This is a genomic window from Mesorhizobium sp. B2-5-11 (assembly GCF_006440835.1).
Lineage (GTDB): Bacteria > Pseudomonadota > Alphaproteobacteria > Rhizobiales > Rhizobiaceae > Mesorhizobium.
In genome coordinates this window covers 400243-456500 of sequence record NZ_VFUK01000006.1, presented here as the reverse complement: position 1 = coordinate 456500, position 56258 = coordinate 400243, and the positions used below count along the sequence as shown (strand labels likewise).

Annotated in this window: 53 protein-coding genes and 1 riboswitch (2 of these 54 only partly in view); of the genes, 23 read left to right on the top strand and 30 right to left on the bottom strand. The window is 63.7% G+C overall.

The window, feature by feature from the left end:
- The 4 genes from FJ490_RS21365 to FJ490_RS21350 all read left to right on the top strand — a co-directional run.
- Positions 1–62, top strand: the final stretch of a protein-coding gene (locus FJ490_RS21365; RefSeq protein ID WP_140501235.1) for an MBL fold metallo-hydrolase. The gene continues 658 nt to the left of window position 1, outside the view; the window shows 62 of its 720 coding nt (coding positions 659–720); the start codon falls outside the window, past its left edge; the stop codon is at positions 60–62.
- A 197-nt stretch (positions 63–259) separates the two neighbouring features.
- The gene (locus tag FJ490_RS21360; protein WP_140729551.1) at positions 260–1804 is read left to right on the top strand and encodes a DegQ family serine endoprotease; all 1545 of its coding nucleotides are present in this window, start codon (positions 260–262) and stop codon (positions 1802–1804) included.
- A 143-nt stretch (positions 1805–1947) separates the two neighbouring features.
- The gene (locus tag FJ490_RS21355) at positions 1948–2181 is read left to right on the top strand and encodes an AbrB/MazE/SpoVT family DNA-binding domain-containing protein (protein WP_140517783.1); all 234 of its coding nucleotides are present in this window, start codon (positions 1948–1950) and stop codon (positions 2179–2181) included.
- Complete coding sequence (locus tag FJ490_RS21350; protein ID WP_140662289.1) at positions 2178–2576, top strand: type II toxin-antitoxin system VapC family toxin; 399 nt, start codon at positions 2178–2180, stop codon at positions 2574–2576. Before FJ490_RS21355 ends, FJ490_RS21350 begins: the two co-directional genes overlap by 4 nt.
- A 95-nt stretch (positions 2577–2671) precedes the next feature.
- Here the strand turns inward: FJ490_RS21350 and FJ490_RS21345 are convergent, their stop codons facing one another.
- Both FJ490_RS21345 and FJ490_RS21340 read right to left on the bottom strand, forming a co-directional pair.
- The gene (locus tag FJ490_RS21345) at positions 2672–3772 is read right to left on the bottom strand and encodes a hybrid-cluster NAD(P)-dependent oxidoreductase (RefSeq protein ID WP_140567874.1); all 1101 of its coding nucleotides are present in this window, start codon (positions 3770–3772) and stop codon (positions 2672–2674) included.
- 18 nt (positions 3773–3790) lie between these two features.
- A complete protein-coding gene (locus tag FJ490_RS21340; RefSeq protein WP_140658488.1) occupies positions 3791–5038 on the bottom strand; it encodes an aromatic ring-hydroxylating dioxygenase subunit alpha in 1248 nt (415 codons plus the stop codon).
- A gap of 130 nt (positions 5039–5168) precedes the next feature.
- Positions 5169–5371, bottom strand: a riboswitch (cobalamin riboswitch).
- A 478-nt stretch (positions 5372–5849) separates the two neighbouring features.
- On the opposite strand from FJ490_RS21340, the gene FJ490_RS21335 reads away from it, so the two are divergent.
- From FJ490_RS21335 to FJ490_RS21325, 3 genes are all read left to right on the top strand, one after another.
- Positions 5850–6047 (top strand): DUF680 domain-containing protein, encoded by a 198-nt coding sequence (locus tag FJ490_RS21335; RefSeq protein WP_140501224.1) that lies wholly within the window; start codon positions 5850–5852, stop codon positions 6045–6047.
- Positions 6048–6116: 69 nt separating this feature from the next.
- Complete coding sequence (locus FJ490_RS21330) at positions 6117–6323, top strand: DUF680 domain-containing protein (protein ID WP_140658486.1); 207 nt, start codon at positions 6117–6119, stop codon at positions 6321–6323.
- A 71-nt stretch (positions 6324–6394) separates the two neighbouring features.
- Complete coding sequence (locus tag FJ490_RS21325; RefSeq protein WP_140512784.1) at positions 6395–6631, top strand: DUF680 domain-containing protein; 237 nt, start codon at positions 6395–6397, stop codon at positions 6629–6631.
- 86 nt (positions 6632–6717) lie between these two features.
- Here FJ490_RS21325 and ugpC read toward each other — a convergent pair whose 3' ends face one another.
- The 5 genes from ugpC to FJ490_RS21300 form a co-directional block, all read right to left on the bottom strand.
- A complete protein-coding gene (gene ugpC / locus FJ490_RS21320) occupies positions 6718–7830 on the bottom strand; it encodes a sn-glycerol-3-phosphate ABC transporter ATP-binding protein UgpC (protein WP_140501216.1) in 1113 nt (370 codons plus the stop codon).
- Between the two features lie 25 nt (positions 7831–7855).
- On the bottom strand, positions 7856–9520 hold the full coding sequence (locus tag FJ490_RS21315) for an alpha-glucosidase (protein ID WP_140567869.1): 1665 nt from the start codon (positions 9518–9520) through the stop codon (positions 7856–7858).
- Between the two features lie 4 nt (positions 9521–9524).
- Positions 9525–10679, bottom strand: coding sequence for a carbohydrate ABC transporter permease (locus FJ490_RS21310; RefSeq protein WP_140729550.1), 1155 nt, complete (start codon positions 10677–10679; stop codon positions 9525–9527).
- Position 10680: 1 nt separating this feature from the next.
- Positions 10681–11694, bottom strand: a complete 1014-nt coding sequence (locus tag FJ490_RS21305) for a sugar ABC transporter permease (RefSeq protein ID WP_140501210.1) — start codon at positions 11692–11694, stop codon at positions 10681–10683.
- Positions 11695–11957: 263 nt separating this feature from the next.
- Positions 11958–13313 (bottom strand): ABC transporter substrate-binding protein, encoded by a 1356-nt coding sequence (locus FJ490_RS21300; RefSeq protein WP_140558774.1) that lies wholly within the window; start codon positions 13311–13313, stop codon positions 11958–11960.
- A gap of 122 nt (positions 13314–13435) precedes the next feature.
- Between FJ490_RS21300 and FJ490_RS21295 the strand changes: the two genes are divergently transcribed.
- From FJ490_RS21295 to FJ490_RS21285, 3 genes are all read left to right on the top strand, one after another.
- Positions 13436–13660: a hypothetical protein gene (locus FJ490_RS21295; protein WP_140512791.1), complete on the top strand. Its 225-nt coding sequence runs from the start codon at positions 13436–13438 to the stop codon at positions 13658–13660.
- 16 nt (positions 13661–13676) lie between these two features.
- On the top strand, positions 13677–14699 hold the full coding sequence (locus tag FJ490_RS21290; RefSeq protein ID WP_140501204.1) for a substrate-binding domain-containing protein: 1023 nt from the start codon (positions 13677–13679) through the stop codon (positions 14697–14699).
- 169 nt (positions 14700–14868) lie between these two features.
- Positions 14869–16215 (top strand): FAD-binding oxidoreductase, encoded by a 1347-nt coding sequence (locus FJ490_RS21285; RefSeq protein ID WP_140729549.1) that lies wholly within the window; start codon positions 14869–14871, stop codon positions 16213–16215.
- Positions 16216–16289: 74 nt separating this feature from the next.
- Here the strand turns inward: FJ490_RS21285 and FJ490_RS21280 are convergent, their stop codons facing one another.
- From FJ490_RS21280 to puuE, 14 genes are all read right to left on the bottom strand, one after another.
- Positions 16290–17711, bottom strand: a complete 1422-nt coding sequence (locus FJ490_RS21280) for a S8 family serine peptidase (protein WP_140729548.1) — start codon at positions 17709–17711, stop codon at positions 16290–16292.
- Positions 17701–18369, bottom strand: coding sequence for an anti-sigma factor (locus tag FJ490_RS21275; protein ID WP_140729547.1), 669 nt, complete (start codon positions 18367–18369; stop codon positions 17701–17703). Before FJ490_RS21275 ends, FJ490_RS21280 begins: the two co-directional genes overlap by 11 nt.
- Complete coding sequence (locus FJ490_RS21270) at positions 18366–18932, bottom strand: sigma-70 family RNA polymerase sigma factor (RefSeq protein WP_140729546.1); 567 nt, start codon at positions 18930–18932, stop codon at positions 18366–18368. The genes FJ490_RS21275 and FJ490_RS21270 overlap by 4 nt, the downstream gene beginning before the upstream one ends.
- 126 nt (positions 18933–19058) lie before the next feature.
- Positions 19059–19898 carry an alkaline phosphatase family protein gene (locus FJ490_RS21265; protein ID WP_140729545.1) on the bottom strand — a complete coding sequence of 280 codons (840 nt, stop codon included), beginning with the start codon at positions 19896–19898 and terminating at the stop codon, positions 19059–19061.
- 81 nt (positions 19899–19979) lie between these two features.
- On the bottom strand, positions 19980–21563 hold the full coding sequence (locus tag FJ490_RS21260; RefSeq protein ID WP_140729544.1) for an ABC transporter substrate-binding protein: 1584 nt from the start codon (positions 21561–21563) through the stop codon (positions 19980–19982).
- A 117-nt stretch (positions 21564–21680) separates the two neighbouring features.
- A complete protein-coding gene (locus FJ490_RS21255) occupies positions 21681–23336 on the bottom strand; it encodes an ABC transporter ATP-binding protein (RefSeq protein WP_140501254.1) in 1656 nt (551 codons plus the stop codon).
- The gene (locus FJ490_RS21250) at positions 23336–24160 is read right to left on the bottom strand and encodes an ABC transporter permease (RefSeq protein ID WP_140512801.1); all 825 of its coding nucleotides are present in this window, start codon (positions 24158–24160) and stop codon (positions 23336–23338) included. The genes FJ490_RS21255 and FJ490_RS21250 overlap by 1 nt, the downstream gene beginning before the upstream one ends.
- A gap of 11 nt (positions 24161–24171) precedes the next feature.
- The gene (locus FJ490_RS21245; RefSeq protein WP_140512803.1) at positions 24172–25131 is read right to left on the bottom strand and encodes an ABC transporter permease; all 960 of its coding nucleotides are present in this window, start codon (positions 25129–25131) and stop codon (positions 24172–24174) included.
- Between the two features lie 15 nt (positions 25132–25146).
- Positions 25147–26733 carry an ABC transporter substrate-binding protein gene (locus tag FJ490_RS21240; RefSeq protein WP_140512805.1) on the bottom strand — a complete coding sequence of 529 codons (1587 nt, stop codon included), beginning with the start codon at positions 26731–26733 and terminating at the stop codon, positions 25147–25149.
- Between the two features lie 153 nt (positions 26734–26886).
- Positions 26887–28872, bottom strand: a complete 1986-nt coding sequence (locus tag FJ490_RS21235; protein WP_140729543.1) for a CocE/NonD family hydrolase — start codon at positions 28870–28872, stop codon at positions 26887–26889.
- A 92-nt stretch (positions 28873–28964) separates the two neighbouring features.
- Complete coding sequence (locus FJ490_RS21230; RefSeq protein ID WP_140567853.1) at positions 28965–29558, bottom strand: nucleoside deaminase; 594 nt, start codon at positions 29556–29558, stop codon at positions 28965–28967.
- Positions 29558–30061, bottom strand: coding sequence for an ureidoglycolate lyase (locus tag FJ490_RS21225; protein ID WP_140567851.1), 504 nt, complete (start codon positions 30059–30061; stop codon positions 29558–29560). Before FJ490_RS21225 ends, FJ490_RS21230 begins: the two co-directional genes overlap by 1 nt.
- Positions 30058–30921: a bifunctional allantoicase/(S)-ureidoglycine aminohydrolase gene (locus tag FJ490_RS21220; RefSeq protein ID WP_140501178.1), complete on the bottom strand. Its 864-nt coding sequence runs from the start codon at positions 30919–30921 to the stop codon at positions 30058–30060. The genes FJ490_RS21225 and FJ490_RS21220 overlap by 4 nt, the downstream gene beginning before the upstream one ends.
- Positions 30922–30931: 10 nt before the next feature.
- The gene (puuE, locus tag FJ490_RS21215) at positions 30932–32356 is read right to left on the bottom strand and encodes an allantoinase PuuE (protein ID WP_140580621.1); all 1425 of its coding nucleotides are present in this window, start codon (positions 32354–32356) and stop codon (positions 30932–30934) included.
- A gap of 201 nt (positions 32357–32557) precedes the next feature.
- On the opposite strand from puuE, the gene uraH reads away from it, so the two are divergent.
- The 4 genes from uraH to xdhC all read left to right on the top strand — a co-directional run bounded on the left by uraH (position 32558) and on the right by xdhC (position 37832).
- Positions 32558–32932 carry a hydroxyisourate hydrolase gene (uraH, locus tag FJ490_RS21210; protein ID WP_140501174.1) on the top strand — a complete coding sequence of 125 codons (375 nt, stop codon included), beginning with the start codon at positions 32558–32560 and terminating at the stop codon, positions 32930–32932.
- Between the two features lie 3 nt (positions 32933–32935).
- Positions 32936–34417 (top strand): xanthine dehydrogenase small subunit, encoded by a 1482-nt coding sequence (gene xdhA / locus FJ490_RS21205; RefSeq protein WP_140729542.1) that lies wholly within the window; start codon positions 32936–32938, stop codon positions 34415–34417.
- Positions 34417–36762, top strand: a complete 2346-nt coding sequence (xdhB, locus tag FJ490_RS21200; protein ID WP_140729554.1) for a xanthine dehydrogenase molybdopterin binding subunit — start codon at positions 34417–34419, stop codon at positions 36760–36762. Before xdhA ends, xdhB begins: the two co-directional genes overlap by 1 nt.
- A 62-nt stretch (positions 36763–36824) precedes the next feature.
- Positions 36825–37832 (top strand): xanthine dehydrogenase accessory protein XdhC, encoded by a 1008-nt coding sequence (xdhC, locus tag FJ490_RS21195; RefSeq protein WP_140729541.1) that lies wholly within the window; start codon positions 36825–36827, stop codon positions 37830–37832.
- Positions 37833–37845: 13 nt separating this feature from the next.
- On the opposite strand, the gene FJ490_RS21190 is transcribed toward xdhC, so the two are convergent.
- The 3 genes from FJ490_RS21190 to FJ490_RS21180 form a co-directional block, all read right to left on the bottom strand.
- On the bottom strand, positions 37846–39102 hold the full coding sequence (locus FJ490_RS21190) for an LLM class flavin-dependent oxidoreductase (RefSeq protein ID WP_140729540.1): 1257 nt from the start codon (positions 39100–39102) through the stop codon (positions 37846–37848).
- Complete coding sequence (locus FJ490_RS21185) at positions 39099–40082, bottom strand: LLM class flavin-dependent oxidoreductase (RefSeq protein WP_140729539.1); 984 nt, start codon at positions 40080–40082, stop codon at positions 39099–39101. The genes FJ490_RS21190 and FJ490_RS21185 overlap by 4 nt, the downstream gene beginning before the upstream one ends.
- 108 nt (positions 40083–40190) lie before the next feature.
- A complete protein-coding gene (locus FJ490_RS21180; protein ID WP_140501163.1) occupies positions 40191–41111 on the bottom strand; it encodes a LysR family transcriptional regulator in 921 nt (306 codons plus the stop codon).
- Positions 41112–41249: 138 nt separating this feature from the next.
- Here FJ490_RS21180 and FJ490_RS21175 point away from each other — a divergent pair, with 138 nt between their 5' ends.
- The 4 genes from FJ490_RS21175 (at position 41250) to FJ490_RS21160 (ending at position 45829) form a co-directional block, all read left to right on the top strand.
- Positions 41250–42467, top strand: coding sequence for a urate hydroxylase PuuD (locus tag FJ490_RS21175; RefSeq protein WP_140729538.1), 1218 nt, complete (start codon positions 41250–41252; stop codon positions 42465–42467).
- Between the two features lie 2 nt (positions 42468–42469).
- A complete protein-coding gene (guaD, locus tag FJ490_RS21170; RefSeq protein WP_140729537.1) occupies positions 42470–43783 on the top strand; it encodes a guanine deaminase in 1314 nt (437 codons plus the stop codon).
- Between the two features lie 89 nt (positions 43784–43872).
- Positions 43873–44379 (top strand): heme-degrading domain-containing protein, encoded by a 507-nt coding sequence (locus FJ490_RS21165; RefSeq protein WP_140580611.1) that lies wholly within the window; start codon positions 43873–43875, stop codon positions 44377–44379.
- Between the two features lie 184 nt (positions 44380–44563).
- Positions 44564–45829, top strand: a complete 1266-nt coding sequence (locus FJ490_RS21160) for a glycerate kinase (protein WP_140729536.1) — start codon at positions 44564–44566, stop codon at positions 45827–45829.
- A gap of 9 nt (positions 45830–45838) precedes the next feature.
- Here the strand turns inward: FJ490_RS21160 and FJ490_RS21155 are convergent, their stop codons facing one another.
- The 5 genes from FJ490_RS21155 to FJ490_RS21135 form a co-directional block, all read right to left on the bottom strand.
- Complete coding sequence (locus tag FJ490_RS21155) at positions 45839–46576, bottom strand: UdgX family uracil-DNA binding protein (protein WP_224647248.1); 738 nt, start codon at positions 46574–46576, stop codon at positions 45839–45841.
- Positions 46573–47958, bottom strand: coding sequence for a glutamine synthetase family protein (locus tag FJ490_RS21150; protein WP_140558777.1), 1386 nt, complete (start codon positions 47956–47958; stop codon positions 46573–46575). The genes FJ490_RS21155 and FJ490_RS21150 overlap by 4 nt, the downstream gene beginning before the upstream one ends.
- 47 nt (positions 47959–48005) lie before the next feature.
- Positions 48006–49379, bottom strand: coding sequence for an aspartate aminotransferase family protein (locus FJ490_RS21145; protein ID WP_140558757.1), 1374 nt, complete (start codon positions 49377–49379; stop codon positions 48006–48008).
- Between the two features lie 98 nt (positions 49380–49477).
- Positions 49478–50452 carry a WD40 repeat domain-containing protein gene (locus FJ490_RS21140; RefSeq protein WP_140525596.1) on the bottom strand — a complete coding sequence of 325 codons (975 nt, stop codon included), beginning with the start codon at positions 50450–50452 and terminating at the stop codon, positions 49478–49480.
- A 128-nt stretch (positions 50453–50580) separates the two neighbouring features.
- Positions 50581–51630 carry a GTP-binding protein gene (locus FJ490_RS21135; RefSeq protein WP_140580609.1) on the bottom strand — a complete coding sequence of 350 codons (1050 nt, stop codon included), beginning with the start codon at positions 51628–51630 and terminating at the stop codon, positions 50581–50583.
- Positions 51631–52041: 411 nt separating this feature from the next.
- On the opposite strand from FJ490_RS21135, the gene FJ490_RS21130 reads away from it, so the two are divergent.
- A complete protein-coding gene (locus FJ490_RS21130; RefSeq protein ID WP_140525594.1) occupies positions 52042–52512 on the top strand; it encodes a MarR family transcriptional regulator in 471 nt (156 codons plus the stop codon).
- Positions 52513–52528: 16 nt separating this feature from the next.
- On the opposite strand, the gene FJ490_RS21125 is transcribed toward FJ490_RS21130, so the two are convergent.
- Positions 52529–53398 carry an AraC family transcriptional regulator gene (locus FJ490_RS21125; protein ID WP_140580607.1) on the bottom strand — a complete coding sequence of 290 codons (870 nt, stop codon included), beginning with the start codon at positions 53396–53398 and terminating at the stop codon, positions 52529–52531.
- Between the two features lie 49 nt (positions 53399–53447).
- On the opposite strand from FJ490_RS21125, the gene FJ490_RS21120 reads away from it, so the two are divergent.
- From FJ490_RS21120 to FJ490_RS21105, 4 genes are all read left to right on the top strand, one after another.
- Entirely contained in the window at positions 53448–53855 is a 408-nt protein-coding gene (locus tag FJ490_RS21120; RefSeq protein ID WP_140580605.1) for a DUF2000 family protein, read from the top strand.
- A gap of 172 nt (positions 53856–54027) precedes the next feature.
- Positions 54028–54912 (top strand): DMT family transporter, encoded by an 885-nt coding sequence (locus FJ490_RS21115; RefSeq protein WP_181165295.1) that lies wholly within the window; start codon positions 54028–54030, stop codon positions 54910–54912.
- Between the two features lie 68 nt (positions 54913–54980).
- The gene (locus tag FJ490_RS21110) at positions 54981–56003 is read left to right on the top strand and encodes a LacI family DNA-binding transcriptional regulator (RefSeq protein ID WP_140501249.1); all 1023 of its coding nucleotides are present in this window, start codon (positions 54981–54983) and stop codon (positions 56001–56003) included.
- A protein-coding gene (locus FJ490_RS21105) for a 2-hydroxyacid dehydrogenase (protein ID WP_140729535.1) crosses the window boundary here: on the top strand, positions 56000–56258 show its 5' end (the start). 725 nt of this gene lie beyond the right edge of the window; only the first 259 of its 984 coding nucleotides appear in the window; its start codon is at positions 56000–56002; its stop codon lies beyond the right edge, outside the window. Before FJ490_RS21110 ends, FJ490_RS21105 begins: the two co-directional genes overlap by 4 nt.

Genomic DNA, 56258 nt, shown 5'->3' with positions numbered 1-56258 from the left:
TCGACGGCGAGCGCATGCGCGAGATCGCCTCGGCCTATCTCAGCCGAGCGGCTGGTCCATAAGCCGGCTCTAAAATTAAATCTTCGTAAGGTCGCCCGAAAACCCTAAATCGAGCCAATCCGCGCCCTAGATGCTGGTTTGTCGATCCGGCCGGCTGCCATGCGCGGCGAGACAGGCAATCCGGCTGTCGACAGCCGACGGGTGTTTTTCCCCGAACCATCCGCGGCCCAGGTTCAACTCTCGCCCGGACAGAACGACCATGTCACCCATAAGCATTCTTCGTAGACATCGCGTCGCGGCCCTGCTGGGCGCTGCGCTGATCATTTCTCCTATCGTGGCCTCCTTCGCCGAAAGCCCGAACGACGTCCGCAACGCCGTCGGTACGACACAGACTCCCGTAGCCGGCGTAGCGGCCCCGAACGGCTCCTTTGCCCCCATCGTGGCAGCCGACAAGCCGGCCGTGGTGACGGTTACGACCGTCATGAAGGGGCAACCGGACGCCATGAGCGATGCCTCGCCCCTGGACGGCGGCGGCTCGCCTTTCGACGATTATTTCCGCCAGTTCTTCGGCGACCAGGGCATGCCCGGGCCGAAAGCGCCGCCGCAGCAGTCGCAGCGCGCCGAAGCGCTCGGATCCGGCTTTATCGTCGGCGCCGACGGCACCATCGTCACCAACAACCATGTCATCGACGGCGCGAGCTCGATCAAGGTGACGCTTGACGACGGTTCAGAGCTTCCCGCCAAGCTGGTCGGCCGCGACGCCAAGAACGACCTTGCGGTGATCAAGATCAAGGCCGACAAGCCCCTGCCGACGGTAAAATGGGGAGATTCCGATAAGTTGATGCCGGGCGATCAAGTGCTGGCCTTCGGCAATCCGTTCGGCATCGGCACCACGGTCACCTCAGGTATTGTCTCGGCGCGCGGCCGCGACCTCCACAGCGGGCCGTTCGACGATTTCATCCAGATCGACGCGCCGATCAACCACGGCAACTCTGGCGGTCCGCTGGTCGATGTGAGCGGCAACGTCGTGGGCATCAACACCGCGATCTATTCGCCGAATGGCGGCAGCGTCGGCGTTGGCTTCGCCATTCCGTCCGACCAGGCGCAAAAGGTGGTCGCCAAGCTGATGAAGGGCGGCGAAATCGAATACGGCTATCTTGGCGTCCAGATCCAGCCGGTGACCCCGGACGTTGCCAGTGCCATAGGTCTCGATCACCCCGGCGGCGCATTGGTCTCCTCGGTCACCGAGGGCTCGCCGGCGGCCGCGGCCGGCATCCAGACGGGGGACCTCATCACCGGCTTCGCCGGCCAGGAGATAAAGGATCCCAAGGACCTGTCGCGTGCCGTCGCCGATGTCTCGCCCGGCAAGAAGGAAACGCTCGACGTCTGGCGCAATGGCAAAACCATGCAGCTTTCCGTCGACGTCGGCCGCAATGGCGACGATGCGCAGACCGCGTCGGTATCTGGTGATTCCGGCGCGCCGGGAAACGGGCAGGGCGCCCGCCTGCCGGCGATCGGGCTCGGCCTGATGGACATCACGCCCGATATTCGCCAGCAGATGAACCTCCCCGACAACCAGCGTGGCGCGGTGGTCGCCGCGGTCAATCCCAACAAGGCGGCGGCGGCTTCCGGCGTCCAGCCCGGCGACATCATTATCGCCGTCAACCAGATGCCGGTGAAGAGCGCCAGGCAGGCCACGCAGGCGATCGCGCAGGCCGGCAAGTCAGGCCGCAAATCGGTGCTGCTGCTGGTGGAACGAGGCGATGCCCAGATCTATGTCGCCGTGCCCTTCGCCAATGGCTGAGACATCGCGTTGACATGAATGCAGGGATGGCGGGCTTGTCGGTCGACGAGCCCGCCTCCCGGCCGGGGATTGACGCTTCAGGCCTTGAAATCCGGACCGCAAGGTAATACCTTCGGGAGACATGGTATTACCGAGGAACGAAGATGGCGACGACCGTTACAGCGAAGGGACAAGTGACCATCCCCAAACCGGTTCGCGATCTCCTGGAGATCGTCCCGGGAAGCAAGGTCGATTTCCGGCGCGCTGCCGATGGCAGCGTGGTGCTGACCCGTGCTGACAAAAAGCAGCCGGCGAGCCGCTTCGCCAAGTTGCGAGGTCATGCCGGCGAGGGGCTCACGACGGACGCGATCATGGCGCTGACGCGTTCCGAACGGTGACGCTCGTCGACACCAACGTTCTGCTCGACGTTGTTACGGACGATTCGAGCTGGGCGGATTGGTCGGTCGCCCATCTCGAGGCAGCGAGCCTTGATGGGCCGTTGTTGATCAATGATGCGGTCTATGCCGAGCTTGCCGTCCGCTACGCACGCATCGAGGATCTGGAGGCGTTTGTCGAGGCGGCCGGTCTAGAAATGGTTCCGATGCCAAGAGCAGCCCTCTTCCTTGCCGGAAAAGCATTTACACAATATCGCAGATCGGGAGGATCCAGGACCGGCGTACTGCCTGACTTTTTCATCGGCGCCCACGCAGCCGTCGGACGCCTTCCGCTGCTGACGCGTGATGTCGGCCGCTACCGGACTTATTTCCCTTCTGTGAAGCTGATCACTCCCTGAATGGCCGTCGGATTTCGCTCCAAAAGCGTGTCGCAGCGAAACGGACTCAGGCGACGCTCACTAAGCGGCGTCGGAGGCTCGCAGCCAGCCGCCGGTCACGCCTCGATCTCAAGCGCCGAAAGCGGCTTGGAGCAGCAGGCGAGAATGAAGCCATCCTCGATCTCGTGATCGAGGATGCCGCCATTGTGGCTCATCTCGACCTCGCCCGAGAGCTTCTTGACCTTGCAGGTTCCGCACAGGCCGAATTCGCACGCGGCGGGGATTCTGACTCCCGAGGCGCGCGCCGTCTGCAGCACCGTCTGGCCGGCGACGCATGCGGCATCGACATCCGAAATCGAGAACCGGATCGGCGTCGCGGCTTCGACAGGAATGGCTGCGCCGTCTCCAGTCGGCGAGGCGAACGGCGCCGGGATTTCCTCCACCAGCGGCGCTGCAAAGCTCTCCTGATGGTATCTCGCCATGTCGAAGCCGGCGGCTTCGAGCATGCCGCGCACGGCACGCATGAAGGGGTCGGGGCCGCAGCAGAAGATTTCGCGCTCTCGGAAATCGGGCGCCAGAAGCGGCAGCCGGATGGCGTCGATGCGGCCCATATGGCCGAACCAGCCTTCCCGGCTCGACCGCTCCTCGATCATGAAACCGAGCGACAGGCCGGGCATGCGGCTGCCGAGCAATTCCAGCTCCTTGCGGAAGATGATCTCTTCGGGGCGGCGTGCGCAGTTGACGAAGCCGACATCGGTCCATGGCGCGCAGTCATTCAGCCAGCGCAGCATCGACATCATCGGCGTCACGCCGGAGCCGGCCGAGATGAACAGATATTTGGCCGCCGGGTGGCTGTGCAGCGAAAAGTCTCCGGCCGGCCCATACGCCTTGACGTGCGAACCAGGCCTCAAATGGTCGAACATCCAGCGTGTGCCGGTGCTGCCGGCCTGCGCCTTCACCGTCACCGCGATCGAGAATGGCCGTGAAGGCGAAGACGACAGCGTGTAGGTGCGCATCAGCAACCGATCCGCTGTCGGCAGTTCCAGCGTCACGAACTGGCCCGGCTTGTAGCGGAACCAGGTCTGGTTGTCGGAGCGGAAGGTGAAAGTCTTTACATCAGGCGCCTCGTCGCTCACGCCGATCACTTCCAGCACCTGGAGCCTGTCGTTCCAGGGCGCCATCTGATCGAGATGGCGATAGAGGCCGAGATCCGTCATCGCATTCATCCTCACCTCTCAAGCAACGCTGCGCAGGGCCGGCCGGCCGTCTTCGGCGAGGCGCGGACCGATGAAACGCGCGTACCAGTCGACGAACTGGATGACGCCGCCTTCGTGCAGTTCGGAATAGGGGCCGGGTTCATAGGCCGGCGACAGGATGCCGAAGGCGTTTTCCTCGACGATGCGACGATCCTGGCCGTTGGTCTCGGTCCAGACATGGGTGAGTTCGGCGAGATCATAGTCGACGCCCTCGACCGCGTCCCTGTGAACCAGCCATTTGGTCGTCACCGCGGTCTCGGTGGCGCTGATCGGCAGCACGCGGAACGTGACGGCGTGGTCGCCAAGGATGTGGTTCCAGGTCGTCGGATAGTGATAGAGCAGCAAGGAGCCGATGCGGTCGGTGGCAACGCCGTCGGACAGGTTCTTCTTGACCGCGCGTTTTCCCGTCATCGTATAACTGACGGCATCGCGCAGCAGCGGCGCGCGGGTGGCACGGTACTGTCCGGCCGGGTCGATGCGGAACCTGCTCGGCAGGCCTGCCGCCTCGCATTTGGCCCAGTGCGCCAGCATCTCCGGGTCGCCGTCGGCGTCTTGCACGCCAGTCACGGTCGGCGCCTCCGGGAAGGTCTTGCAGAGCTCCGGATGGTTGCCGGCGCAATGATAGCATTCGCGGTTGTTTTCCCAGACCAGCTTCCAATTGCCCTTCTCGACGATGGTGCTCTCGAAGGCGACCTTTGCTTCGCGCAGCCGATGCGGCAGCAAATAGGGTTCGATCATCGTCCGCATCGGCGCGAAATCCGCCGGCTCGTCGGCGAGGCAAATGAAGATGTAGCCGCCGACGCTTTCGCAGGCGACCGGCTTCAGGCCGAACTGGCTCTTGTCGAAACCCTCGGCCATCTGCCTGGCGAACAGCAGCCTGCCGTCCAGTTCATAGGTCCACTGATGGTAGGGGCAGACGAGCTTCGCCGCCGTGCCCTTGTCTGTGTTGCAGACGCGGCTGCCGCGATGGCGGCAAGAATTGTGGAAGGCGTTGATGTTGCCCTTCTGGTCACGCACCAGCACCACAGGATAGTCGCCGATCTGCACGGTGATGAAGCTGCCGGGCCGGGGCAGTTCGCAATCATGGCCGATGAACAGCCAGTCGCGGTACCAGATCAGCTCCATGTCGAGCTTGAAGTAGTCGGGATCGGTATAGAAGGGCTGCTCGAGCGAGAAGCCGTCCCTGCGGCCTTGCAGCCGTTTCAGCATGTCGTTGCGCGCATCCATGTCCTGTCCTCGCATTGAAGTCCTGTCCTCGCATCGAAGGACTGAACGGAGGGGAGAGAGGAAGGATCAAGCAGCGCGCCGGCTTGCGCCGGACATGCACCATCCGCCTCTTGACCGCCCGCCGCGATCAGTCGAGTCCAACATCTCGGGCTGGTTTCCGGGCTCTGGAGCTGTCCTTGCGGACTGTCGCGACACCTTCCCAGGCCTTTGCCCAGTGGTCTCCCGTTGCGACCTGAACTCCACCACCGTTGCGGGGGCAGCGCCGGATTCTGACCGGCTTCCCAATTCTCCGCCTCGTCGTCACGCGGCGGCACCTGAGATGGCAGGATCTAACCATGATCGCCGACTTGTCGTCGGCATGAAAACGACATCGCATCCATGCCGCGCGACACGCATTGGAAACGGCGCGGCCGCCGTTGCAGGGCAGAAAGCCTCAGGTCGCCGCCTCGGATTCCGTCTCGTGGCGGAGGCAAAAAAGGTTAACGGTTTCGAAAAGTGACTGTTAGCGCCCTCTAAAATCGAACCGAACGGTTCGTTTCTGTTGACGATGCGTGCAGGACGGTGTGAACACTGGGCCTTCGACACAGTTGGTGATCGCGCGACGCGTTTGCATAACCAACTGATAGTAAACAGAAAAAAACGAATGTTGAAGGCTCTGGCACAATTTCAAGTGGTGGAAACTTGGTCCACACGGAAAAACTTCGTGATTGGAAATGGCGGTATGGCTTTCCCACATCGGGGCTGTCCGAACGACGCGATTTCCTCCCAAGACACGCCGCTAGACGGACGGAAAAATACTGGAGTATCAAAAATGAAAAAGATCATTCTCACTGCCGCCGCCCTTCTGGCTGTTTCCGGCAGCGCCTTCGCTAGTAGCGACCATTATGGTTCGAATGCCCCTGCGGCCACCGCCGTCGACAGCTCGTACACCGCTTCGACCAAGAAGTCGGAACCGGCTGCCCAGACGCCTGTCCAGGGTGCCGATCGCAACCTCTTCGGCAACAACTAACAGCCGATCTCCAGTTGACGGCGGGCCTTCCGCCGTCCTGGCGAAATTTGAGAATTCAGGAGACTTGAAATGAAGAAGATCGTTCTTGCTGCCGCCGCCGTCCTGGCCGTGTCGGGCAGCGCTTTCGCCGGCAGCGACAACTATGGCTCCAATGGCGCCAACCAGCCCGCGGCCACTTCGACGGACAGCTCATACACCGCTTCGACCAAGACGCCGGCTCCGGCTGCCCAGGCACCTGTTCAGGGTGCCGACCATAACCTCTTCGGCAACAACTAACAGCCGATCCTGCAGCAGATGGCGGGCAAGCCCGCCTCTGCGGTGGAATTTGAGAATTCAGGAGACTTGAAATGAAAAAGATCATCCTTGCTGCCGCCGCCGTCCTGGCCGTTTCGGGCAGCGCTTTCGCCAGCAGCGACAACTATGGCTCCAATGGCGCCAATCAGCCTGCCGTCACCTCGGTCGACAATGCGCACACGGCTTCGATCCGCGACAGCGGCTCGCCGGTCTACAAGCTGCTCAATTCGTCGGGCGATGAACACAAGTCCGCCCCTCAGGGCAGTGACCGGAATCTCTTCGGCCACTAACAGCCGAAGCTGACACCAGACAGGAGCGGCGGGCTTTGCCCGCCGCTCCTTTTTTGCGTGACCGGCAATTAATTCATGGCCTGCTCTCAGGCCGCTTTCGCTTCCGTCTCGTGCAGCGCGAAGGATCGTCCATCCGCGTCGAAGATATGAAGGTCTCCGGCGTCGGCGCTCAGCCGCAGTGTCGCCCCGCGCTTGACCTCGACATTGCCCGGCAGCTTGGTCACCAGCGGCAGGTCGGCGCGGCCGATGTCGACATAGACGAGTTGCACCTCGCCGAGCTGCTCGACATAATCCACCGTTCCTTCGAACAGATAGTCCGTGCCGCCGGCGATCGTCAGGTCCTCCGGCCGCACGCCGAAGCTCACCGACGCGCCCTTGGCCGAGGCCGGCGTCGCGATCGGCACCGTAGCCTTGCGGCCGCCGACATGACTGATGACGGTCGGATTGCCCGATTTGTCGATGGTCGCCGGCAGGATGTTCATGGCCGGCGAGCCGATGAACTGGGCAACGAACAGATTGCCGGGTTTCTTGTAGAGTTCCATCGGCGTGCCGACCTGCTCGATATGGCCCTCCTTCAGCACCACGATGCGGTCGGCCAGCGTCATCGCCTCGACCTGGTCGTGGGTGACATAGATCATGGTGGTGTTGGGCATCGATTCCTTGAGCTTGGCGATCTCGATGCGGGTGGCGACGCGCAGCGCGGCGTCGAGGTTCGACAGCGGTTCGTCGAACAGGAACACCTTCGGGTTGCGCACGATGGCGCGGCCGATGGCCACGCGCTGGCGCTGGCCGCCCGACATCGCCTTGGGGAGGCGGTCGAGATAGTTGGTCAGCTGCAGGATCTCTGCCGCCTGGCGCACGCGCTTGTCTATCTCGGCCTTGCTTTCCTTGCCGATCTTCATCGAAAACGCCATGTTGTCGTAGACCGTCATATGCGGATAGAGCGCGTAGGACTGGAACACCATGGCGATGCCGCGTTTCGACGGCGGCACGTCGTTGACCACCTCGCCGGCTATTCTGAGCTCGCCCGAGGTGATCTCCTCGAGCCCTGCGATCGAGCGCAGCAATGTCGACTTGCCGCAACCCGACGGCCCGACGAAGACGATGAACTCGCCCGATTTGATGTCGAGGTCGATGCCGTGCAGAATGTTGAGATTGCCGTATGATTTCTTCACTTGCCTCAGCGTGACATCGGCCATGTTTCCCTCCAGTGGTCGCTAGAATTCAGTCGATGCGCCCGAACCAGGCGCCGTAGCCGCCGAGGCGGATGGAGCCGGAGCTCTGCTGTCCCGAAAATCCGTGTCCGGGCAAAGGTTGCAGCGATCGACCGCCAAGGTCAACCTCCGCTGGCCCGGATCCCAGGTTGAAGACGCAGACGATCTGCTCGTTGCCCGCGCGGCGCGTGAAGGCGACAGTGTCGCCCTGGCTTTCGATGAAATTGATATCGCCCTTGGCCAACGCCGGATGGGCACGGCGGAAGCCGAGAAAGCGTCGGTAGTGTTCGAGCAGCGAATGCTCGTCGCCTTGCTGGACATTGACGGCTTGCGACAGGTGCTTGGCCGGCACCGGCAACCACGGCTTTGCCTGGGAGAAGCCGCCATTCCTGGCGCTGCCGTCCCACACCATCGGCGTGCGGCAGCCGTCGCGGCCCTTGAATTCCGGCCAGAAGCGGATGCCGTAGGGATCTTGCAGATCCTCGAACCGCAATTCGGCTTCGCCGAGCCCCAGTTCCTCGCCCTGATAGATACAGACCGAGCCGCGCAAGGACATCAGCAATGCCGAGATAACCTTGAGATAGGCGGTCGGGTCGGCTTCGTTGGCGGCCCAGCGCGAGGCCGGGCGCATCACGTCATGGTTTGAGAAGGCCCAACACGACCAGCCGTCGCTGGCAACCTTGCCGAAGGTTTCCAGCACCGAACGGACCTTGGCGGCGCTGATCTTTTCCGGCGCCAGGAAATCGAAGGAATAGCACATGTGCACGCGCTTGCCGCCGGCTGTATAGGCCGCGACGACGTCCAGTCCGCGCTGTGAATCGCCGACCTCGCCGACCGCGGCCGTTGCCGGATATTCGTCGAGCAGGGCGCGGAAGCGTTCGAGGAAGCCGAGGTTCTCCGGACGGCTCTTGTCGTAGATGTGATCTTGGTAGTTGTACGGATTGACCGCGGGTGCGGTCTGGTCGTTGCGCTGCTCCGGCGGCAGCGGCGGGTTGTTTTCCAGCCCCTGGCTGTGGAAGTAGAAATTGATGGTGTCGAGGCGGAACCCGTCGACACCGCGCTCCAGCCAGAAGCGGGTGACGTCGAGCAGCGCGTCCTGGACTTCGCCGTTGTGGAAATTGAGGTCCGGCTGTTCCGCGAGAAAGTTGTGCAGGTAATATTGCTGGCGGCTGGTGTCCCATTGCCAGGCCGATCCGCCGAAGATCGACAGCCAGTTGTTGGGCGGCGTGCCGTCCGGCCTGGGATCGGCCCAGACGTACCAGTCGGCTTTCGGATTACTGCGGTTCGATCGGCTTTCCCTGAACCAGGGATGGATGTCGGCGGTGTGCGACAGCACCTCGTCGATCATCACTTTCAGCCCCAGCCTGTGCGCCTCCGCCGTCAGCGCGTCGAAATCGGCCAGCGTGCCGAACATCGGGTCGACGTCGCAGTAATCCGAGACGTCGTAGCCGAAATCCTTCATCGGCGATTTGAAGAAGGGCGAGATCCAGATGGCGTCCGCGCCGAGCGCGGCGATATAGGGCAGCCGCCCGATGATCCCCTTGAGGTCGCCGATGCCGTCGCCATTCGAGTCCTGGTAGCTGCGCGGATAGATCTGGTAGATCACGGCACCTCGCCACCAGTCGCTATCGACGGCGAGATCGGGCCTCGAACTGGCTTTCAAAGCGGATTGCATGGTTTCAGCCTCCTTTCACCGAGCCTGCGAGCAGCCCGCGGACGAAATAGCGCTGCAAAGAGAAGAACACGATCAGCGGCACGATGATGGTCACGAAAGCCGACGTCGTCAGGATCTCCCAGTCGCCGCCACGCGAGCCGAGCAAGGCATTGAGCTTGGCGGTCAGCACGATCTGATCCGCCTCCGTGCCAAGGAAAACCATCGCCACCAGGAGATCGTTCCATACCCACAGGAATTGGAAGATGGCGAAGGACGCCAGCACGGGAAATGACAGCGGCAGCACGATCTTGACGAATATCTCGAAATCGCTGGCGCCGTCGATGCGCGCCGATTCCATGATCTCGCGCGGCAGGCCGGCAATGTAGCTCCGCAAGAGGTAGATGGCGAAGGGCAGTCCGAAGCCGGTATGCGCCAGCCAGATGCCGAGATAGGTCTTGGAGGGCACGCCGAAGAAGGCGCCGACGCCGTTATAGAGCTTCAACAGCGGGATCAGCGACATCTGCAGCGGCACCACCAGCAGGCCGATGATGACCGCGATCAGAAGCGCGCGCCCGGGAAAGCGCATCCAGGCCAGAGCGTAAGCCGCAAAAGCGGCGATCAGGATCGGGATGACGGTCGCCGGGATAGTGACGGTCAGCGAGTTCATGAAGGAGCGGCCGATGCCTTCCGAAAACAGCACGGTCCTGTAATTGTCGGTGGTGAATTTCGGCGGCGCCGAGGAGGCATAGTAGACGCGCTGGCCGCGGTCGCCCTCGAACGCCTTGGGCGAGGTCATGACGAAGCTGCCGTCGGCATTGAGCTGCAAGGTAACGCCGTCGCCGAGATCGGCCGATGTGCCGGCCGGATATTGCGTCGGTGCCGCCGACTTGACGCCGAAGGCGCTGATCTCGCGCTTGGCGCCATCGCCGAAAATAATGCCCTGGAGGACGAACTTGCCATCCTTCTCGACCTGCGCCGAGGCGGGCGGCAGGCGTCCGGCTTCGGTCTGGCTGGAACTGGCGAACGAGTTCCACCAGCCCGAGGCGATGATCTGGTCCTTGTCGCGCAGCGACGATATCAGGATGCCGAGCGTCGGCATGGTCCAGATCGCAACGAAGACCAGGACGGCGATGTGAACGCCGAAGCGGCTGGCGAAGGAGTTTCCGGTCGCGACGGTCATCTCAATGTCCTCCCGTCTCTTTGTTGGCCTGGCGTATGTTCCAGACCATGATCGGAATGACCGCGATCATGATGATGATGGCGATTGTCGCGCCGCGGCCGAAATCACCGCCGCCACGGAACATCCAGTCGAACATCAGATTGGCCAGCACCTGGCTGTTCCATTGGCCGTTGGTCATGGTCAGGACGATGTCGAATACCTTGAGCACCAGGATGGTGATTGTGGTCCAGACCACGGCGATGGTGCCCCAGATCTGCGGCACCATGATTTTCCAGAAGATCTGGAACGGATTGGCACCGTCGATGACGGCGGCTTCTAGCGTCTCTTCCGGAATGCCGCGCAGCGCCGAAGACAGGATGACCATGGCAAAGCCGGTCTGGATCCAGATCAGGATCACCATCAGGAAGAAATTGTTCCAGAACGGCAGCGATATCCAGACCTGCGGCTGGCCGCCGAAATGCTGGATGATGGCGTTCAGGATGCCGATCTGCGTCTGGCCTTCGCCGCGATACTCATAGATGAATTTCCAGATGACGCTGGCGCCGACGAAGGAGATCGCCAGCGGCAGGAAGATCAGGCTCTTGGCGATCGTGCCCCACCAGATCTTGTCGGTGAGCACGGCGATGATCAGGCCAAGGAAGGTACAGGCGGCGGGCACTACGGCCAGCCAGAGCACATTGTTGAGGATCGAATTGCGAAACTCGCGGTCGCCGAAAGCCCATTGATAATTGGCCAGGCCGACGAAATTGGCGCCGCCGCGATCGAGGAAGGACAGCCGCAGCGTCTCGACCACCGGATAGATGAGATAGATGGTCAGGATGATCATCGCCGGGCCGACGAACAGCCAGGGCCGGATCAGCCCCTGCCGGCGCAGATTGTCGACGGCGGCGGCGCCCGAGACGCCGCGCGAGGGAAAGGTGACGTCGAGCAGTTTGTTGGCGCCCCAGAAATAGGCGACGCAGCCGCCGACGCCGATGATGATGACGAATATGGCCGAGAAAATCTGAGCCGCCATGGGTCCCTCTCCCTGCACGACCCGCCAGGATGGAAACGATCCTTGCGATTGCGCCGCGCGCCGATCTCGTTGTTGAGCGCGAGCAGGCAGGGAAGCGTGTGGCTCCGTGCCCGCCGCATGCCGGAATGTCTACGCTGTCACGACTGGATCTGACCCGTCCCGGTTGGCCGGGCTGGGATGTTGCGATGGGGCCGGTCGGATCCGGGCCAGTTGGCCCGGATACGCTCGGGAGGTGGAAGCCTAGGCTTCCGCGGGTACGGCTCTTATTTGATCGCGTCCCAGCTCTTCTGGATGTCGGTGGCGACGTCCTGCGCCGACTTGCCGCCGACCAGGTCGATCATGCCGGTCCAGAAGGCGCCGGCGCCGATCTTGCCCGGCATCAAGTCCGACCCGTCGAAACGGAAAGTCGAGGCATTGGCCAGGATCTCGCCCTGCTTGCGCAGCGCATCGCTGGCATAGGCATCCTTGTTGACCGCCTTGAACGGCGTCACGAAACCGCCTTCGGCCATCCAGATCTCATGGGCCAGCGGCATCTTAAGGAATTCGATGAACGCGCGGGCGGCCTTCGAGTCCTTGGTGATCATCGCCAGCGTTCCGGCGCCGAGCACGGGGGTGCCGAGTTCGGGCTTGGACGCATAGGGCGGGAAGTAGAAGAAGTCCGCGTCCTGGCCGATTTTCGTGCCTTCGGGGAAGAAGGTCGGGATGAACGACGCCTGATGGTGCAGGTAGCATTTCGGCGGCACCGCGAAGAGGCCCTTGGGGCTGTCGCGGAAATCGGTCGCCGCGACCGCCTTGGCGCCGCCATCGACCATCTTGTCGTCGGTCGCGATCTTGCCGAAGATGTCGATTGCATTGACCACGGCCGGGTCGTTGAAGGGGATCTCGTTCTTGACCCATTTGTCGTAGGTTTCCGGAGACTGCGTGCGCAGCATCAGGTCTTCCACCCAGTCCGTCGCCGGCCAGCCGGTGGCGCCGCCCGAGCCGAGCCCGATGCACCACGGCGTGCCGCCGTCGGCGATAATCTTCTTCTCGAGATCGGCGAGTTCTTCCTGCGTCTTCGGCACCTTGTAGCCGGCTTCCTCGAAATTGTCCGGCGAGTACCAGACCAGCGACTTCACGTCGGCCTTGTAGGGGAAGGCGAAGAAGCCCGGCTTACCGTCCTTGTCCTTGAAGGTGCCGAGGTCGACCCATGACTGGCCGGCGCCGTAATTGTCCTTGACCCATTTGGCGGTATCGTCGCCGAGCGGCGTCAAGAGACCCTTGGAAGCAAGGTCCTGGATCAGGCCGGGTTGCGGCAGAACGGCGATGTTGGGCGGGCTGCCGGCCTGCGTGTCGATGACGATCTGCTGCTCGTAATTTTCCGAGGAGGAATATTTGATCTCGGCGCCGGTGGCTTCCGAGAAATAATCGAGTACGCCGCGCACCAGGGTCTCGTCCTCGCCGCGCCATGGCCCGAAGATCGACAGGGTCTCCCCCTTGAGGTCGATTTTCTTGAGCTCTTCGTAGTTTGCCCAGTTGAAACGCTTGTCCTCGCCCGGCTTGAATTTCAGCTCGGCCTGCGCGGGCGCGCCGAGGGCGAGCACGGCAAGCGCGGCGCCCAGCAAAAGCATTTTCTTCATCGGTATTCCCTCCCAGTGGGTCACAAACACCGGACGGAACCTCCATTCCGCCCGCCGACGCCGCAGGACTGTGACTCAGTCGGAAAGGAACCGCAACCTTTCGAAGAGTCTTCCAAAGCGCTTTGGCTATTTCGATCTCGCCATTGAATCGTCCAGAAGTCAAGAGGCGTGGTAACTTAATCGATTTAATTCCGGAGTCTGGCGCCTGGAAAATCGCGCTGCAGCATGCTTTTTTGGCAGTGCAGCAGCAATTTATGTTTCAAACCTGCACCAAGCCTGCCTATGGTCGCCATGACATGCCGGGCCTGCCGCAGGGCTTGGGTCGATTCAATTTAAAAGCGCTTTGAGGCATGGAGGCCTCTCGTGAACCTGAAGCAACTCGCGCACATGCTGGCGCTTTCGCAGACCACGGTAAGCCGGGCGCTGAACGGCTATCCCGAGGTCAACGAAGAGACGCGCCGGCGCGTCATGGACGCCGCCAAGCGCCATGGCTATCGCCCCAATCCGAGCGCACGCCGGCTTGCGACCGGCAAGTCCGGAATGATCGGCTATGTCTTGCCGACGGGTGCTGCCGTCGACATCGACCCACACTTCGTCGAATTCCTGTCCGGCCTTGGCGATTATGCGCGCTCGCACGAGCTCGACCTGGTGCTGTCTCCCGCCGACGCCGACGACCAGGAGACGACTTACCGGCGCATCGTCGCCAACCGCCAGGTCGACGCCGTCTACATCTCCTCGCCGACGCCGGCCGACCGGCGCGTGGCGCTGGTCAACACGCTCGGCATACCCTTCATCATCCATGGCCGCAGCGAAGGTTTCGATTTCGATTATCCCTATCTCGACATCGACAATGAGGGCGCCTTTCACGAGGCGGCACGGCTGCTCGTCCAGCTCGGCCACCGGCGGCTGGCGCTGATCAATGGCGATGACCGCGAAACCTTCGCCGTGCATCGCGAGCGAGGCGTGCGCCGGGCGCTCGCCGCGAGCGGCCTGACCTTGGGCGACCGCCATGTCTGCTCCGTTGCCATGACCGAGGAGAACGGCTATCGCGCCGCCCGGCGCCTGCTCGAACAGGACGGCGCGCCGACCGCGATCGCCTGCTCCAGCCTGATCATGGCGCTCGGCGTCGTGCGCGCCGTGCGCGACCTCGGCCTGAGCATCCCCGGCGACATCTCATTAATTGCACATGACGACGTCTTCCCATGGCTGAAGCCGGAGAATTTCTCCGTACCGCTGTCGACGACGCGCTCCTCGATCCGGCTCGCCGGCGCCCGCATCGCCGAGCGTCTGGCCGCACGGATATCGGGCCTGGAGGAGGGCCCGCGCGGCGAGGTCTGGCCGGTCGACCTGGTGATCAGGGGGTCGGTTGCCGGAGCGCCTGCCTAGGGTTAGAGCCAATCGCTCCGAGGGGCCGAGTTCGACCGCTTGCGGGCGTTGCCGGAAGATCGATTGCAGTGTCATGGATAGTGGTCTGCCTGCACCGCGCTTGCTTTGGCTTTCAGAGGGTGGCAACCAGTAAGCCAAAGCCATCAACCAGCCCTCCTGGATGCCCAATTTGCCCATATTCCCGTTCTCCGAAATGGATCCAATCCAACATCCTGGCCCACCGCCGAAGCGTTCGGAGGTGGTCATCATTGGTGGCGGCATTATCGGCGTAACGACGGCTCTTTTCCTGGCGGAGCGGAACATTCCGGTCACGCTGCTGGAAAAAGGCCGCGTTGCGGCCGAACAATCGTCCCGAAATTGGGGCTGGATTCGAAAGCAGGGGCGCGACGCAGATGAACTGCCAATTGTCATCGAGGCTTTTCGCCTATGGCGGCAACTGGCTGAGGAATGCGGCGAAGACATCGGGCTGGACCAGACAGGTGTGACCTATCTGGCGAACTCCGACAAGGACATGGCCGGTTTCGAAGAGTTCATGAAGATCGCCGCCATCCATGGGCTCGACACTCGCCTCCTGGACGCGGACGAAACCGCGAAACTCATCAAGGGCATGTCGCGCAAGTTCAAGGGCGCGATGACGACGCCCTCCGACATGCGCGCGGAGCCTTGGTTGGCGGTACCTGCGCTTGCTCGTCTTGCCGTCCGAAAAGGCGCCAAAATCATAGAGAATTGCGCAGCGCGAACCCTCGAAATCTCAGCCGGCAGGATCAGAGGAGTGTGGACCGAGGCGGGATACATTGAAAGCTCCAGCGTACTGGTCGCGGGCGGCGCCTGGTCGTCCCTGTTCCTGAGAAGACATGGCGTCTCCATCCCCCAACTCAGCGTCAGGGTAACCGTAGCCGCAACGGAGCCTATGCCTGAAATCTATGCAGGTGCGGCAGCGGACGAACACATCGCTTTCAGGCGCCGACAGGATGGCGGATACACGCTCGCCCCGGGAGGTAGTAATTTGCTTTACCTGGGGCCTGACGCATTCCGGCACGCCACCAAGTATCTTTCCGCCCTCATGGCCAATCCGCTCGGAACCCGCTACTTTCCGTACGCTCCATCGGGTTACCCTGATAGCTGGTCGACCCCGCGCGATTGGACCCCGGATTCCCGGAGTCCTTTCGAAAGAATGCGGGTGCTCAACCCGGCCGCTGAACGCTCCGGCCTCCGTTCTGTAGAGCGCAATTTCAGACGCCTTTTTCCACAGTTCGAAACAGTTCGCTTGAAGGCAGGCTGGGGAGGCATGATTGACGCCATGCCCGATGTCGTCCCCGTCGTGGATCACGCCCGGGCAGTCGTCGGTCTTTTCGTGGCCACGGGAATGAGTGGTCACGGCTTCGGTATCGGACCTGGAATCGGTCGCGTCGTTTCCGACCTGATTCAGGGTAACGCGAGTGGGCATGATCTCAGCCGCTTTCGGCTGTCACGCTTCTATGATGGAAGCGCCGTTCGGTTGGGTCCGGCCCTCTAGATGTTTAGTCCAGCATTCGTCCCGTCTCGGCCATCGCAAATAGCCGACTGAATTTAGGAGCATGTTGCCAAGGATCATTCCTTCGCCGTCTCGGCGGCCTTGATGTCCAGCAGCCCGTAGCCGAAGTCATCGTCCCGCCCTTTCGAACCGAGATCCCGGGCCGTTGCGGCCAGCGCCTTTTCGATGGCGTCGGCCGAGCGGTCCGGCGCGGCGTGGATGAGATTGGCAATGGCGCCCGAGACGATCGCGGCGGCGAACGATGTGCCGGTGACGACATCCGAGCCGGCTCCGCTCGGCGCCACCATCTCGACGCCCGGCGCCGAGATGAAGACATAGGCGCCGCGATTGGCCTGCGGCATTAGCCCATCCCTGGCGTCGGTGGCGGTCACCGCGATGACGCCGTCGAAGGCGGCCGGGTAGCCATAGGGCGCCTTGGGCCCGTTGTTGCCGGCGGCGGCGACAAGAACCATGCCGAGCGCGCGTGCATTGCGGCAGGCGATGCCGAGCAGGTCGTTCTTCGGACCGACGAAACTCATATTGATGATGCGCACGTCCTGCTCGGCCGCCCAGTCGAGCGCAGCAAGGATGACGTCCATTGTCGACTTGCCGCCTTCGAAGGCACGTGCGTGATAGATCCTGGCGCCGGGCGCCATGCCCTTGAGCGCGCCGACGCCGGCGATCAGCCCATCGACCGAAGTGCCGTGGTCGCGCTTTTCGACCGGCACGTCGGGCATGGCGTCGAACTGGCCGGCGATGACCCCGGCCAGCGTCGGATTGGTGTCGTCGATGCCGGTATCGATTACCGCGACGCGGACGTTCTCGCCGCTCGCCTGGCTGGGTTCCAGCGCGATGCGCTCGAACGCATAGTTGACGATGCCCGCCGCCTGCTGAAGCGAATAGATATGGTTGGGCTCACGCCGCTGCGTGCGGCTGTCGGCGGCAAGCTGCGCCAGCACCACGCCGACGGGGCGGCGGTCGGGAATGCCGAAGCGCACAAGCGTGGTGCCGAGCAAAAATGATTGCCGCTGCGAGCGCACATCGAGGCCGAAGGAAGCGGCGATCTGCTGCACGGCGCCCGCATCGCCATCGACGGTCACCAGCACCTCGTCGGGCACGAAATCGCCGGCCACGGCGCGTGGCGGCTGAACGGCGATGAGATCGCTTGGCGAGACGATCGGCCCGCCCGAAGGCGGTCCGGCCTGCGTGCCGGCGGGCGGCGCCGCCGGGTCCAGCCGTGGCGTCGGCACCGGTGCCGCGGGAGCGGCCGGATTGGGGAACAGGTCGACGATCAGGGCGGGAAGAAACACGGCACCGGCCGCGCTGCCGCTGTCGCCGCCGTCCTTGCCACAGTCGGCGCCTGCCGCATCGGTGCCGTCGCGGCAGTCGATCTTTCGGTCGGCATTGGCGTCGTTGCCCTGCGCCGACGCAGGCCCGATGGCGATCATCATCGCCGCCGCAAGGATTGCCGCAAATCGAATGACCGCCTCAGCCGCCATCGGCCGGTTTCCTTCCCTCGATCACGGTGTAGGTGAAAGGCTGGGCGGCAACAAGGCCGAGTTGCCTGGTGTAGTCGGCCGCGTTGGCGGCCGGAATGCCGAGCCGGAACACGCCCTCGGCGGTCGGTCCGTCCAGGATCTTCAGTCCGCTGCTGCCGAGAAAGGCGGCGATGTCGGACATTTTCGCGTCGGGCCTGAACTTGACCAGGGCGAACGGCATCTTCGCCACCTCGTCCTGCGCGCCCGCGATCTCGAAATTGCCGCCCTTGCCGCCGGGCTGCACGAACGACTGCACCATAACCAGCGCCAGCAGAGCCGCGGCCGCCGCCCAGGCGACGCCGACCGGCAGCGCCATGAAGCGGCTCCAGGCCTGCGCCAGCCAGGACGAACCGGCGGCGGCGCGCGCCGGGCCGGCCTCGGCATCGAGCGTCCTGGAAAAGCGGCTCAGCGCATCGGCCGGCAGACGGATCGCCTCATTGGCGGCCGCGGTGCTGGAGAATTCAGCCTCCGCCTCGCCAAGGGCGGCCATCGCCGTCGGATCGCTGGCCAGCCATTCCTCGACGGCCTCCAGTTCCGAGCCTTCCAGCGAACCGTTCAGGTAGAACGGCAGCAACGTTTCCATTTCGTCGCGGCGCGACATCTTTTCAGCGGCGCTCATGGCCACCCCCTGTCGTAACCGGCGGCCTTGAGGGCTTCGCCGAGTTTCTTGCGGGCATAAAACATGCGGGTCTTGACGGTCGCGACCGGGATGTCGAGCACCTCGCCGATCTCGGTCACCGATTGCCCCTGATAATAGGCGAGATCGATGACCACGCGATGCTCGCGCGGCAAGGCATCGATGAAGCGGCGCAAGGCAGTGCTCTTGTCCTCCTTCATGGCAACGATCTCGGGCGTATCGGCGCCGTCGGGCAGCGCGGCTGCGGCCTCGTCGTCGATCCAGTCTTCCTTTTTCTTGCGCAACAGGGACAGCGCCTTGAAGCGGGCGATGCCGAGCAGCCATGTCGAGACTTCGGAACGTCCCTCGAAACCCGGCGCCTGGCGCCACAGTTCGAGGAACACCTCGTTCGCGATGTCGTCAGCCATCATTTCCGATCCCGTCTGGCGCGCCACGAAGCGGTATATCCGCGCGTGGTGGCGCATGAACAGGAGCCGCACGGCGGCCCGGTCGCCCTTCGCGACCCGCTCGACAAGCGCGCGATCGGTCTCCATCGCGCCGGTCATGACCGATCGAGCCGCCTGGCTCCTGCCTGCTCTGTCGCTGATCGGCTCAAAAAGGTTCATCCTCCGCCAAGGAATTTGCGGAGGCTAACCGAAGAAGATGAGCCTTGCCAGTGGGTGAAGGGGAAGCTAGCTCAGGAAGGGCTTCGCCTTCATCGTCTCGGGTATCGCCACCCCAAGCCGGCTCAGAACCGTCGGTGCCAGCTGCAATTGGTCGAGCAGCGTGTCGGCATCTGGTCCGTTGCCGCCGCCGAAATAATACAGCGCGAAATCCTGCATCTCCTCATCATGGCCGCCATGGTGGCCGCGGTCGGTCTGGCCGTGATCGGCGGTGACGATCACTTCATAGCCGGCGTCGCGCCAGCGCGGCAGGAAAGCGGCCAGCATGCCGTCCATCGCGTAGCAGGCATGGTCCATCTCGTGACAGTCATGGCCGAAACGGTGGCCCATCGAGTCCAGCGTGCAAGTGTGCAGGATGCCGTAGTCGATGCCGTGGCGGCTGCTCAGCATGGTCAGCGTGGCGAACAGGTCGACGTCGCTCGGCGTCATCTGGTTGCGCGCGTTGTAGCCGGTCATGGTGTGGAAGCGGCCATGCGTGATCGGCCCGCCCGGCTCGTCATACTCCATGTCCTCGACGAGGTCGAACGGGTAGGAACGGAAGAACTCCGACCAGTAGGAGTGGGTGACCGCGCCGGTTATTCCCCCGGCCCCGGTGACCTCCGAGAAGATGTCGGGCTGGCTGACGCGGAAGCGGTTCTCGTTGGAAAGAATGCCATGCGCCTGCGGCGGCACCCCGGTGTGGATCGAAGCATAACAGCAGGCCGAGGTCGACGGCAGCACCGAGCGCATCCTCCATACCCGCGCTTCGCCCGACTGCACCCAGCCTTCGAGGTTGCCCATCAGCCGGCGCCAGTTCCGGTAAGGCACGCCGTCGAGGATGATCAGCAACAGTTTGGTCTTGAGCGCCACGAGCTGCTCCATGCGATTGTGGGGGGAACGAGCACGCCGCGTGTCGCACGGACACGCGGCGTGCTCGGCAGGAACTTGATGTCAGGCGTTCAGCCAGCATTCGGCGAGCGCGTAGCCGTCCATCATCTCGCCGATCGGGCTCTTGGCGAAGCCGCCGATCTTGTTGGTGGCGGCGTCGATGAACTGGTTGAAGAAAGGCACGATCAATCCGCCTTCGTCGCGCATCAGCACGGCCATGTCGTGATAGATCGCCTTGCGCTTGTCCTGGTCGAGCTCGCCGCGCGCTGCAAACAGCATCTTGTCGAACTCGGGCCGCTTGAAACGCGTGTCGTTCCAGTCGGCGTTCGACACATAGCCGGTGGAATACATCTGGTCCTGCGTGGCACGCCCGCCCCAGTAAGACAGCGAGAAAGGCTGCTTGTTCCAGACCTCCGACCAATAGCCGTCGCCAGGCTCGCGCTTGATCTCGATCTTGATGCCGGCCTTGGCGGCACTCTGCTGATAGAGCTGTGCCGCATCGACGGCCCCGGGGAAGGCGACGTCGGAGGTGCGCAGCAGGATCGAGCCGCTGTGGCCCGACTTCTTGTAGAGCGCTGCAGCCTTTTCCGGGTCGAACTTGCGCTGTTCGACGGCCGAAAACAGCGGATAGGCCTCGTTGATCGGGAAGTCATTGCCGACCGAACCGTAGCCGCGCAGGATCTTTTCCAGCATCTCGTCGCGGTCCATGGCGAGCTTGAGCGCCATCCTGAGATCGCCGTTGTCGAAGGGCGCGGTGTCGCAGAACATGTTGAACGGGTAATAGCCCTTGCCCGAAACGTTCTCGATGCTGACGCCGGGGATGCGCTTGACGAGATCGACCACCTTCGGCTCGACGCGATTGATCATGTGCACCTGGCCGCCTTGCAGGGCCGCCAGCCGCGCCGTCGCATCGTTGATGACGACGATCTCGACCTGGTCGGCATGGCCCGCCTTGTCGCCCTGCCAGTAATTGGCGAAGCGCTCGCCGCCGTGGCGCACGCCGGGCTGGTTGACGGTCACCTTATAGGGGCCGGCGCTGATGCCCGCGTTCGGATTGTCCTTGCCGCCATTGGGCTGGATGACGAGATGATAGTCGGCCATCAGATAGGGGAAGTCGGCATCGGCGTCGGCAAGCGTGACGACGACCTCCTTGCCCTTGGCCTTGATGCCCTTGATGTTTTTGAGAATGCCGAGTGCGCCCGACTTCGACTTCTCGTCGGCGTGGCGCTCGATGGTGGCCGCGACATCCTCCGCGCCGACCGTCTTGCCATTGTGGAACTCGATGCCGTCACGGATCTTGATCGTCCAGGTCTTGGCATCCGGGGAAGCGCCGATGTCCTCGGCGATCAGGTTGACCAACCTGTTGTCGGGGGTGAGGCGAACCAGATATTCGCCCCACTGCTTGCCGAAGCTGAAGGTGACCTGGCTGAGGTTAAGCGCCGGATCGAGGCTGTTGGTCGATTCGCCGCCCTGCAGGCCGGCCTTGAGAATGCCGCCCTTGACCGGCGTCTGCGCGAAGGCTTTCCCGGCCAGCGTCGTTGCCAGCGCCGCCGACATGCCCAGCGCCGCGGTGCGCCCAAGAAAATCACGCCGAGATATCCGGCCCTGGCCGGCGAGTTCAGCGAGATGGTCGAGTTCAGTCTTCATGTCCTACCCCCTTTTTGAAACAACCGCACACAGGCGACGCCCGTCCGAAGGGACGCGTGGCCCTCCAGTGTTGCATGCGGATCACGGTCGTCATCTCCTTGACTGGCGAACCGCTGCCTAGTTCCCGGCGCTCGCCATGCGTCGCCCCTTGATCGCCTTTTCCAGCCAGCCGATCTCCATTTCCGGAACCGAGGACAGCAAGAGGTCGGTATAGGCATCGAAGGGCGGTGTGAGCACCTTGCTTTTGGAACCGTAACGGACCACCTCGCCGCGATACATCACCGCGATCGAATCGGCGATCGACCTTACCGTCGCAAGGTCGTGGGTAATGAAGAGATATGCGACCTTCTCGTGCTGCTGCAGGTTCAACAAAAGCTTGAGAATGCCGTTGGCCACCAGCGGGTCGAGCGCCGAGGTCACCTCGTCGCAGATGATCAGCTTCGGTTTGGCGGCGAGCGAGCGGGCGATGCAGACGCGCTGCTTCTGGCCGCCCGACAGCTCCGCCGGATAGCGGTCGAGGAAGCCTTTGCCCATCTCGATCTCGTCGAGCAATTCGGCGACGCGCCGGTCGCGCTCACGTCCCCGCATGCCGAAATAGAACTCCAGCGGCCGGCCGATGATGGTGCCGACGGTCTGGCGCGGGTTCATGGCCACGTCGGCCATCTGGTAAATCATCTGCAGCTGCCGCAGATCCTCCTTCGGCCGGTCGGCAAGCCGGTTGGCAAGCGGGCGCCCGTCGAAGGTCACCGTGCCCTGTTCGGGCGGCAGGAGCCCTGTGATGGCGCGCGCCAGCGTCGACTTGCCGGAGCCGGACTCGCCGACCACCGCCAGCGTCTGGCCGGGATAGATATCGACGGAGACGTTCTTCAGCACCTTGACATGACCGCCGCCATAAGCGGCGGTGACGTTCTTCACGGACAGGAATGGCGAGACGCCGGGTTTCTGCTCGGCGTGTTCGATCTCGTGCACTGACACCAAAGCGTTGGTGTACTCCTGGCGCGGTTCCTTGATGATCTGGCGGGTGCCGCCCCATTCGACCAGACGGCCGTGGCGCAGCACCATGATCTCGTCCGAAACCTGGGCGACGACGGCGAGGTCGTGGGTGATATAGAGCGCGGCCACATGCGTGTCGCGGATGGCGTCCTTGATCGCCGACAGCACGTCGATCTGCGTGGTCACGTCGAGCGCCGTCGTCGGCTCGTCGAAGACGATCAGGTCCGGTTCCGAGCACAGCGCCATCGCCGTCATCACACGCTGCAGCTGGCCGCCGGAGACCTGGTGCGGGAAACGCTCGCCGATGGTTTCGGGATTGGGCAGGCTCAGCTTCTTGAACAGCGCGACGGCGCGTTTCTCGGCCTCCGCGCGCGTCGCCCTGCCGTGCAGGAGGGTGGCTTCGACGACCTGGTCCATCAGCCTGTGCGCCGGGTTGAAAGCCGCTGCCGCCGACTGCGCGACATAGCAGACCTCGCGTCCGCGCAGTCTGCGGAAACCTTCCTTGCCGCCCTTGAGGATGTCGCGGCCGTTGAGGAGTACCTCGCCGCCGGTGATGCGCACGCCGCCGCGCCCATAACCCATCGAAGACAGGCCGATGGTCGACTTGCCGGCACCGGATTCGCCGATCAGGCCGAGCACCTTGCCCTTTTCCAGGGTCAGCGAGACGTCATGGACGAGCGTGATGGTCTTTGGCGCTTCGCCCGGTGGGTAGACCATGGCCTCGATGCGCAGGTTGCGGATATCGAGGAGCGGGCTGGATTTGGCTTTGCTGTCGGCCATCATCCGCGTCCTCCTTTCAGGCTTGTCGTGCGGTTGAGTACCCAGTCGGCGACGAGATTGACCGAGATCGCAAGCGCCGCGATCGCGGCCGCCGGTATGAGCGCCGCGGCAATGCCGAAGACGATGCCGTCCTTGTTTTCCTTGACCATGCCGCCCCAGTCGGCATCCGGCGGCTGTACGCCGAGGCCAAGAAAGGAGAGCGTCGACAGGAACAGCACGGCATAGATGAAGCGCAGGCCGAGTTCCGAGACCAGCGGCGACAGCGCATTGGGCAGGATCTCGCGGAAGATGATCCAGGCGCTGCCTTCGCCGCGCAGCTTGGCGGCTTCGACATAATCCATGACGTTGATGTCGACGGCCACCGCGCGCGACAGGCGGTAGACGCGGGTCGAGTCGAGAATGCCCATCACCAGGATCAGCGTCACCAGGTTTGTCGGCAGCACCGAGAGCACGACAAGGCCCATGATCAGCGTCGGGATCGACATCAGAAGATCGACGAGGCGCGACAGCAGCGTGTCGAACCAGCCGCCGAACACCGCCGCCGAAAAGCCGAGAATGGCGCCAAGCGAGAAGGACAACGCCGTGGCGAGCACTGCGATGAAAAGGGTGATGCGCGCACCATAGATCATGCGCGACAGCAGATCGCGGCCAAGGTTGTCGGTGCCCAGCCAGTGCGCCGCCGACATGGGCTCCCAGACGTCGCCGACGATCTCGCCATTGCCGTGCGGCGCAAGCCACGGCGCGAAGATGGCCGCCAGCACGAACAGGGCCGTCAGCACCAGGCCGACCAGCGCGGGCACGGGGATGCGTTTGATGTCGAGCATGCCCGCCCTCTTCATTTGGGATGCCTCAGGCGCGGATTGGCGACGATTGCCGCTATGTCAGCGATGATGTTGAGGCCGATATAGACGGCGGCGAAGATCAGTCCAACCGCCTGCACCACCGGCACGTCGCGCTTGGTGACGTGATCGACCAGATACTGCCCCATGCCGGGATAGACGAAGATCACTTCGACCACGACCACGCCGACGATCAGATAGGCGAGGTTGAGCATGACGACGTTGATGATCGGCGCGATGGCGTTCGGGAAGGCATGTTTGCGGATGACCGCGAAAGCCGAGAGCCCCTTGAGCTCGGCGGTCTCCACATAGGCCGATTGCATGACGTTTAGGATCGCCGCGCGCGTCATGCGCATCATATGGGCAAGCACCACCAGCGTCAGCGCCGCCGCCGGCAGCGCGATCGCCTGCATGCGTTCACCGAAAGGCATGCCGTCATATACGGTCGAGATGGCGGGGAACCACTGATGCTGAACCGCGAAGTAGAAGACCAGCAAGTAGCCGATGAAGAATTCCGGGAAGGAGGTCGAGGCGAGCGCCAGTCCCGAGATCAGCTTGTCGACCCAGCCATTGCGGTAGCGCACCGCGATCAGGCCAAGCGTTATGGCCAGTGGAATGGCCACGATCGCCGCCCAGAAGGCGAGGAAAAGCGTGTTCCACAGCCGGCCCTTGATCGATGTTGCGATATCCTGTCCGCTCGACATGGCGGTCCCGAGATCGCCGGTCAAAACGCCGCCGAGCCAGCGGAAATACCTGATATAGGCCGGGTCGTTGAGACCAAGCTGCTCACGCAGATTGGCGAGCGATTCCGGTGTCGCCGACTGCCCTAGGATGGCTTGCGCGACGTCGCCGGGCAGGATCTGTGTGCCGGCGAAGATCAGGACCGAGACGGCCAACAAAAGGAGGATGCCCAGCGCGACGCGCTGGGCCACCAGTTTCACGATGGGTGAGGACATCTGGGCAAGGCCGACTCAGGCTTCGAGCCAGCACTTTGCCAGGGCATAGCCATTCATCAACTCCTGGTGCGGATCGTCCACCCAGCCGCCCACCTTGGCGCCGGTGGCGTCGATGAACTGGTTGAACATCGGCAGGATCAGGCCGCCTTCGTCGCGCACCATGACGGCCATGTCGTGATACATCGCCTTGCGCTTGGCCTCGTCCAGCTCGGCGCGCGCCGCCAGCACCATCTTGTCGAAATCCGGGCGCTTGAAACGCGTGTCGTTCCAGTCGGCGGTCGACAGGTAGGCGGTCGAGTACATCTGGTCCTGGGTCGAGCGTCCGCCCCAATAGGAGGCGCAGAAGGGCTGCTTGTTCCAGACCTCGTTCCAGTAGCCGTCGCCCGGCTCGCGCTTGAGCTCGATCTGGATGCCGGCCTTGGCCGCGCTCTGCTGGAAAAGCTGGGACGCGTCGACGGCGCCGGGAAAGGCGACGTCGGAGGTCCTGAGCAGCACCGCGCCGTCATGCCCCGACTTCTTGTAGTGGAACTTGGCCTTGTCCGGATCGTATGTGCGCTGCTCGATCTCGGTGAACAGCGGGTAGGCGGCATTGATCGGGAAATCATTGCCGAGCGAACCGTAACCGCGCAGCACCTTCTTCAGCATTTCTTCGCGGTCGATCGCCAGCTTCAGCGCCATCCTGAGGTCGTTGTTGTCGAACGGCGCCGTATTGCAGTGCATGATGAAGACGTAGTGGCCCGGTCCCGCATGGTTGCGGATGGTGACGCCCGGCACGCGTTTGATCAGGTCGACGATCTTCGGCTCGACGCGGTTGACCATGTTGACCTGGCCGCCCTGCAGGGCGGCCGTACGGGCCGTAGCGTCGTTGATGACGATGATCTCGATCTGGTCGGCATGGCCCATCTTGTCGCCCTGCCAGTAATTGGCGAAGCGCTCGCCGCCATGGCGCACGCCGGGCTCGTTGGTGGTGACCTTGTAAGGGCCCGCCGAGATGCCGGCATCGGCCTTGTCCTTGCCGCCATTGGGCTGGACGATCAGGTGGTAGTCGCTGAGCAGGTAGGGCAGATCGGCATTGGCCTCCTTCAGCGTCAGCACCACTTCCTTGCCGCTGGCCTTGATGCTTTCGATGCCTTTCATGTAGCCGAGCGCGCCGGACTTCGACTTCTCGTCCGAATGACGCTCGAGCGTGGCGGCGACGTCTTCGGCGGTCACCGTCTTGCCATTGTGGAATTCGACGCCGTCGCGGATCTTCAGTGTCCAGACCTTGGCATCGTCGGACGAGCCGATCTCCTCGGCGATGCGGTTCTCGAGCTTGCCCTCTGGGGAAAGCTCGACGATCAGTTCGCCCCACATCTTGCCGAAGGCGAACGGCACCTGCGTCATGAACAGGGCTGGATCCAGGCTGTTGGTGGACTCGCCGCCAACCAGGCCTGCCTTGAGCGTGCCGCCCTTGACCGGGCCGGCTGCGCGCGCCGCGCTCGAAAGCAGTGAGTTGGCGAAGGTCGCGGTGACGCCGAGCGCTGCCGCCCGGCCGAGAAAATCCCGACGGCTGAGCTTGCCTGAGGCGACGCGTCGGCTAAGGAATTCCAGTTCGTTTGACATTTTGAGTTCCTCACTCTGTTGGTTCGACCTTAGTGGTCGTTTTCTTGTTTCTTGTGAGGGGAATAATGACCGCAAGGGAAAGCGGTAAGCAAGACCGAATGCGACATGCCGTGGCGTAAATGGCACGTCGCAATTGGACCAATGCCTTGCCGCTCAAACAAGCGAGCGCGGAACCGCCTGTTCAAAATCGCGTTCGAAGACGAGTTTTTCGCCTTCGTAAGCTTCAATTCGGGCGCTTACGATGAAGTTTTTGGCGTCCGAGCGTATTTCGGCCGATGTTTCGGTGCGCACCGACCATCCGCTTCGCGACAGGGTTTGCGTCCAATGCGTCCGTCCCCCAGCCGACAACGGATCGTCCGGATGGATCGTCCAGGTCTCGCGGGCGATGCTGCCGTTCGCCAGGCCATGTGCAAGATCGCGCACCTCGCCGAAATCGTCTTCTATGGAAAGCGTGACGATGCCGGTCTTCTCGTCGCGGTCGACGCGGCGTTCCGAATTGGCCGGGCGGATCGTCTCGGTTGCCCAGGGGGAAGCAGCCTCCGGCGCGGCGAACGTGACCTCGTCGCCCGTCGCCAGCGGGCGCAGCGGCAGCTTCAGCGTCGCCGCCGACAGGCTCAGGCGGACCGGCTCCGGCGAGGGCCAGATCATGGGCCAATAGGCGTTCGAGACGGCTATGCGCAAATGGTGGCCGGCCGGCACGCGATAGGCGCACTGGTCGAGCACGACGCGTGCCGAAACGCTCTCGCCGGGGACAAGCGCTTGCGGGAATTCGTGCGAGAGGCGATGCGTCAGGTTGAGCACGCCATAGGAGATCAATTCGGAGGCGCCATCGGGATGTACGTCGCAAAGCCGCACCGCGATGTTGGCCTGCGGGCGGTCGCAGGATAACCGGACGTCGACTTCCGGTGCGCCGACGACGTCGATCGCCTCGGCGAGTTCCGGCTGGTCGAAACACACCGACAGCGCGTCGTCGGGACGCTGGTCGCCCGGCAATTCCGGGCCGAAGGTGAACGGGAAATACTCACCGCCGGCCAGCCCACAGCTTTGCGGCGAAGCGATGGTGACGGATTTACCGCCCGCCGGGATCAATTCGATCGTTTGCGTCTTGATGTCGGGCGAAGGCCACTGCCGCTCCGCCACCCAGCGGCCCGGCCGTTCCGGATGCCAGCGCGCCGGCCGCACGCTGTCCATCACATAGGCGCGGTAGGCCGGGTCGGCCTCGACGCCGGTCTCGACGCCCTTTAGCCAGCGGTCCCACCAGCGTAGCGCTTCCTGCAGGAAGCCGATTGCCGGCTGGGGCCCGGCATAATGCGGGTATTTGTGGATCCAGGGGCCGACGATGCCTTTGACCGGCGCCTCGATGTTGGCGACGAGATGCGAGATGGTGTTGCGGTAGCCGTCATGCCAGCCGCCGATCGACAGCACCGCGGCCTTGACGGCGGAGAAATCCTCGCAGATCGAGCCGCGTTTCCAGTAGGCGTCGCGGTGCTGGTGGCCAAGCCAGAGCGGCAAAAGGAACGACTGGTTCTCCAGTCGGCTGAGCCACAGGTCGCGCCATCTGTTGTCGCCCGCCAGCAGCGGGTCCGGCGGCCGTGACGAATAGGACAGCATTGTCGAGGCCCAGCCGAAATTCTCCAGCAGCAAGCAGCCGCCCTTGTAGTGGATGTCGTCGGCATAGCGATCGACGGTCGAGCACAGGCTGATCACCGCCTTGAGCGCCGGCGGCTGCTTGGCGGCCACCTGCAGGCAGTTGAAGCCGCCCCAGGAAATACCCATCATGCCGACATTGCCGTTGCACCAGGGTTGGGCGGCCGCCCAGGCGATGACGTCGCAGGCGTCCTGCAACTCCTGCTCGGAATATTCGTCGTCCATCAGCCCTTCGGAATCGCCATTGCCGCGCATGTCGACACGGATCGAGGCATAGCCGTGGCCGGCGAAATAGGGATGCGTCAGCTGGTCGCGAAAGATGGTGCCGTCGCGCTTGCGGTAAGGCAGGTGCTCGAGGATGACAGGCACCGGATCGTCGCCGGCATCTTCCGGCATCCATACCCGCGCCGACAGCCGGCAGCCATCCGGCATGACGATGGCCATGTCAGGGAATTCGACGACCTTGCGGGGAAACTCGGTGACGGTTTTCATGGCGCGCATAACGCCTCGCGGCGCGGCAAGTTTCAATCGCCATTCGCGACTGGAGCAGCGGAATATGCGACCTGTGCCGCTGCTTGGTGCCCTCAGTTCAGCGGAATGTCGTTCTCGGCCTTGTTCGCCTGGTAGTCGCCAGAGAGCGCTTCATAAAGTGCTGCAATCTTGCCGATGCGCGTCTCCAGCCGCCCGCGTTCCGCCTCGGGCAGCGCCCGCACCAGCCTGCGGATCGAAAAGCTCTTCCAATAGGCGTTCTCGGCATTGTAATCGCCGGGATCGAGGGTGAAGACCTCTTTTAGGATTTTCAGATCGTGCGGGATGGCAAAACTGTCGCGCGAATCCTCGTGGCTGAACAGATAGTAGAAATTGTCGAAACCGGTCCAGGTGATCGCCGACAGACAGAGCGAACAGGGCTCGTGCGTGGCCAGGAAGATGGCCTCCGTGGTGTCGACACGTTCGGCGCTCGGCATTTCGTAGAAGCGTTTCAGGCAGTGCACTTCGCCATGCCAGAGCGGGTTTTCGATCTCGTTGTTGGTTTCGGCCAGCACCAGCGAGCGGTCGCCTTTCTTCAGGATCGCCGCGCCGAACAGCTTGTTGCCATGGGCGACGCCTTCCTGCGTCTTCGGCACGATGTCGTGCTCGATGACGTCGAGCAGGCGGTCGATCAGCGAAATGTCGGTCATCAAAGGATCTCGTCGGGGAGATGAATCTCGTAGGCGTGCGAAAAATGGAATTCTTCGAGATTGGAGCCGTCGCCGCCACGGTCGACGATCAGGAAATCCTGGGGCTCACCCAATGGCGTCAGTACGCCGTGCCATAGATTGCGTGAATAATTGATGCCTTGCCCTGGCTTGGTGATGAAGGCATGCGGCTCGGCCGGACCGTCCTTGCCGTCATGACAGACGACCACCATGAACGGTCGTGGCGACAGCGGGATAAAGGCCTGGCTGCCGAGCGGGTGACGCTCGACCATGGTCAGCGCCAGCGGCAATTCGTAAGGCGTGCCGCGCACCATCGAGATCAGCACGCGCGCATTCGGCCCTACCGCCTCGGCGGTCGCCAGATCATGGTAGCGCTCGGCCTTGCCGCCATTGATCGGGTAGTGGTTGTCGCCGCCCATGTCGATGACATCGCCGAACGGGGCAAAGCCCTCGCGGGTCAGCGGCCGCGCGACGATGCGGGTCACGGCGCACGCCCTGCGATCCCGGCACTGCCGAGCTTGGCGTGCCGGTTGACGTCCTTGTAGAGCAGATAGCGGAATTTTCCCGGTCCGCCGGCATAGCAGGCCTGCGGACAGAAGGCGCGCAGCCACATATAGTCGCCGGCCTCCACCTCGACCCAGTCCTGGTTGAGCCGGTAGACGGCCTTGCCTTCCAGGACATAGAGCCCGTGCTCCATGACATGGGTCTCGGCAAAGGGAATGACCGCGCCCGGTTCGAGGGTGACGATGGTCATGTGCATGTCATGGCGCATGTCGGCCGGATCGACGAAGCGCGTCGTCGCCCAACGGCCGTCGGTACCGGGCATCGGCGTCGGCCCGATGTCCTGCTCGTTGGTGAAGAAGGCTTGCGGGACCTCGAGGCCGCTGACGGACTCATAAGCCTTGCGTATCCAGTGAAAGCGGACAGCCGCATTGCTTTCGTTGCGAACAGTCCAGCCGCTCGACGGCGGCAGGAAGGCGAAGCCGCCCGGCCGCAAGACATGTCTTTCGCCGGCAAGCAGGACGGTCAGTTCGCCTTCGACCACGAACAAGGCGCCCTCGGCGCCGGCATCGGGTTCCGGCCGGTCGCTGCCACCGCCGGGCGCGATCTCGACGATGTACTGCGAAAACGTCTCGGCAAAGCCCGACAGTGGCCTCGACAATATCCAGACGCGGGTCTTGTCCCAGAATGGCAGGGCGCTGGTGACGATGTCCTGCATCACGCCCTTGGGGATGACGGCATAGGCCTCGGTGAAGACGGCGCGGCCGGTCAGAAGCTCACTCTGGCCGGAATGGCCGCCATGTGGAGCATAATAGGTTCGCTCGGGCATCCTGATCGTATCCATGGGTTCAAACCTATTGCGGAAGCATGTCCTTGAGGCGGAAGAGCGCGATGCGCTCGACCTGTTTGCAGGCGGTCTCGAATTCGACGCCGCGGCTGTTGCCGATGCGCCTTTCGAACTCCGCCAGGATTTCTTGCCTGGTCTTGCCCTTCACCGCGACGATGAACGGGAAACCGAAGGTGGTGACGTAGGCGGCGTTAAGCTTGGAAAACAGCTCGCGCTCCTTGTCGGTCAGCTCATCGAGGCCGGCCGAAGCCTGTTCCCTGGCTGATTCCGCCGTCAGCCGCCTGGCCCTTGCCAGCTTGCCGGCAAGGTCTGGATGGGCGTTGAGCACGCCCAGCCGCTCCGTTTCGCTTGCGGCGCGGAAAACGCGGCAGAGCGCATTGTGCAGGCCGCCGGCGCTGTCGTGCGCCGGGCCAAGTTCCAGCTCGTAAGCGCGCTCGGCTATCCACGGCGAATGTTCGAAAACGCCGCCGAAAGCATGCACGAAGGCCTCGAATTCCATCCTCGAAGGGCGCAGCACCGGCTGCTTGTATGGATGGGTCTCGCGCCAATGCCTGGCGATGTCGATACGCCGCGCCAGCCAGACCTTGTCGTGCGACTTCACATAGTCGACGAAGCGCTTCAGCGCCGCCACCCGCCCCGGCCGCCCGACGAGGCGACAGTGCAGGCCGATATTCATCATGCGCGGCCGCCCAGCCTTGCCTTCGGCATAGAGCGTGTCGAAACTGTCCTTCAGATAGGCGAAGAACTGGTCGCCCGAGTTGAAGCCCTGCGGCGTGGCGAAGCGCATGTCGTTGGCATCGAGCGTGTAGGGGATGATGAGCTGTGGCCTGTCGGTCCCGTCATCCGCGAACCAGTAGGGCAGCTCGTCGTCATAAGTGTCGGAGACGTAGTCGAAGCCGCCTTCCTCCGCCACCAGCCGCACGGTGTTGACCGACGTCCGGCCGGTGTACCAGCCCGTCGGGCGCGCGCCTGTCACTTCGTAGTGCAGCCGGATCGCCTCCTTGAGGTCGCGGCGCTCGTCCTCGGCGCTGTGGTCGCGGTAGTCGATCCATTTCAGTCCGTGCGAGGCGATCTCCCAGCCGGCATCCTGCATCGCCGTCACCTGATCGGGCGAGCGGGCGAGTGCCGTGGCGACGCCGTAACAGGTCACTGGCACCTCGGCCTCGGTGAACAGGCGAAGCAGCCGCCAGAAGCCTGCCCGCGCCCCATACTCGTAGATCGATTCCATGTTCCAATGGCGTTGGCCCGCCCAGGGAGCCGCGCCGACGATTTCCGACAGGAAGGCTTCCGAAGCCTTGTCGCCATGCAGGACGCAGTTCTCGCCGCCTTCTTCGTAATTGACGACAAATTGCACGGCCACATGCGCGCCACCGGGCCATTTGGGATCCGGCGGATTGGCTCCGTAGCCGCGCATGTCTCTGGTGTAACGCATCGTCCCTCCCACGGGGCATCGCCCGAAGTATGATCAGGATATCGAAAGGGTGCTTCTCGCATTCCCCCGAAAATTTTTGAAAGTGTTTTTGTCGCACTCCGCTCGACCGGGACTTATGCATCGCCTTTAATTGGCGCACAATTCATCAGCAATGTTTGGCTGTACCGGCCGGTTTGTTCGTATTGGAATGGGAGGCGGACAATGGCAGAAACGTCGAAAATCGATGGCGGGCGTCTGACGACCCATGTCCTGGATACGGCAACCGGCAAGCCCGCGGCGGGATTGTCGATCGCGCTCTACCGGATCGATGGCCCGGCCAGGACGCATCTGAAGACGGTCGCCACCAACGCCGATGGCCGTTGCGACGCACCGCTTTTGGCCGACGCGGATTTCCAGACCGGCGAATACGAGCTGGTTTTCGCCGCTGGTGACTATCTGCGGCGCCAGGGAACGAAACTGCCCGAGCCGGCCTTCCTCGACACCGTGCCGATCCGCTTCGGCATGGCGGATGCCGTGCACTATCATGTGCCGCTGCTCGTCTCGCCCTATGGCTATTCGACTTACAGGGGGAGCTGAGACGTGGCCGAGGTCAAGATCCGTAACGATATTCGTTTTATCCTCAACGGCAGGGATGTCGTGCTGTCATCCGTGGCGCCTGACGCGACCTTGCTTGACTGGCTGCGGCTCGACCGATCGCTGCGCGGCACCAAGGAAGGCTGCGCAGAGGGCGATTGCGGCGCTTGCACCGTGCTGGTCGGCAGGCTTTCCGCCGGCGAACTGGTCTATGAAAGTGTCAACGCCTGCATCCGCTTTCTGGGTTCGTTGGACGGCACCCATGTCGTGACGGTCGAGCATCTCCGTGGAACGCCGGGCCAGTTGCACCCGGTGCAGCAGGCGATGGTGGATTTCCACGGTTCGCAATGCGGCTTCTGCACGCCAGGTTTCGTCATGTCGCTTTACGGCTTGTGGATGAAATCACCGGAACCGTCGGACGCGGCCATCGAAAAGGCCTTGCAGGGCAATCTCTGCCGCTGCACCGGCTATGAGGCGATCATGCGCGCGGCCCGCGCCATCTCCAGCTACGGCAAAGCACAGAAGGATCCGCTTGCGCTGGAGCGTCAGTCGATCATGGCCAGACTCGAGGCGATGCATGACGGCGCACGGATCGAGATCGGCGCCGGCAAGGCGCGGCTCGTCGTGCCGGCTGACGTTGACGATTTCGCCGCCGTGCTCGACAAGGAACCGGGCGCCACCATCGTCGCCGGCTCGACCGATGTCGGTCTCTGGGTGACCAAGCACATGCGCGATATTTCGCCTGTCATCTTCATCGGCAATCTCGACGGGCTGTGCGCCATTGCCGAGGACAAGGACGTGATCTCGATCGGCGCCGGCGTCACCTATTCCGATGCCTTCGCGATGCTGTCGAAACGCATCCCGGCGCTCGGGCCATTGTTCGATCGCATCGGCGGCGAACAGGTGCGCAACATGGGCACGATCGGCGGCAACATCGCCAATGGCTCGCCGATCGGCGACACACCGCCGCCATTCATCGCGCTCGGCGCGCGGCTGACGCTGCGCCGTGGAAGCAAGCGGCGCACGATCCCGCTCGAGGATTTCTTCATCGCCTATGGCAAGCAGGACCGGCAGGCCGGCGAGTTCGTCGAGGCCGTGCATGTGCCGGTTCCGGCAAACGAAACGAAGTTCGGCGTCTACAAGATCACCAAGCGCCGCGACGAGGATATCACCGCCGCCCTCGGCGCGTTTTTTCTGACCTTGGCCAGGGACGGCACCGTGGCCGATATCCGCATCGCCTATGGCGGCATGGCGGCGACGCCGAAGCGGGCTGCGGCGGTCGAGAAAGCTCTGCTCGGCAAACCCTGGACCGAAGAAACAGTCGAGGCGGCGATGGCCGAATACGCAACGGATTTCACGCCGCTCACCGACATGCGGGCGAGCGCTGAATATCGGGCTTTGGCGGCGAAAAACTTGTTGTTGCGTTTCTTTGTCGAAACCACCGGCACCAGGGCACCATTCCAGGTGTCGCGCAACGAGGCGGCATGATGAACAAGCACGCCAGCGCCAATTTAAACGCCGAAAAGATCGTCGGCGGCGTCGCCACAGACCAGCGCCATGATTCCGCGCACAAGCATGTCAGCGGCAGCGCCGTTTACATCGATGATATGCCCGAACCGGCGGGCACGCTGCATGGCTGCCTCGGCTTGGCCACGGCCACGCATGCCGCCATCGCCAAAATGGACCTGTCGGCGGTGCGCGCCGCCCCCGGCGTGATCGACGTGCTCACGGCAAAGGATGTGCCGGGCGAGAACGACATTTCGCCGACCGGGCGCCATGACGAGCCGGTACTCGCCGACGGCGAGGTACAGTTTTTCGGCCAGCCGATCTTTTGCGTGATTGCCGAGACGCGCGAGCAGGCGCGGCGCGCCACCAGGCTGGCAAGGGTCGAATACGAGGAATTGCCTTTCGTCACCGACATCGGCACGCTTGATCCGAGCAAGGACAAACTCGTCACGCCGCCTCTGACGCTGAAGCGCGGCGACGCGGCTGCTGCGATCCGTCAGGCCCCCCGCCGGCTGAAAGGAAAAATGCGCGTCGGCGGCCAGGAGCATTTCTACCTCGAAGGGCATATCGCGATGGCGGTTCCCGGCGAGGATCAGGACGTCACCATCTATTCCTCGACGCAGCATCCGAGCGAAGTCCAGCACATGGTTGGTCATGCACTCGGCGTGCCGAGCAACGCCATTACCGTGGAAATGCGTCGCATGGGGGGCGGCTTCGGCGGCAAGGAAACGCAGGGCAACCAGTTTGCAGCGCTGGCCGCGATCGCCGCCAAGAAGCATCATCGGGCAGTGAAAATCCGGCCCGATCGCGATGACGACATGATCGCCACCGGCAAGCGGCACGATTTCCTCATCGACTACGAAGCCGGCTTCGACGATGAGGGCAATATTCTCGGCGTCGACTTCATGTTCGCGGCGCGCTGCGGCTTTTCTGCGGACCTTTCAGGCCCGGTCACCGACCGCGCGCTGTTCCACTGCGACAACACCTATTTCTGGCCGGCGGTGCATGCGCAGTCGGCGCCGCTCTATACCAACACGGTCTCGAACACCGCCTTTCGCGGCTTCGGCGGCCCGCAAGGCATGGTCGGCGCCGAGCGCATCATCGACGAGGTGGCGTTTGCCGTCGGCAAGGACCCGCTTGAAATCCGCAAGCGGAATTTCTATGGAACCGCCGACCGCAACGTCACGCCCTACCACCAGGTGGTCGAGGACAACATCATCCACCGCATCGTCGCGGAACTGGAAGAAAGCGCCAGCTATGCAAGGCGCCGGCGCGAAATCTCGGCCTTCAACAACAACAGCCGCTTCATCAAGCGAGGCCTCGCACTGACGCCGGTCAAATTCGGCATCTCGTTTACCGCCACGCATTACAACCAGGCCGGCGCGCTGGTGCATGTCTACACCGACGGTTCGGTGCATCTGAACCATGGCGGCACCGAGATGGGGCAGGGCCTCAACGTCAAGGTGGCGCAAGTGGTGGCGCAAGAGTTCCAGATCGATCTCGACCAGGTGAAGATCACCGCGACGACCACCGGCAAGGTGCCGAACACCTCGGCCACCGCCGCGTCGTCCGGCACCGACCTCAATGGAATGGCGGCGCAGAACGGCGCCCGCCAGATCAAGGACCGGCTGACCGATTTCGCCGCCGAGAAATACCAGGTGCCACGCGACCAGGTGCTGTTCCTGCCCAACAGGGTGCGCATCGGCAACCAGGAGATACCTTTCGCCGACCTCGTCAAGCAGGCCTATATGGCCCGCATCCAGCTTTCGGCGGCCGGCTTTTACAAGACGCCGAAGATCCACTGGGACCGCGACAAGGGCGAGGGCCGTCCTTTCTATTATTTCGCCTATGGCGCCTCCTGCTCGGAAGTCTCGGTCGACACGCTGACCGGCGAATACATGGTCGAACGCACCGACATCCTGCACGAGACGGGCCGCTCGCTGAACCGCGCCATCGACCTCGGCCAGGTCGAGGGCGGCTTTATCCAGGGCATGGGCTGGCTGACGACCGAGGAACTGTGGTGGGATGACAAGGGCCGGCTGCGCACGCATGCGCCCTCGACCTATAAGATCCCGCTGGCGTCGGACCGGCCCAAGATCTTCAACGTGACACTGGCCGATTGGCCGGAGGCCGGTGAGCCGACGATCCATCGCTCCAAGGCGGTCGGCGAGCCGCCCTTCCCGCTCGGCATGTCGGTGCTGCATGCCCTGTCCGACGCGGTGGCAAGCGTCGCCGACCACAGGATCTGTCCACGTCTCGATGCGCCTGCGACACCGGAACGCGTGCTGATGGCGATCGAGCGGCTGAAGAAAGAGGCGAAGACCTGACTCCGGCAAAACGTGCAAAACAGGCCGAAAAGGCCTATATTTCCCGACAGGGAATGTAAAAAATGAACACGACTGTGCAAAGCCTGAAAGCCTTTCTTGGCCAAACCGGCCGGGTCGCGCTCGTCGAGGTCGCGGCGACGAAGGGCTCGACGCCGCGCGAGAAGGGCGCCTTCATGCTCGTCTCGCAAGCAGCGACATCGGGCACGATCGGCGGCGGCCAACTGGAATATATGGCCATCGACAAGGCACGGCAGATGCTGGGCTCTTTACCCTCCTCCTTGCGGGGAGGGTCGGCGAGCGGACGCCGCGAAGCGGCGTCAGCGAAACGGGGCGGGGGAGCGGCGTTCACAGATCCCTCGACGACGACGTCGTCCAACCCTATCCACAAGGGGGAGGGTGAAGACACCCGCCCCGACGCCCGCGTGATCCTCGACGTGGCGCTCGGTCCGGAGATCGGCCAATGCTGCGGCGGGCGCGTCGAGGTGTCGATCCGCCTCGTCGATGCGACGTTGGCGCAGGAGCTGATTTCGGCCGCGGAAATCGAGCAGGCTGAACTGCCTTATGTCTACATCTTCGGCGGCGGCCACGTCGGGCAGGCGCTGGCCTCCGCGGTCGCGCTTCTCCCTGTGCGTGCCGTTGTCATCGAAACACGGGCCGACGCGCTAGACGGAATGCCGGAAGCCGTCGAGACGCGGCTGACCCCGATGCCTGAAGCCGAGGTGCGCAACGCGCCTGCAGGCAGCGCCTTCGCCATCCTCACCCATGATCATGCGCTGGACTTCCTGATTGTCGCCGAAGCCCTGAAGCGTGGCGACACCGCCTATGTCGGCATGATCGGCTCGAAGACCAAGAAAGCGACGTTCAGGAACTGGTTGCTGAAATCGGCGGAGGGTACGGAAGCGCAGTTTGGCCGCCTCGTTTCCCCAATTGGCGGTGACGCCGTGAAAGACAAGCGCCCATCCGTCATTGCTGCGCTAGCGGCCGCCGAGATCATGACGGCGCTGGTCAATCACGGCGCCGCGTCAAATGCCGGACGTCAGATGCCGCATGATAGGACGTTGGCCGGGTAAGGTCACGTCGCGGCTATACCGGTTGCTTCAAGCCCAGATGGTCGCGCAGTGTGCGGCCCTCATACTCCCTGCGAAACAGGCCGCGCCGCTGCAGCTCCGGCACAACTAGGGTGGCGAAGGCATCGAGTTCGCCGGGGAAATATGACGGCATGACGTTGAAGCCGTCCGCCGCACCGCCCTCGAACCGGGCCTGGAGTTCGTCTGCGATCTGCACCGCGGTCCCGACGATGCGCCAATGGCCGCGTGCGCCGGCGAAATGGCGGGCAAGCTGGCGGATGGAAAGGCCGTCGCGGCGCGATTGCTCGGTGACCAGGGCCTGCCGGCTTTTCATGCCTTCGCTCTCCGGCAATTCGGGCAGCGGCCCGTCGAGCGGATAGCGCCGAAGATCGGAGATGCTGAGATAGCTGGACAGCAGCGCTACGCCGACGTCATCGGGGATCAGCTCCTGCAGCTCCTCGTATTTCGCCCGCGCTTCCGCTTCGGTTTCCGCCACCACCGGGGCGACGCCGGGCATGATCTTGATGTCGTCCGGTTCGCGTCCATAGGCCGCCAGACGGCCCTTGAGATCGTCGTAGAAAGCCTTCGCTTCCGCGAAAGTCTGCGCGGCGGTGAACACCACATCGGCGGTGCGAGCGGCGAGATCGCGGCCGACATCCGAGGCGCCGGCCTGAACCATGACCGGGGCGCCCTGCGGCGAACGCGGCAAATCGAGTGGATCGCACACCGAAAAGCTCTGGCCGTCATGGCCGGAGGCGCCGAGCTTGCCGTGCCAAAGCCTGGTGACGACTTCGGCGAATTCTCGTGCCCGTTCATAACGATCGGCGTGGGGTCTGAGACCCGTTGCGCCGAAGTTGGCGGCCTCGATCGGGCTGGCCGACGTGACCAGGTTCCAGCCGGCGCGCCCGCCGCTCAGCTGGTCGAGCGAAAGGAAGGTTCGTGCCAGCCCGTAAGGCTCGTTGTAGCTGGTCGAAGCCGTGGAGACGAGGCCGATGCGGCTGGTCTGGACAGCGAGTGCGGAAAGCAGGCTGATCGGCTCGAAGCCGATCGAACGCGAGGTCTGGCTGGCGATGCTGACATCGGCTTCGCGCAGGCCGGCCGCATCCTCGCAGAACAACAGGTCGAATTTCGCCGCTTCCGCCGTGCGCGCCAGCGCGACGTAATGATCGATGTCGATCCCGGCCTTCACATGGGCCTGGGGATGCCGCCAGGCGGCGATATGGTGGCCCGTCGCCCACAGAAAGGCGCCGAGCTTTATCTGGCGTGCGGTCATCGGTCGCCTCCGCCGCTGAGTCCCAGATGCGAGCGCAGCGTTGTGCCCCCATGGCTCTGTCGAATCACGCCGCGCCGCCGCAGCTCCGGCAGAACGCGATTGGTGAAATCGTCGAGCGCTGAAATGTGCGCGGACAGCCGGATGTTGAATCCGTCGCAATTGTTCGCCCGGAATTCTTCCTCCATCCTGTCGGCCAGCCCGGCGACGCCGTTGGCGGCGAGGGATATGTCAGCCAATATCCTCACGGCATCCGGTTCGCGCCCGGACGCGGAAACGCGGCGCCTGCATTCGTCATGGCGTGCCTTGCGCCGCGCTGCCTGCCTTTCGTCCAGCAGGATGACATCGGCTGTGCGCGCGGCAATGTCGAGGTCGCCTGCCGCCAGGCCGGACAGGACCAGAACCGGCGTATCCTGCGGCGAACGCGCCACGTTCAGCGGTCCGCGCACGGCGAAGAATTCGCCCTTGTGGTCGAGCTGGTGCATTTTTCCGGGATCGTGAAAGCGGCCGCTGTCTTTGTCGAACAACAGCGCGTCCGCCTCCCAGCCATTCCACAAGCCCTGGACGATGCCGATATATTCCTCCGAGCGGCGGCGAAACTCGTCGCTGGAAAATCCATCCGGCCGGCTGAAATTGGCCGCCTCGCTCGGCGCCTGCGCCATGGTTGCGTTCCATCCGGCGCGACCGTGGCTGATGATATCGAGCGAGGCGAACCGGCGCGCCAGATTGTAGGGCTGGTGGGCAACCATCGACGCGGTGGCGACCAGCCCGATTCTGCTCGTCACGGTCGCCAGTGCGGCAAGCAGGGTCGTCGCTTCGAACGGGTTGCCCGACCCGGCCCTGCCCGGCGGCGCATCGTCGAGAACAATCATGTCCAGCCCGGCCGCTTCCGCCCGCTGCGCGAAGCCGGCCAAGTCGCTGAAGGTGAGCGCGCCGGCCTGCCCGGCCGTGGAGGCAATGTTGAGCGAAACGGTGAGATGCATTGTGGCTAGCTCGTCAGTCGGCGCAAAGCCCATCGGCCATGAGGCGGCATCCGCGAACCTAAGTTCGCCTTCGCGCAAGGCAACCCTTGCGACTGGGCCAGGAGCCGCTCACTTGCCGACCAGTATGTCCTTGATCAGCCGCTGGCAGCGCTCGGCCATGAAATCCAGCAGCAGGCGCACCTTCGGGTCCTGCAGCTTCTTGTGCGGATAGACGGCGGCGAACTGCACCGGCGTCGGCGGCGTGCCGGCCAGGATGATCTTCAGCCGCCGGTCGCGAATGAACGGCTCGACCTCGAAGCGCGGCTTGTTGATGATGCCGCGCCCCGACAGCGCCCAGCCGGTCAGCACGTCGCCATCGTCCGTATCATAGGGCCCGTGCACCTCGAATTTCTGCGGTCCGTTCGGCGTCTGCAGGGTCCAGACATATTCGCGCGCGCCGGAATAGCGCAGCATCAGGCAATCGTGCTTCCTGCTGATCAGTTCCTGCGGCTCGGCCGGCTCTCCGCGCGCCTCCAGATATTTGGGTGCCGCGACCAGCACCCGCTCGCATTCCATGATGCCGCGCATCCTGAGGCTGGAATCCTCGATGATACCGAGCCGGAAGGCGACGTCGATACCCTCTTTCATGATATCGACATTGTGGTCCGAGAGCCTCAGCCGCACCTCGATATCAGGGTATTTGTCGTGGAAATCGGGAATGCCCGAGGCGACCAGGCGGCGGCCGAGGCCGAGCGGCGCGGTCACGCGGATGGTGCCGCGCGGCTGGCCGGAAAGGGCCGAGACCGCGGCCTCCGCCTCGGTGATCGCTTCCAGCACCTGCTTGGCGCCGGTGTAGAACACCGTGCCATGCTCGGTCGGCATCAATTGTCGTGTCGTGCGGTTGAACAGCCGCACACCAAGGTGCTTCTCCAGCTCCTTGATGCGGTTGGAGGCAACCGCCGGCGAAATGCGCATGTCGCGCCCGGCCGCCGACAGATTGCCGAGCTCGACGACGCGGACGAAGACGGCGATGTTGTCGAGATAGGCCATGCGGTTCAGTGGCTTTCAATCAAGCTGCGTGCGAGCAACCTAGTATTTTCCAATTTTTTTTGAAAGTCATCGCACACCTCGCCTCTTTCCGTTTGCGCGCCACACCGTAAAGTCGCTTCATCGGCAGGGACGACTTCAATGATGGATTTCGCTATTTTCTGGGACTGGCTGAGCTTTGCCGTGCGCTGGCTGCATGTCATCACCGGCATCGCCTGGATCGGCTCGTCCTTCTATTTCGTCGCGCTCGATCTCGGTTTGCGCCAGCGACCGGGCATGCCTGCCGGCGCCTTCGGCGAGGAGTGGCAGGTGCATGGCGGCGGCTTCTATCACATCCAGAAATACCTGGTCGCGCCGGCCGAGATGCCGGAACACCTCACCTGGTTCAAATGGGAATCCTACGCCACCTGGCTGTCCGGCTTCGCCATGCTGTGCGTGGTCTACTATGCCGGGGCCGACCTGTTCCTGATCGATCCCAACGTGCTGCCGATGTCTGTGCCGGTCGGGATCGTCCTGTCGATGGCGACGATCGGCGTCGGCTGGGTGGTTTATGACCTGCTCTGCCGTTCGCCGCTGGGCAAAAGCGATACAGGCCTGATGCTGGTGCTCTACTGCGTGCTGGTGTTCATCGCCTGGGGACTGACCCATCTGTTCACCGGCCGCGCCGCTTTCCTGCATCTGGGCGCCATCACCGCCACGATCATGTCGGCCAATGTCTTCATGGTCATCATCCCCAACCAGAAGATCGTCGTTGCCGACCTCATCGCCGGCCGCAAGCCGGATCCGAAATACGGCAAGATCGCCAAGCAGCGCTCGCTCCACAACAATTACCTGACGCTGCCGGTGCTGTTTCTGATGCTGTCGAACCATTACCCGCTGGCGTTCGGCACTGAGTTCAACTGGATCATCGCCTCCCTGGTGTTCATCATCGGCGTGTTGATCCGCCACTACTTCAACACCGTGCACAAGCGCGCCGGCAACCCGCACTGGACCTGGCTGGGCGCCCTTGTCCTGTTCCTCATCATCGTCTGGTTGTCCACCGTGCCGAAGGTGTTGACCGGCGAGCCGAAGGCGTCCGCCTCGGCGCAAGTCTATATCGCTTCGGCCCATTTCCCGGCCGTGCGCGACACCGTGCTCGGCCGCTGCTCGATGTGCCATTCACAGGAGCCGGTCTACGAGGGCATCTACCATGCGCCCAAGGGCGTGATGCTGGATACAGACGCCGGCATCGCCGAGCATGCCCGCGAGATCTATCTGCAGGCCGGCCGCAGCCATGCCATGCCGCCCGCCAATGTCAGCCAGATCACCGACAAGGAGCGGGCGCTGCTGGTGGCCTGGTTCGAAGGCGCGGGGAAATAAGCATGACATCGACACTTCTGCGTGGCCGCACGCTGTCCTTCGTGCGCTGGCCTGAAAGCATCGATGATCATTCCGCCTGGCGCTACGAGGAGGATGGCGGCCTGCTGATCCACGACGGCAGGATCGTCGCTGCGGGCGCTTACGTCGATGTTGAAAGGAAGGCAGGCGAGACAACGAGAAGGATTGATCACCGGCCGCATCTGCTGCTTCCGGGCTTCATCGATGCCCATGTGCATTTCCCGCAGATGCAGATCATCGCCTCCTACGGCGCGGAACTGCTCGATTGGCTGAACGCCTACACTTTCCCGGAGGAGACGAAGTTCGCCAATGCGCAGCATGGCCGGCGCGTCGCGCGGCTGTTCCTCGACGAGATGGTGCGCCACGGCACCACGACGGTTGCCGCCTACTGTTCCGTGCACAAGGCCTCCGCAGAAGCTTTCTTCGCCGAGTCGCATGACCGCAACATGCTCAACATCGCCGGCAAGGTGATGATGGACCGCAACGCGCCCGATGGCGTGCTCGACACGCCGCAATCGGGCTATGACGACAGCAAGGCGCTGATCAGGGAGTGGCACGGCAAGGGCCGGCAGCTTTATGCCATCACCCCTCGCTTCGCGATCACCTCGTCGCCGGAGCAGATGGAGATGGCCGGCGCGCTATGCCGCGAATACCCCGACCTGCACATCCAGACGCATCTGTCGGAAAACCATGCCGAGATCGCCTTCACGCAGGAGCTTTATCCGTGGTCGCGCGATTACACCGACGTCTATGAGCATTACGGGCTGTTGGGTAGAAAGAGCCTGCTCGGCCATTGCATCCATCTGTCGGAGCGGGAAGCGGACGCGCTTTCGGACAGCGGCTCCGTAGCCGTGTTCTGCCCGACCTCGAACCTTTTCCTCGGCTCCGGCCTGTTCGATTATCAGCGCTACCGCACCCGCGATAAAGCCCTCCGCATCGCCGCCGCCACCGATGTCGGTGGCGGCACCAACTATTCCATGCTGCGCACCATGGACGAGGGCTACAAGGTGATCGCGCTGAACGGCGAGAAGCTGAACCCGTTCCAGTCCTTCTGGCAGGTCACGCGCGGCAACGCCGAGGCGCTGTCGGTGGCGCAAAGGATCGGCACGCTGGAGGAAGGCACCGATGCCGATATCGTCGTGCTGGACGCCAGGGCGACGTCGTCGATGCGGCTCAGGATGGAGACCGTCGAGACGCTGGCGCAGGAACTCTTTCTCTTGCAGACGCTGGGCGATGATCGCGCCGTGCGCGAGGTCTATGTGGCGGGTCGGCCGGCAAAAACCGATTTGGCAATTTAGAACGTGACGGCGCGTTCCTTGCTTGACCCGGGCTTGACCCAGCGGCAACCATCCGTCAAAGCGTGCGGCGACGTTGAAAGGGGAACGACATGGCCGTTGCCGAAGACATCGCTCTGATCAAGAGACAGGAGGAAGTCCTTGTCTTTCCCGCCTTCGACGAGGCAGTCGCGTTCAGTGTCGGGTCCGCGATCCGCGACAGGGCGCTCACCGAGAATCTCCCGGTCATAGTCGACATCAGGACCTTCGACCGGCCGCTGTTCTACGCCGCCATGCCGGGCTCGAACGCTTCCAATCCCGACTGGGCGCGGCGCAAGATCAACGTCGTCAAGCGGTTCCTGAAAAGCACTTACCGCATGGTGCTGGAACAGCAGCGCCCCGACCGCACTTTCAAGATCGGCGAGGGCCTGGATATTGCTGACTACGTGCTGGCCGGCGGCGGCTTTCCCGTCACGGTCAAGGGTGTCGGGGTCATCGGCGTCATCGCCGTCTCCGGGTTGCCGGAGCGCGAGGATCACGGCGTGGTGGTCGATGCGCTGTGTAATCATTTGGGCCTCGACAAGCGCGAACTGGTATTGCCGCCGGAAGAAAAATCGTGACATCGGCGCCGCCCCTCATCCGCCTGCCCGTCCTTCGCAGCAGCTGCGCTGTAGCTGCTGCGGGTGGAAGTGAAACGCTCCACCGCTGGCTATCCCCCTATGCCCGTTCTTCACGGGGAGAGGGTCGGGGTGAGGCGCAACGTCAGCTCTGCAAGAATGCGCGAAACGCTGCTGGCTGCCGGATATGACCATTCTCGATCCCAAATCCTTCCTCACCTCCATCTTCAACGCCGCCGTCGCCGCCGCCGATCCGGAAAAGACCATCCGCTATCATTTGCCGGTCAGGCCCAAGGGCCGCACCATCGTGATCGGCGCCGGCAAAGGCTCGGCGCAGATGGCGGCGGCCTTCGAGAAAGCATGGGACGGCCCGCTCGAAGGACTGGTCGTCACCCGCTACGGCTATGACGCGAAATGTGAGCGCATTGAGATCATCGAGGCGGCGCATCCGGTGCCGGACGCCGCCGGGCTCGAGGCTTCGCGGCGGCTGCTCGGGAAGGTGCAAGGGCTGACCGCCGACGATCTGGTGGTGGCGCTGATTTCCGGCGGCGGTTCGGCGCTGCTGCCGTCACCGGCAACCGGCCTGACATTGGCCGACGAGATCGCCGTCAACGAGGCGCTGCTGGCGTCGGGCGCGCCGATCGCGGCGATGAACACCATCCGCAAGCATCTTTCCACCATCAAGGGAGGCCGGCTGGCCGCCGCCGCCTGGCCGGCCAAAATGGTGTCGCTGGTTGTCTCCGATATTCCCGGTGACAATCCGGCGCTGGTCGCATCCGGCCCGACCGTTCCCGACACCGGCAGCCGGGCGGATGCGCTGGCGTCGATATCAGCCTACGGCATGAACCTGCCGGCCTCGGTCATGGCGCATATCAATTCACCGGCCGCCGATGCACCAATTCCCGGGGATGAGCGCTTTTCGCGCAACGAGGTGCATCTGATCGCCTCCGCCGGCGTGTCGCTCGAAGCAGCCGCAGCGGAAGCGAGCCGACAGGGCATGGAAGCTGTCATTCTCTCGGATGCCATCGAAGGCGAAGCCCGCGAGGTGGGCGGGGTTCACGCGGCCATCGCGCGCGAAGTAGCGACACGCAATCGGCCTTTCTCAAAGCCGGTGCTGATCCTGTCCGGCGGCGAGACCACGGTGACGCTGCGTGCCAAGGGGAAAGGCGGCCGCAACTCCGAATTCCTGCTCGCCTTCGCCATCGGCATCAATGATGTGAAGGGCATTCACGCCCTGGCCGCCGACACCGACGGCATCGACGGCTCGGAGGACAATGCCGGCGCCTTCGCCGATGGTTCCACGGTCGCGCGCATACGCGCGGCCGGCATCGACGCCAAGGCGATGCTGGCAGGCAACAATGCCTGGACGGCTTTCAACGCGGTCGGCGATCTGTTCGTGCCCGGTCCGACCGGCACCAATGTCAACGATCTCAGGGCCATCCTGATTCGCTAATCGTTTGGATCAGGCAGCCATCAGCCGCTTCACCTGCTTCATGTCGTCAAGGAACCGTTCTCGCTCGGCCTCCTTGTCCGCACGGTCACGGATGCGCAGGATGAAGGATGGATGGATGGTGATGAACACACGCATGCCATCTTCCCGCTCGATCGCCTGGCCGCGCATCTTCGTCACCGGAACCGCCTTGCCGAGCAGCGACAATGCCGCCGTTGCGCCAAGCGCCACGGCAAGGTTCGGTTTGATCAGTCCGAATTCCTGGTCGAGCCACCAGCGGCACGCCTGAATCTCGCCGGCGTTCGGCTTGGAATGAATGCGACGCTTGCCGCGCGGCTCGAACTTGAAGTGCTTGACCGCATTGGTGACGTAGACTTTCTGGCGGTCGACCCCGGCGTCGTCCAGTATGGCGTCGAACACCCTGCCGGCCGGGCCGACGAAGGGAGCGCCGGCGAGATCTTCCTGATCGCCGGGCTGCTCGCCGACGAAAATCACCTTGGCGCCGTCAGGCCCTTCGCCGAACACGGTCTGCGTCGCATCGCGCCACAGCGGGCAGCGGTGGCAAGCCTTCGCTACCTCACGCAGCTCCGAGATCGAGGTGACATCTGGCAGTGGCTCGTCGGACGGCCCGGAAATGCGCCTGGCCGGCCTCTTCGCTTCATGCGTTTGGCCTGTGGTCGCCATCATCCTGTCCTGTCGGTTCTGACACTGAAATGGACGGGAAGGGCGATGGTTCCTCCGAGGGCTCAGACCTCGTGCAGATAGAGGTGATAGTCCAGCTCGCTGACCGTGCGCGCCACGCGCAGGTATTCGGACTGCTTGATCGCCACGAAGGTGCGGTGCAGGTCTTCGCCAAGCGCGCCTTTGAGGAAGCTGGACGCTCTGGCCGCCTCGATCGCCGCGCGCCAGTCGACCGGCATGGTCGTGCGCGTCACCGCCGCCTCATAGCCGTTTCCGGTCGTCTCGGGGCCGGGGTCGAGGCCTTCGTCGAGCCCTTTGACGATGCCGGCAAGCACGGTTGCCGCGATCAGATAGGGGTTGGCGTCGACGCCCGACGGCCGATGCTCGATGCGCCGGTTCCTGGCGTCGCCCGCCGGCACGCGCAGCGCCACCGACCGGTTGTTGACGCCCCAGGTCGGCGCCACCGGTGCATAGGATTGGGAGACGAAGCGCCGCCAGGAATTGGCGTGCGGCGCAAACACCAGCATCGATTCCGCCATGGTCTGGATCAGGCCGCCCAGCCCGCGCAGCAGTGGCAGCGACCAACTCTCGCCACCGGCCTCCGAAAAAACGTTTCGGCTAGCCTTGTCCTGCAGCGAGACGTGGAAATGCATGCCGGAGCCGGCATATTTCTCGATCGGTTTGGCCATGAAGCAAGCGGTGACGCCATGGCGGCGCGCCTGCGCCCGAACCAGCCGTTTCAGCATGACGAGGTCGTCGGCCGCCCGCATCACATCCTTGCGGTAGTTCAGCGTCAATTCGTACTGGCCGGGCGCATATTCGGAAATCACGGTCTCGGCCGGAATGCCCTGTGCCTTGGCCGCGGCATAGATGTCGGTAAACAGCGGCTCCATGCCGTGCAGATGGTCGACCGAGTAGACCTCGGTCTTGCCCGAGACGCGGCCATCCAGCACGGCGTGCGCCGGCTGCACCTTGCCGTCGCTGTCGCGCTCATTGGCGAGGAGAAAAAATTCGAGCTCGAAGGCGCCGGCCGGGTACAGCCCCTTGGACGCCAATATGTCGACCTGCCTTGCCAGCGCCAGCCGCGGGTCCGATGACATCGGCGCGCCGTCGAGATGATACATCGCCATCAGCACCTGGCCGCGCGGCGGGTTGGTCCCGTGGAGCGGCACCAGCGTGCCAGGAATCGGCCAGGCGCGCAGATCGCCGTCGCCGGTGGTCCAGATCAGCCCGGTCTCGTGCACGTCCTCGCCGGTGATGTCGAGGCCGAGGATCGAGATCGGCATGTGCCGGCCGCCTTCGAAGATGGCTTTCAGCTCGTGCCGGCGCACGATCTTGCCACGGCCGACGCCGTTGGCATCGGTCAGCACGATATCGAAGGCTTCGATCTCAGGATGGGCGTCGAGAAAGGCCTGCGCCTCGGTGGGCGTCGAGCCCGAAGGTGAAGTCATGATGGAGCCCGGCCTGGCTTGCGCGCCTGTCTGTTCGGTGGCTTGTCTCATGCCGCAAGCTCCGCCGCAACTGCGCCGAAGGCGGTGATCAGCCGGTTGACCTGGGCGCCAGTGGTCGCCGGAGAGATCAGCATCATATTGTGGAAGGGCGCGATAAGCACGCCGCGATTGACCAGCGCGACATGGATGGCGGCTTCGAGTTCCGGCGCGTGCGCGGCCTCCGCCTCCGCCCCATTGCGCAGCGGGCCCGGCGCGCAGATGAATTCGACGCGGGCGCCGACGCGGGCGACATGCCATGGCAGGCGGTAGCGGTCGATGACCGTGGTCAGCCCGGCATCGAGCCGCCGCGCCAGATGATCCATGCGGTCGTAGTTCTCGGCCGTCATCACTTCTTCGAGCGCGGCGCGCATCGCGGCGAATTGCAGAGGATTGGCCGAGAGCGTCGTGCCCATGCCGGAATAACCCGGCTCTTTCGTCCTGTTGTAGTCGGCGTAGCGCGAGGCGACCTCTTCGCTCATGCCCCATACGCTTGCCGGTACACCACCGGCGATCGGCTTGCCTAGCACGAACAGGTCCGGCTCCAGCCCGTATTTCGCGGAATAGCCGCCCGGTCCGGTCGAGATCGTGTGTGTCTCGTCGATCAGAAGCAGCGTGCCGGCCGCGCGGGTCAGCTTTCGCAGCGCCTCGTGGAAACCGGGATCGGCCAGCACCATGCAGGAATTGGTCAGCACCGGTTCGGCGATGACGCAGGCGACATCCTTGTCCCTGAGCGCTGCCTCCAGCGCGGCAACGTCGTTGAACTCGATGACCTTGGCCGTGCGGGTCAGGTCGCGGAATTCTCCGGCCAATCCGGGCCGGTTGGCCGGCTTGCCGTCGATCAGCCGCACCATCGTCTCGTCGACAGAGCCGTGATAACAGCCGTTGAAAACCAATATCTTTTCTCGCCCGGTGACGGCGCGGGCAACGCGCAGCGCGAAGCGGTTGGCATCGGTCGCCGTCGTGGCGATCTGCCAGAACGGCAGGCCGAAGCGCTGTTGCAGCAGCGGTCCAATGGCGAGCGCATCTTCCGAAGGCAGCATGTATGTCAGGCCGCGTCCGGCCTGCCGGCGGATGGCGCGCGCTATCGCCGGCGGCGAATGGCCGAACATCGATCCGGTGTCGCCGAGGCAGAAATCGTCGAGCCTGTTGCCGTCGATGTCGGTGATCGTAGCGCCTTTGGCGCTCTCGACCAGGATCGGAAACGGCGTCGGCCAGTCGTTCATCCAGTGCATCGGCACGCCACCGAAGAAGCCGGGCAGGCCGTTGCCGGCCTTGGCCTGCGATTTCGGCCGCGCCTTGCGGAAGCTGGCGCCTTCGGTATCCCGCAATGCGGCAATGCGGTCGCGGCTGACGCCGCCAATGGACGTGTGGGCGCTGTGCATGAAACCCCTCTCTGGCGCAGTAGTGGAGTAGTGGGGTAGGCGCTCAACGGCCCGGATGCTCTAAACCCGCTCCCATATTGCCCTACTCCCCTACTCCCCTAACCCGTGATGTCGATAACGCCGCAGTCGCCGGCGGCACTGCCGAAGGCGATGCGGCGTTCTTCCCTGTCCCACATCATCGAGGTGATGGCGCCCTTGCCGGGGCGACGCAACAGCACTTCCTTGGCGTCGGAAAAACGCACCGCCATCACCATGCCGTCCTCATAGCCGATGGCGACGACATCCTGGCTCGGATGGCAGGCGACTGAGGTCACCATCGCATTGCCGCGCGTACCGAGTTCCAGCGGCGCCTTGCCCATTGGCCCGTCCTTGCCTGAAAACGGCCAGACGATCGCCGCCGGCGCGCCGGAACTCGCCAGCCACTTGCCTTTCACGCTCCATGACAGGCTTTTGACCTTGGCGGGATAGCCGCTCATGCGCATGTGCTTGCCGTCCGCCAGCTTCCAGCCGTGCAACGCGTTTTCCTGCATGGTGGTGACCAGGAAGGCGCCATCCGGCGAGAAGGTGATGCCGGTATGGGCGCCGGCCCATTCGAGCTCCACCGGCTTGCCCTCGGCGGCCGGGAAATGCAGCGTCGCGCCATTGTAGCGCGCGACGCCGAAGCGCATGCCCTTGGGCGAAAATGCCAGCCCCTCGACCGAACGCGGATGGGCGAACTCTTTTGTGTGGCCGTCGGCAAAGCGCACATAGGCGGTCTTGCCTGTAGCGTAGGCGATGGCGCCTTGCGGGCCAGCGGCGACGCTGGTGACCCACTTCTTGCCCGCGCTCGCCAATTCCTTGGCCTCGCCGCCCGCTTTCACCGCAAACACCTTGCCGTCTTCGCCGCCGGTGAGCAGCCGGTCATTGGCGGCATCGTGGAAGGCCGCGAGCAGCCCGTCATTGGCCTGCACCGTCTTGTGGCCATTGTCGAGCCGATGGACGGTGCCGTCGGCCAGCGCGAAATGCGGCACGTCGCGGAGGAAGGCGGCGGCAAGGCAATGGCCTTCGAGATCAAGCGGGGCGACGGTCGGCATGTAGGACAGGTCCATTCCAGATTGTTGCTGGTCGTCTCGGGAGCCGCCAGCGCGCCAGGCGCGGCCCCACCCTCTCCCGCAAGGGGAGAAGGAAGAGCGGGCAGCGCTACCGCCATAAAGTCCGGAAATCAAGCGGCCTGGCAGGCCTCGAAGCTCTTCTTCAGCCGTTCGGCGTCCAGTTCGCGACCGATGAACACCAGCCGGCTCTCATGCTTCTCGCCGTCTTTCCAGGCGCGCTGGTGGTCGCCCTCGATGATCATGTGCACGCCCTGGATGACGTAACGCTCGTCGTCGCCCTTCAAGGCGATGATGCCTTTCAGGCGCAGGATGTTCGGCCCCTCCATCTGGGTGACCTTCTCGATCCAGGGGAAGAATTTCTTCGGATCCATCTCGCCCCCGCGCAGCGAAACCGACTGCACCGTGACGTCATGGATGTCGGATGGGTGCGCGTGATGGTGGTGCCCATCGTGGTCATGATCGTGCCCGTCATGATCGTGGTGGTGATGATCATGGTGATCGTCATGCGCCTCGAGGAAATGCGGGTCGTTCTCCAGCGCCCTGGACAGGTCGAAGGCGCCGCGGTCGAGCACTTCCGACAGCGCCACGCCGGCGCGGGTGGTGCGATGGATCCTTGCGGCCGGGTTGATGGCGCGGATCGTCGCTTCCACCTTGGCCAGTTCTTCTGGTGTGACGAGGTCGGTCTTGTTGAGCACGACGACGTCGGCGAAGGCGATCTGGTCCTCGGCTTCCTTGGAATCCTTCAGCCTGAGCGGCAGGTGCTTGGCGTCGACCAGCGCCACCACGGCGTCGAGCTTCGTCTTGGAGCGCACGTCGTCGTCCATGAAGAAGGTCTGCGCCACCGGCACCGGATCGGCGAGACCCGTGGTCTCCACCACGATGGCGTCGAAGCGGCCGGGCCGGCGCATCAAGCCCTCGACGACGCGGATCAGGTCGCCGCGCACCGTGCAGCAGACGCAGCCATTGTTCATCTCGTAGATTTCCTCGTCGGACTCCACGATCAGGTCGTTGTCGATGCCGATCTCGCCGAATTCGTTGACGATGACGGCGTAGCGCCTGCCGTGGTTTTCCGACAGGATGCGGTTGAGCAGCGTCGTCTTGCCGGCGCCGAGATAGCCGGTCAGAACGGTTACGGGGATCTGCGTCTGTGCGTCGCTCATGGCTTGCCTCGAATGGATGGGCCTTGAAAGATTTCGGCCTCGAAAGGGATTGTCGGCTCCATATAGGATGCGCGGCGGGCTTTTGCACGAGGCAAACCGCGAATGGCTGCGGTCCAATCCATAGGTCAGCGTCTCGTCGAACTAGGCGGCTGGCGGCGCCCTGCAGGCCATGCGGTATCGGTGCGCAAAAAGAGCCTGTGGACGGCCACGGCGGGCCGATCCACCGCAATCGCTTTCGCGAAAAGTCGTTTGTCATCTAACTGAAATAATCATCTGGCATTAGCCACGGCGGGTACCGCAATGCTTGCCGGCAAAGCTGTTTCAGGCGCCGGAATCTTTTTTGATCGTCGATTGCCAACCGGCCGGCTGCGTCTATGCTGCCCGCACCGGTATGGCCGAAGAGGGATGACCATGGCCAAGGCGGACAAGACTGCGACAATGAGCCGGCTGCATTCGGCGGCAAGGCTGGCAAGAACAGCGCTTGCGGCACGGCTGCTGGCGCATGGCTTCTATGCCGGCCAGGACCAGATCATGCTGGCGCTCGACCGCGAGGACGGCCAGACCCCGGGCAATCTGGCTGGCCGGCTCGGCGTGCGCCCGCCCACCATCACCAAGACCATCAATCGGCTGCAGGCACAGGGCTTTCTGCAAAAGCGCGCCTCCGACGCCGATGCCCGCCAGGCGCATATCTTTCTCACCGACACCGGTCGCGAGACCATCCGCGCCATCGAAAAGTCGGTGAAGAAGACCGAAAAGCAGGCGCTGAAGGGCCTCGACAAGAAGGACCAGAAGGCACTGTTCAAATTTCTTGCCCGCATCGAGGCCAATCTTTCGAACGAAGACCTGGCCTTGATCGACGACGACGCCGAGTCGGACGACTGACCGCCGGTTGCGGTGATCAGGCCACCGCGGCGGACCCACGGATCAGCGAAGACCAGCGTCCCGGCGTCATGCCGAATGCCTTCTTGAATTGCCTGTTGAAGTGGCTTTGGTCGCTGAAACCGGCTTCGGCCGCGATCTGTGCCAGCGGCTCGCCGGCGGCGATCATGCGCCGCGCGCGCTGAAGCCGGCGCATCAAAAGGAAACGATGCGGGCTAGTGGAGAAAGCGGCGCGGAAATGCCTGGACAAGGCATAGCGGTCGAACCCGGTAACCGCCTCCAACTCGTCGGATCGCACGGGCCGGGCAGAGTTTTCCGTGAGATAGTCGCGCGCCAGAGCGGCCGCCCGCCAGGCCGTTCCCGGCACCGCTCTCGCCGGCTGGCCGGCATGGCGGGCGAGCCCTTGCATAAGTTGCGCCAGGAAGTCGGCGACGAACAACTCGTCGAGTTCCTCCTCCAGTGGACCCAGCGCCGAAAGCAAGGTCGCGCGCAGGCGTTCGTCCGCCACCACGGCTTGCCTGACGAAAGGCAACGATGCGCCGCCGAGGCAGTCCAGCATCAGCGACGGTTCCAGATAGAGGATCCGGTAGCGCAGCCCGTCCTCGGTTCCCGCGCCGCCATCATGCAGTTCGTCGGGATGCAGGACGATGATCTGGCCAGGCAGGCTATGCCGCACCGCACCGCGATAGCGAAAGCTCTGTATGCCTTGCAGCGTCACCCCGATCGCATAGGTGTCGTGGCGATGCAGGTCGAAGGCGCTGCCCTGGAACCGCGCCTCGATGCGCTCCATGCCGGCGGGGTCGCGGGCGGCAATGATGCAGTTTTCCGAAGCCTCCGCGCACAAACGTCCAAGACCCTGGAACGCCTGGCTGCCTAGATCGAGCGACATCGCTTCCTTTCGCCTTGAAAGGGGCATAACCACGAATGGTCACTGTCTCATGTTCGATACGAAATTTGCAATCGTGCTCAGGGATGATCTGCCGGTCTGGCAAAAACTCAACGTCACAGCATTCCTGACCAGCGGCGTCGTCGCGCAGTTCCCCGATCTCATCGGCGAGCCCTATCGTGACCGCGCCGGCAATGTCTACAACCCGCTGTCGATCCAGCCCGTCATCGTGCTGTCCGCCGACCAGGCGACACTCGGCGCAATCCACAGCCGCGCCCTGGAGCGCGGAGTAACGAGCTCGCTCTATGTCGAGGAGATGTTCTCGACCGGGTTCGACGCCGCCAACCGCGCCGTCTTCGCCGAATTCGCGCCGGAAGACGCCAAGGTTGTCGGCATTGGATTGCGCGCCGACAAGAAGACGGTCGACAAGATCACCAAGGGCGCTCGCATGCATCCCTGACGGCGCCGGCCTGAGCCTGTCGGCGCGTCTTGTTGTGCCAGCCGCTTTTGGCTTGCCGCACGCCCGCAATTGCCGCAAAGGTGGGCCTCAGCCCAGCTTTCCATTCGGCCTGCAAGTGAGTGCTCCCCAAACATCTTCAGAAAGCGCGACGCCGCCGGTGGCGATCCTGTGCATGCTTTCCACCTATGTCTTCTTCACCTTTCTCGACACCAGCAGCAAATACCTCGTCCTAGCCGGCGTCTCCGCGCTTGTCGTCGCCTGGGTGCGCTTTGCCGTGCATGTCGTGCTGGTCGGCGCGCTGTTGCGCGGCTGGCGTGAACCGGCGCGGTTCCGTCCGGCCAACCTGCCGGCTCATGTCCTGCGCGGGCTGTTCCTGTTCGGCTCGACCATCTTCAACGTGCTGGCCCTGCGGTCCCTGCAACTGGCCGAGACGACATCGATCTATTTCTTCGGGCCGATGGTCATCACCGCACTTGCCGGCCCGCTACTTGGCGAATGGGCGGGCTGGCGGCGGTGGCTGGCGATCCTGGCCGCGTTCGCCGGGGTTCTGATCATCACAAGGCCGGGAGTCGGCGTTTTCGGCATCGGCCACCTGTTCGCGCTCGGCTCGATGCTGTCGAACTGCTTCTATGTGATCATGACCCGGCGCATGTCGGCGACCGAGACATCGGAAAGCCTCATCCTGTTTTCGGCACTGGCCCCGGCGGTGGTGCTCCTGCCCATGCTGCCGTTCTCGTTTTCCCTGCCGCATGATGGCTGGCACTGGTTCATCCTGCTCATGCTCGGCGTCTTTGGCGGCGTCGGTCATTGGCTTCTGGTACAGGCCTATCGCATGGCCACCACCACCGCGCTCGCCCCCTATCCCTATTCGCAGATGGTGTGGATGATCCTTTCCGGGCTGATCGTCTTCAAGCAGTTCCCCGACCGCTGGACGCTCGTCGGCGCCGCCGTCATCGTCGCCAGCGGTCTCTACATCGTTCATCGCGAGCACCGGCTGCGCCTGCGCAATCGTGCGGTGCTGGACGTCGAGGCGGAAGCGCTGGCAAAAAAACTTTGATTTAGCCTCGAAGGGTGGCATAAGGCCGCCTTTAAACAGTTTAAAAAAAACGACGGGGGAGGGGAAGGCTGGCACAGAAGATCAAGCTGTCGACGATCGCGGATGCGCTCGGTGTGTCCACGGCCACGGTATCGCTGGCGCTGCGCGACAGCCCGCTGGTCGCAGGCGGCACCCGCGACCGCATCAAGGAACATGCCCGCGCCATCGGCTACATCTACAACCGCCGTGCCGCCAGCCTGCGCACCTCGCGTTCGGGCATTGTCGGTGTCGTCGTGCATGACATCATGAACCCGTTCTTCGCCGAGATCCTGCGCTCGATCGAAAGCGAGCTCGACCGCAGCCGCCAGACCTTCATCCTGTCCAATCACTACGACCAGCTCGAGAAGCAGCGCACTTTCATCGACACGCTGTTGCAGCTCGGTGCCGACGGCGTCATCATGTCGCCGGCCATCGGTACTCCGGCCTCGGATATTCTGATGGCCGAGGAAAACGGCCTGCCGGCGGTGCTGATCGCGCGCACCGTCGAGGGCGCCGACGTGCCGGTTTTTCGCGGCGACGATGCCTATGGCACGGGGCTTGCCACCAATCACCTGATCTCGCTCGGCCACAAGCGCATCGCCATGATCGGCGGCACCGACCAGACCTCGACCGGCCGCGATCGCTACCAGGGCTATGTCAACGCCATGGAGGCCGCCGGGCTGGAAGTGCGGCCGGCCTGGCGCATCCCCGGCCCGCGCACCAAGCAGGCTGGCTTCGAGGCCGCCGGACAGTTTCTGGCCCTGAAGGACAAGCCGACAGCCGCCTGCTGCTGGAACGACCTCGTCGCCATCGGCCTGATGAACGGCATCGCGCGCGCCGGCCTGGTGCCCGGCCTGGACATATCGGTCACCGGCTACGACGATCTCGAGGAGGCGGCAATCGCCACGCCGGCGCTGACCACCGTGTGGAACGGTCAGCGCGAGGTTGGCCGCCGCGCCGCCAGCGCCCTGCTCGACAAGCTGAACGGGCAGACGGTGCGGCCCTCTCAGGAACTGATCAAGCCGGAACTGCATGTGCGACAGTCGACCGGCAAGCCGGTGGAGCGTGCATGACAAAGCCCGAGCAACTGCAAACCGTCGCCATCCTGGTGCCGGGGCATTTCAACGACCACGCGGTCGAGCGCATCGACCGGACATTCAGGCGTGTCGGGATCGAGCGCGCCGACCCGTCCCTGGTCACCGATGAAATGCGTGACAACGTGCGCGCCATCGCCTCGTTCGGCGGCATCAGCGCGGCCTTCATGGATGCATTGCCCAAGCTTGAGATCGTCGCCAGTTTCGGTGTTGGCTACGATTCGGTCGATGCCC

What these genes read in the sequence shown, in the direction of transcription:
- FJ490_RS21360 (WP_140729551.1), top strand. Translation starts at nt 260, where the DNA reads ATGTCACCCATAAGCATTCTTCGTAGACATCGCGTCGCGGCCCTGCTG.
- FJ490_RS21355 (WP_140517783.1), top strand. Translation starts at nt 1,948, where the DNA reads ATGGCGACGACCGTTACAGCGAAGGGACAAGTGACCATCCCCAAACCG.
- FJ490_RS21345 (WP_140567874.1), bottom strand. Translation starts at nt 3,772, where the DNA reads ATGACGGATCTCGGCCTCTATCGCCATCTCGATCAGATGGCGCCCTGG.
- FJ490_RS21340 (WP_140658488.1), bottom strand. Translation starts at nt 5,038, where the DNA reads ATGGATGCGCGCAACGACATGCTGAAACGGCTGCAAGGCCGCAGGGAC.
- FJ490_RS21335 (WP_140501224.1), top strand. Translation starts at nt 5,850, where the DNA reads ATGAAAAAGATCATTCTCACTGCCGCCGCCCTTCTGGCTGTTTCCGGC.
- FJ490_RS21330 (WP_140658486.1), top strand. Translation starts at nt 6,117, where the DNA reads ATGAAGAAGATCGTTCTTGCTGCCGCCGCCGTCCTGGCCGTGTCGGGC.
- FJ490_RS21325 (WP_140512784.1), top strand. Translation starts at nt 6,395, where the DNA reads ATGAAAAAGATCATCCTTGCTGCCGCCGCCGTCCTGGCCGTTTCGGGC.
- ugpC (WP_140501216.1), bottom strand. Translation starts at nt 7,830, where the DNA reads ATGGCCGATGTCACGCTGAGGCAAGTGAAGAAATCATACGGCAATCTC.
- FJ490_RS21315 (WP_140567869.1), bottom strand. Translation starts at nt 9,520, where the DNA reads ATGCAATCCGCTTTGAAAGCCAGTTCGAGGCCCGATCTCGCCGTCGAT.
- FJ490_RS21310 (WP_140729550.1), bottom strand. Translation starts at nt 10,679, where the DNA reads ATGACCGTCGCGACCGGAAACTCCTTCGCCAGCCGCTTCGGCGTTCAC.
- FJ490_RS21305 (WP_140501210.1), bottom strand. Translation starts at nt 11,694, where the DNA reads ATGGCGGCTCAGATTTTCTCGGCCATATTCGTCATCATCATCGGCGTC.
- FJ490_RS21300 (WP_140558774.1), bottom strand. Translation starts at nt 13,313, where the DNA reads ATGAAGAAAATGCTTTTGCTGGGCGCCGCGCTTGCCGTGCTCGCCCTC.
- FJ490_RS21280 (WP_140729548.1), bottom strand. Translation starts at nt 17,711, where the DNA reads ATGGCGGCTGAGGCGGTCATTCGATTTGCGGCAATCCTTGCGGCGGCG.
- FJ490_RS21275 (WP_140729547.1), bottom strand. Translation starts at nt 18,369, where the DNA reads ATGAGCGCCGCTGAAAAGATGTCGCGCCGCGACGAAATGGAAACGTTG.
- FJ490_RS21270 (WP_140729546.1), bottom strand. Translation starts at nt 18,932, where the DNA reads ATGACCGGCGCGATGGAGACCGATCGCGCGCTTGTCGAGCGGGTCGCG.
- FJ490_RS21260 (WP_140729544.1), bottom strand. Translation starts at nt 21,563, where the DNA reads ATGAAGACTGAACTCGACCATCTCGCTGAACTCGCCGGCCAGGGCCGG.
- FJ490_RS21255 (WP_140501254.1), bottom strand. Translation starts at nt 23,336, where the DNA reads ATGGCCGACAGCAAAGCCAAATCCAGCCCGCTCCTCGATATCCGCAAC.
- FJ490_RS21250 (WP_140512801.1), bottom strand. Translation starts at nt 24,160, where the DNA reads ATGCTCGACATCAAACGCATCCCCGTGCCCGCGCTGGTCGGCCTGGTG.
- FJ490_RS21245 (WP_140512803.1), bottom strand. Translation starts at nt 25,131, where the DNA reads ATGTCCTCACCCATCGTGAAACTGGTGGCCCAGCGCGTCGCGCTGGGC.
- FJ490_RS21240 (WP_140512805.1), bottom strand. Translation starts at nt 26,733, where the DNA reads ATGTCAAACGAACTGGAATTCCTTAGCCGACGCGTCGCCTCAGGCAAG.
- FJ490_RS21235 (WP_140729543.1), bottom strand. Translation starts at nt 28,872, where the DNA reads ATGAAAACCGTCACCGAGTTTCCCCGCAAGGTCGTCGAATTCCCTGAC.
- FJ490_RS21230 (WP_140567853.1), bottom strand. Translation starts at nt 29,558, where the DNA reads ATGACCGACATTTCGCTGATCGACCGCCTGCTCGACGTCATCGAGCAC.
- FJ490_RS21220 (WP_140501178.1), bottom strand. Translation starts at nt 30,921, where the DNA reads ATGGATACGATCAGGATGCCCGAGCGAACCTATTATGCTCCACATGGC.
- puuE (WP_140580621.1), bottom strand. Translation starts at nt 32,356, where the DNA reads ATGCGTTACACCAGAGACATGCGCGGCTACGGAGCCAATCCGCCGGAT.
- uraH (WP_140501174.1), top strand. Translation starts at nt 32,558, where the DNA reads ATGGCAGAAACGTCGAAAATCGATGGCGGGCGTCTGACGACCCATGTC.
- xdhB (WP_140729554.1), top strand. Translation starts at nt 34,417, where the DNA reads ATGAACAAGCACGCCAGCGCCAATTTAAACGCCGAAAAGATCGTCGGC.
- xdhC (WP_140729541.1), top strand. Translation starts at nt 36,825, where the DNA reads ATGAACACGACTGTGCAAAGCCTGAAAGCCTTTCTTGGCCAAACCGGC.
- FJ490_RS21190 (WP_140729540.1), bottom strand. Translation starts at nt 39,102, where the DNA reads ATGACCGCACGCCAGATAAAGCTCGGCGCCTTTCTGTGGGCGACGGGC.
- FJ490_RS21185 (WP_140729539.1), bottom strand. Translation starts at nt 40,082, where the DNA reads ATGCATCTCACCGTTTCGCTCAACATTGCCTCCACGGCCGGGCAGGCC.
- FJ490_RS21180 (WP_140501163.1), bottom strand. Translation starts at nt 41,111, where the DNA reads ATGGCCTATCTCGACAACATCGCCGTCTTCGTCCGCGTCGTCGAGCTC.
- FJ490_RS21175 (WP_140729538.1), top strand. Translation starts at nt 41,250, where the DNA reads ATGATGGATTTCGCTATTTTCTGGGACTGGCTGAGCTTTGCCGTGCGC.
- guaD (WP_140729537.1), top strand. Translation starts at nt 42,470, where the DNA reads ATGACATCGACACTTCTGCGTGGCCGCACGCTGTCCTTCGTGCGCTGG.
- FJ490_RS21165 (WP_140580611.1), top strand. Translation starts at nt 43,873, where the DNA reads ATGGCCGTTGCCGAAGACATCGCTCTGATCAAGAGACAGGAGGAAGTC.
- FJ490_RS21160 (WP_140729536.1), top strand. Translation starts at nt 44,564, where the DNA reads ATGACCATTCTCGATCCCAAATCCTTCCTCACCTCCATCTTCAACGCC.
- FJ490_RS21150 (WP_140558777.1), bottom strand. Translation starts at nt 47,958, where the DNA reads ATGACTTCACCTTCGGGCTCGACGCCCACCGAGGCGCAGGCCTTTCTC.
- FJ490_RS21145 (WP_140558757.1), bottom strand. Translation starts at nt 49,379, where the DNA reads ATGCACAGCGCCCACACGTCCATTGGCGGCGTCAGCCGCGACCGCATT.
- FJ490_RS21140 (WP_140525596.1), bottom strand. Translation starts at nt 50,452, where the DNA reads ATGCCGACCGTCGCCCCGCTTGATCTCGAAGGCCATTGCCTTGCCGCC.
- FJ490_RS21135 (WP_140580609.1), bottom strand. Translation starts at nt 51,630, where the DNA reads ATGAGCGACGCACAGACGCAGATCCCCGTAACCGTTCTGACCGGCTAT.
- FJ490_RS21130 (WP_140525594.1), top strand. Translation starts at nt 52,042, where the DNA reads ATGGCCAAGGCGGACAAGACTGCGACAATGAGCCGGCTGCATTCGGCG.
- FJ490_RS21125 (WP_140580607.1), bottom strand. Translation starts at nt 53,398, where the DNA reads ATGTCGCTCGATCTAGGCAGCCAGGCGTTCCAGGGTCTTGGACGTTTG.
- FJ490_RS21120 (WP_140580605.1), top strand. Translation starts at nt 53,448, where the DNA reads ATGTTCGATACGAAATTTGCAATCGTGCTCAGGGATGATCTGCCGGTC.
- FJ490_RS21115 (WP_181165295.1), top strand. Translation starts at nt 54,028, where the DNA reads ATGCTTTCCACCTATGTCTTCTTCACCTTTCTCGACACCAGCAGCAAA.